Origin of the sequence: Novosphingobium sp., from assembly GCF_965214355.1 — a bacterium.
Lineage (GTDB): Bacteria > Pseudomonadota > Alphaproteobacteria > Sphingomonadales > Sphingomonadaceae > Novosphingobium.
On record NZ_CBDCBI010000002.1, the window covers coordinates 4056146 to 4112700 of the forward strand.

Below are 56555 nucleotides of genomic sequence, written 5' to 3' on the forward strand. Positions count from 1 at the left end.
CAATGCGGTGCGCCAGGTGCCGGGCACCGGGCAGCGCATGCGCACCGATCTTTCCGCCACGCTGTTCCTGTCGGACCCGGCGACTTACGACGGCGGCGAACTGGTGATCGAGGACACTTATGGCGCGCATGGCGTAAAGCCGGCGGCGGGCGACATGGTGCTGTACCCCGCGCGCAGCCTCCACCGGGTCGAACCGGTGACCCGCGGCAGCCGCGTAGCCGCATTCTTCTGGGTGCAGTCGATGGTCAAATCGGGCGATCACCGCGAGATGCTGCATGATCTCGACCAGTCGATCCAGGCGCTGGGCGCAACGTCTGCGCACGACGATCCTGCGATCATCCGCCTGTCGGCGCTGTATCACAACCTGTTGCGCGAATGGGGCGAGGTGTGACGCAAAGCCTGGCGCAAGCCGCCGCGCGCGCCGAAGACCAGTTGCGCCGCACCGCACAGTTGCAGGCGATGTCTGGCGAAGAGCTCGCTCGCGTGCTGGGCGGCGATGCGGCCGTGGCGGCGCCCTGGGTCGAGGCTGCTGCGGCTTGCGGCATTCCGGCGGCGCAAGTGCGGCTGGGCCGGATGATGCTCGATGGCACCGGAGCGCCGCAGGATGCTGCAGGCGCCTTGCGCTGGTTTCTCAAGGCAGCGCGCGCCGGCGATGCCGAAGGGCAGAACATGGCGGGGCGCTGTTTCGAACTGGGCTGGGGTTGTACGACCGATCTCGTCGAGGCGGCGCGCTGGTTCGCAAAATCTGCCGCCGCCGGCGATGCCTGGGGCGAATACAACCATGCCAACATGCTGTTCGACGGTCGCGGCATCGCGCAGGACAGACTGGCGGCGGTGGCGCTGTACGAACGCGCCAGCCTTCGCGGCCATGCGCGCGCGATGAACCTGCTCGCGCGCTGCCTGGAAGAAGGCTGGGGCACCCCGCGCGACCAGGCCCGCGCCGCGCACTGGTATCGGCTGTCGGCCGAAGCCGGCTATTTCCGCGCGCAATACAACCACGGCATCGAATTGCTGCGCCAGGGCCGCCGCGACGAAGCGCGGATGTGGCTGGAACGCGCAAGCGTGGAAGCCGATGACTCGATGCGCGCACGCATTGCGTCGGTCCTGAAACCGGATGCACACAAGTTGTAAGAGAAGGGGCCTCCGGCGGCCAAGGGCTATTGCCCTTGGATCCCGAAACCTTTGGATTTGCGCCCGCCGCGAAGCGGCTGGAAAATCTGCCGCTACGCGGCGGAATGCCAAGGCTAAATCGGCTCGTAATACAATGTATTAACGGGATCCAAGGGCAATGGCCGGTATAGACCGGCTACATAGGTAACACTTTGGACCGGCAACATGGGTAACAGTTCAGAGTATCGGGCGGGAGGACCGTTCGATGCCCTTTACAGGTCAAAGTGTTATGGACAGCCGGCTTGGGTTTGTGGCTGCGTGCCTCAAGAAAGAGGTGCCGATTGGTGATTTGTGCTCGCAGTACGGGATCAGCCGGAAGACGGGGTACAAATGGCTTTCACGTTATCTGGAGCTGGGAGCGTTGGGTCTGTCGGAGCAGAGCCGGGCGCCAAAGACGATACCCTGGCGCATAGACGCACAGACCGAAGCGGCGATCCTAGGGCTTCGCGAGCGCTTTCCGACATGGGGGCCGCGCAAGCTGCTGGCGCGCCTGGCGCTGGATGTTCCGGATGGGCACTGGCCAGCGGCAAGCACGATCGGCGACCTTTTGCGGCGCAAGGAACTGAGCCAGACGCGGCGTATTCGGCGCTCCGGGGGCGCGGGCCATGGCCAGCCGGCGATCCCGCAGGCCGCCAACGAGATATGGTCTGCAGATTTCAAAGGCTGGTTTCGGACAGGTGATCGTGTGCGCTGCGAGCCGCTGACGATCACTGACAATTACAGCCGCTACCTGATCCGCTGCGAGGCCGTGCCACGCGCCGACATGGAAAGCGTCATTCCACTTTTCGAACAATCTTTCAAAGAGTTGGGTTTGCCAGCATCGCTTCGCACGGACAATGGCCATCCGTTCGGGATGAGCCGGGGGCTCGGCGGACTGACCCGGTTTTCAGTGTGGTTGGTGAAGCTTGGCGTCATGCCCGAATACATAACCCCGGGCCGCCCTGATCAGAATGGTCGTCACGAGCGGATGCATCGTACCCTTGCCGAAGACACCGCCGCACCACCGGCAGATACGCTGCGTGAACAGCAGGCCCGGTTTGACACCTGGCGGCACCTCTACAACACCTACCGCCCTCACGAAGCACTGGGACAGATCTGCCCGGCGTCGGTCCACACAGCCTCGACCAGGCAGTTTCCCGACAAGATCGACGCATGGGACTATCCTGACGACCACTACGTCCTGCCCGTCACAGCCAAGGGTCTGGTTCGCTGGCGCGACAAAACACTCTACATCACTGAAGCTTTGGCCAACGAAACCGTAGCCATCGTCCAACGCGACAATGGAGACTGGACCGTACGCTTCCGCTGGATCGATCTGGCAACCCTGAGTGATCAGTCAGCCCAGATTGTGGGTTCAAAGCTGGCTCGTACGAGCCAGCTTTGAACCCACAATCTGGGCCAAATCTGTTACCTATGTTGCCGGTCTAAAATGTTACCTATGTCTCCGATTGCACCGGCAATGGCCCTTGGCCGCCGGAGGCTCTTCAACCACTCATGTGGTTCCGGTAGCCCCGACGCGGCGGGCCTCAACATTACGCCTTTTTCGTCCAGAACAGCTCGTATTCGGTCGTCCAGGTTTTGCCGTCGTCGTTCGATCCCACCGACAGTTCACGAATGCGCCCGTCGGGCAGCAGGTTCAACGTCCAGTGGCGCAGGCGCATCACGCCGCCCGGCAGCGGCTTGACCGTGGAAAACAGGATTTCGCCGGGCTTGGTCAGCGATCCCTTGAATCCCGTGGTCGACGGCGTGTTGGCGGCCCACAGATAGCTCCAGCTTTGCTGCGCGGCCGAATAGACGAACAGGCCGCGCCCGTCGCCCTTTGGCGCGACCGCCTTCCACGTTTCGGCGATTGCGCAATCATCGAGGATTTTCTCGATCCGGACTTCGGCATCTTTTGCGCCCTTGGCCGTAACGTCCCAGTGTCCGACTGCAAAATCCATCTGCGTGAAAGCGGGATCGGTCCTGCAGTTTTCAGCAGCAGGCGCCTGGGCCAACGCAGCGCCGGCGGGCACCAGTGCAAAAGCCACAGCAGCGATCATCCAGTGGGATTTCATCATTTGTTCCTCATGTGGGCACCACACACCGGACATGGCACGCTTTGCCGCAATGCTGTTGTCCTGTGGCATAATACAGCCAACCCGCCGCGCTGTTAAGGGGCGTTCATTGTGCACCACCAGTGCAGCGCCGCTACCGGACGGATTTCCCTGTCGCCCGCCACGACTTTGCGCGATAGCGGGCGCGTTTTAGGGAGTATGGTTGCGCATGCAGGCTGGAATCAGGAACTGGGTCTGCCTTGCATGTTTCGTCCTGGCCGCCTGTGGCCATGCTGCTGCCACCAAATCCACCCGCAAGCCTGCGCCTGCCGACGAACAGATCGTCATCGATCTCGCATCGGCGCCGACCAATCGTTTTGCCCCCGATGACGCATTCGGCGCGGTGGTCGACGGATTGCAGCACGGGCGGGTGGCGGGAACCTATACGCCGGCCAACATCGCCGCGCTGAAACGCGCCGGGTTGCGGCCGATCGCCTACAACTTGCGCTCGGAACTGGGGATAGAGGCCTGGCACTGGAGCGAGGAAGGCCAGTGGAGCGATCCGGGCCATGCGCAGGGGTATTGGACCGGGTCCGACCATCCGCGCAAACCGGTCCGGACCGGATGGGGCTATTTCCTGCCCCGGCGCGGCGACACCACCGACCAGGCCAATGACATGGGGTATTCGCGGATCGACGATGGCGATACCGCGACGTTCTGGAAATCGAACCCCTATCTCGACAGCGCTTACACCCATCGCCGCGCGCGGCCGCAATGGGTGGTGGTGTCGTTGCCCGCGCCAACCGCGATTTCGGCGGCGCGCATCCAGTGGGCCCAGCCCTATGCCCGCCGCTATGAAGTGCAGCGCTGGACCGGGGCCGACGAATACGACGACGAGGGCCGCTGGGTGCCATTTCCGCGCGGCAAAGTGACGCAAGGCTCCGGCGGTGACCAGATCCTGCCGCTGGGCGATGCGCCCCGGCACACGACGTACGTGCGCATTTTCCTGCAGGCGTCGTCGCATACCGCCCTCCCCCGCGCCGGGCACGATCCACGCGATGCCATGGGCTTTGCCATCCGCGAAATCGGGCTGGGCACGATCGGGCGCGATGGTGCGTTCCACGACGCGGTCCGGCATGCGCGCACAAATCATGGCCAGACCAATATCTATGTGTCATCGACCGACCCCTGGCATCGCAGCAGCGACCGCGACATCGACACCGAGCAACCCGGATTCGACTTCCTGTTCCACAGCGGGTTGGCCAATGGCGCACCGATCCTGCTCAATGTCGGCGCATTTTACGATACGCCCGAAAACACCGCGGCGCAGATCCGCTTTCTGGCGGCGCGCGGCTATCCGGTGGGCGAAGTCGGCATCGGCCTGGAACCCGACGGCCAGAACATCGCGCCCGAGGATTTTGCCGAGATGTACCGCCAGACCGCCGCCGCGATCCGCGCGGTTGCGCCGCGGATGAAGCTGGCCGGGCCGGGTCTGCAGGATGCGGTGTCGGACACCTGGCTCGACGATACGCCCGATCATTCGTGGACGCGGCGTTTTCTCCAGGATCTGCGCGCGCGGGGCGGATCGGGCGACCTGAACGATTTTACCTATGAACATTATCCGTTCGACACCCCCTGCGGCGCGATCGACACGAAACTGCGCGGCGCCGATCGCGCGCTGGCCGACGGGGTCGCGCGGCTGCGATCGGATGGTGTGCCGGCCACGATGCCGCTGTCGCTGGTCGAATATGGCATGTCGGCGTTTTCGGGACAGAATGCGGTCGAACTGCCCGAGGGCCTGTTTGGCGCGGACATGGTCGCCAAATTTCTGACGCTGGGCGGGCGGCAGACGTTCATGCTCGGTTACGGGCCCGAACAGCTGTTCGAACCTGAAAACGAGTGCGCGGGGTATGGCGAGCTGATGCTGTACGGGCAGGACGCCAGGGGCCGGGTGTCGTGGCACACGCCCGCGTTCTGGGGCGCGGCCATGCTGAGCCAGCAATGGGCGATGCCCGGCCATGGCGAGCACACGCTGTATCGCGCCGACTGGCATGCACCCAAAACCAGCCTGACCGATGCGATCACTGCCTATCCGCTGCGCCGCCCCGATGGGCGCCTGTCGCTGCTGGTGATCAACCGCGATGCCAGGCACGCGCACCGCGTGGGCATTTCGGTGATCGCGCATACCGGCAATCGCGCCACCGATCTGCGCGGGCCTTACGAGCTGGTCCAGTACGGCCCGGCGCAATATGTGTGGAAAGCCGATGGCGTCAACGGCCATCCGACGCGCGACGATCCACCGCACCAGACCGTTGCGGAAGGCGGGCCGATCGTGCTGCCTGCCTATTCGATCACCGTGCTGCGCGCCGCCTATCCCTGATCGGGTGCCATCCGGATCGTTTCGGCGATACGCTGCTGCGCCGCCTGGGCGTCGGCGATCAGCGCGCCCAGCGCCTGTGACGTGTCTTCGAGCAGGCGGGTGCTGACCGGCCGCTCGCCGCTGACAAACCGACGGATCGCGCGCTCATCGATGCCGAGCCGGCGCGATGCGGCCGTGGTGCCGCCCAGCATCTGTACGCAATAGGCGAAATGGTCCTGCGGGTCCTGCATCGTTAGCGGCAATGTCACGGCTGTGTCTTTCGTGGAAAAGGGTGGCAGCGCGATAAGGGAGTTCGTTCCCGATTGCCATAATTCCCTCGGTATTCCACAAAATGCGTCATGCCGGCTCAGGCGGGAAAGGTATCCGGGTTGCGCGCAGATGCGCAGCGTCGCTTCATACAAACTTTGCAAGAGGCGCATAGTATCGCATGGTGCGCAAACGATCGCAGCCAAGGGATACGCCTCATGCCTGTCACCGACCGCCCTGTGCAACCGAGCCCTCTGCCCGGTCGTCCGGTGAACCTGGACAAGGCGGCGCAGCGTTCGACCAACCGGCTGATCGCGATCGCGAGTGCCGCAATGGTCGCAACCTCGGTGATCTTTTTCCTCGTCAATGGCGTGAACTGAGGCTTCGCGCGCACGCGCCCTTGAAGCGTGATCCATTGCACACCAACTTTCGAGGCACACTCCTGTTCGTAACGGACACTGCAAGGACCACGCCCCATGGACAATATCCATGAACGCCCGATCAATGCGCATGATATTGCCGGGTTGCTGAAAAGCACAGTGTCATCACGCGGCGATGCTGCCGCGCGCATGGACATGGTGGCAAGACTGCTCGATTCGGCCTTCGTGGTGCCCGGCACGAAACGCACGGTGGGTATCGACGCCGTGATCGGGCTGATTCCGGGCATCGGCGATATCGTGACGACACTGTTATCGAGCTATATCATCTGGGAAGCGCACAATCTCGGCCTGCCGCGTCGCAAGATCGCGCGGATGGTTGCCAATCTGGCGGTGCATGCGACGGTTGGATCCATCCCGTTTTTTGGCGATGCGTTCGATGCGGTGTTCAAGGTAAACCAGCGCAACATGAAAATCGTGCATCGCCATCTGGCGCGCATGCGTTCATAAACTAAGTCGAAATTCTGAACGTATCACATCGAACGTGCCATGTTTCGTTCAAACGTGGTCAGCCATTGCACTCCCGGGATCACAAATCGGGAGTTTGAACGCATGCACAAGATCATTCTGGGCGCCCTGACCGCCACGATATTGACCGGCGCAATAACCGGGGCAACCACCGCCAGCGCGCAGCCGTGGGGCCCGCCCCCGCCGCAGTCCAGCCCATGGTGGAGCCAGCATCCCGGATATCTGCACGCCATGGCCGACTTGCGCTCGGCGTACTGGCTGATTCAGCATCGCGCGCCGACCGATCCGGTGCAGGGTGCGCAGGAACAGCGCGCCCTGGGTGAAATTCGCGCGGCCTATCAGGACCTTCGCCAGGCGTCGGTGATCGACGACAAGAACATCGACGATCAGCCCCCTGCCGATTTTGCCTGGGGCGACCATGGCGGCCGTCTGCACAAGGCGATGGCGCTGCTGCAGCGCGCGCATGCCGACCTGGCGCACGAGGAAGACAATCCGGCAGCGCGCGGCCTGCGCAACCGCGCGACACAGCACGTCGACAATGCCGGGCGGATGACGGCTGCGGCCATGCAGGCCTGGCATTTCTGATCCCGGGCCACACCGGCGCCGCACATGCGCTGATGCAACCGCAAGCGGCGCCAGATTGGCATGAATCGCGATTTCGCGGGCCCCGCCTGTGCCATACCATGGCGCAGGCGGCGACCAGCGGGATCGGACATCGGGAATGGCAAATGCCGCTGTGTTGCGGATTGCGCTGCTTGCGGGGGCTGCTGCCACCGCAGTCCCCGCATGCGCGCGCGCAGACGATGCGCCGGCCGCCCGGATCGTGGTCACGGCGCCTGTTTCAGGCGACAGCATCTCGCTGACAGATACCCCGGTCAACGGGCAAGTGCTGTCGGGTGATCCGCTGACCCGGCAGGATCATGCCAATCTGGCCGACCTGCTCGATGCTGGTCTTGGCTCGGTGACGCTGAGCAACGGCACCGGCAGCCCATACCAGAGCGATGTATCCTATCGCGGGTTTCAGGCGACGTCGCTGCTGGGATCGCCGACCGGATTGTCGGTCTGGCTCGACGGCGTGCGGATGAACGAACCGTTCGGGTCGACTGTCAACTGGGATCTGATCCCGCTGAATGCGATCGGCACGATCGAGGTGATGCCGGGGTCAAACCCGCTGTTCGGGCTGAACACGCTGGGCGGCGCACTGGTGCTCGCGACGAAGAACGGCGCGGATAACGGCGGCCTCGGCGTGATCGTGCAGGGCGGATCGTTTGCGCGGGCAAATGCGCAAGTCGAAGCCGGCGGCACGCTGGCGAACCGGACGATCGACTGGTTCGTCGCCGGTAACCAGGATGTCCAGGACGGCTATCGCTGGTACACCCACACCCGCGTCAGCCAGGCCTATGGCAAGCTGCGCTGGCAAGGCATCGCCAGCCAGGCCGAACTGGGCGTGATCGCGGCCGACAGCACTCTGAACGGCACGCAAGGGCTGCCGCTGTCGATGCTCGGCATGCCGCGCAGGGCGTATACCTGGCCCGACACGGTGTCGAACACCCAGCTGGTCATCAACCTCAAGGCCGAAACGCACCTCGCGCCGGCGCTCAAACTCGGCGGCAATGTGTATTATCGCCGGTCGAACAGTCATTCGGCCAACAGCAATGCCAGCCTGGGCGACGCGTGCGAAAGCGGCGCGATCGATTGCAGCGCGCTGGCGCCCGGCGGCACGGCGCGCGATCTGGACACCGACAGTCTGTTCCCGGCCGGCAAGTCCTATACCGGCGCGCTGCCGATCCATGACTATACCAGCGGGATCAACACGACGCTGGTCCTGTCCGTTGTGCGGCAGAACACCTGGGGCGGCACTGTGCTGCTCGATCTCGGATCGCCGCGGGGGCCGCTGGGCAGCGATTTCAATCTGGGCGGCAGCTTTGAAACGTCGTCGATCCGCTACGTGCAGAACACAGATCTGGCTTATCTGGTGAATTATCAGACCGTGCCGATGCCATGGAATTTCCTGTACGGCAGCGACACCGGTTTTCGGGGCAGCCCGCTGATCAACCGCGTGGCGATCACGTCGCACAGCACATCGTTCAACGTCTTCGCCCGCGATCGTGTCCTGCTGACGCCAAAGCTTACGCTGTCCGCCGCGCTGAGCTATACATTCACCCACCTGTCGCTGTCGGGCACCAACACGACCTGGCTCGATCCCGCCGGCAACGCGACGTGGACGGGGAACGACGGCAACACGTATTACAACCCCGCCTATACCGGCGCGCAGAGCTGGGAGACGGCGAACGGGGCGTTCGCCACGGTCACTGCGGCGGACGGCGATATCGCAGGGCCCGAAGTGCAGCCGGTAACAGGCGCGCATACCTACCATCGCCTCAATCCCTCGATCGGGCTGGCGTGGAACCCGCGCGCCGAGCTGGGGTTTTTCGCCAATGCCAGCGAGGCGATGCGCGCACCGACCGCGATCGAGCTGGCCTGCGCCGATCCGACCACGCCATGTTCGCTGCCCACCGGCTTCAACGGCGATCCCGCTTTGAAAGCCGTCGTCGCGCACAGCCTGGAGCTGGGCGCGCGCGGCACGTATGCCGGACGCTTTGCGTGGAATGCGGCGGTCTATCGCACGCTGGTCGATAACGACATCCAGTTCATCTACGCCCCGTCCGGCCTCGGCTATTTCGCCAACCTGGGCAGGACCGCGCGCAAGGGGTTTGAACTGGGCCTCGATGCCGATCTCGAGCAGGTGCATCTTGCCGCCAGCTACGGCCATGTCGCGGCCACCTATCGCGCCAGCTTCATCGATGCCGCGGGCGATACCGTCGCGCCAGGCAGCCACATCACCGGAGTGCCCGGCCAGTCATTCAAACTGCGCAGCACGTTCCAACCCACCCGCGCGGTGGTGCTGGGCGCCAACCTGATCATGGTGTCGCACCAGTATGCCCACGGTGACGAAGCCAACGCCGGCGTCGCAGTGCCGGGCTACACGCTGGTCAATGTCGACATCCACGTCACCCCGCTCCGCCACGTCGAGCTGTTCGGCACAGTCACCAATCTGTTCGGCGTGCATTATGCGACGTTCGCCGTGATGGGCGGCAATATCTTCAACGGCACCGAGGAACAGTTCCGCACCCCGGCGCAGGGCCGCGCCTTTATGGGCGGCGTGCGCTACAGCTTTGGCAGGCCGCGTCTGTCCGTAGACCACGCCAATCCAGGGGAGTGAATTCGGTCTGTCATGCAGACTGTCTGGTGCGGTCGAGAAGACTCGAACTTCCACGGCCTTTCGGCCACAACGACCTCAACGTTGCGCGTCTACCAATTCCGCCACGACCGCACGTCGCAAACGGGGCAAGGCCAGTGGCCGGCGCACCGTCGGGGTAGGAGCGGGCCCCTAGCAAAGGGCCGTGCGGCGTGCAACCTCGTTTTGACAGGTGCCGGAACCGGAATTCCCGGCTATTCGGGTTTCCAGCCGATTTCGGCGTAGCGTGCGGTCTTTGGCACGTCGGTTACGGCCTCGTTGATCGTTTCGCTTTCGCCGGGTTTCAGCACATCGCGCGGCGGGATCACGTTCCAGGTATAGACGATGCGGTTTTTGGCATCGCGCAGCACGATCAGGATCGGCGGCACTTCGCGCACGTCTTTTCCGACATTCGTGACGGTGCCGCTGGCACCGAAATATTCGGTGCCATTGGGCAATGTGCGGCGGTCCTGGCGGTCGGCGGGGAACGCCAGTTCCAGATCGGGGCGTGTCGCGCCGAAGGTCGCCGTGGCCACGGGCAGCCAGTCGGGCATGCCGAAATACGCGCCGGCGCCGATCAGCGCGGTAACCACGACGGCAAAGCCGACTGCTGCTGCGGTCCATATTTTCAGCGGATTGCGGCGCGGGCGGAATGGCGGTTCGGGGGCGAAGACCGAACGGTCCTCGTCATCCGCCGGCGGCGGCGAAGGGCGCGGGGGCGTTACGACCGGTGCCGGAGGGACGACGGGACCATCCATGGCTGGCACCGGTACCGTACGGGCCGCAGGCACTGGCGTTGCAACGGGTTCCGGCTGCGGCGCCACGGCGCGTGGGCTGACGGTTTCGGGTGCTGGTTCCGCGGTGACTTCGGCGCGGGGCGGCAATTCGGGCCCCGCCTGGAACCAGCTGTGGCGGCAATTGGCACAGCGCACCGTGCGCCCGTCCACGCCGATCGCGCTGTCGGGTACGACATAGCGCGTCGAACATGCAGGACAGGCAATTATCATGCCCGGGTTTAACAAGCCTGCGTGTCCGGAAACAATAGGCCTTGTCATAATGAATTGCGTCGCCGGCCTTTTTTCCACATGCATTGACGCGTAGTGTGGCCCAAAGCCCTCAAACGTGGCACCAGACTGGCGCCTGTTCAGCCAGAGAAGCCTCGACCTGCGACCATGAGCCAGCCTGATGCGGAAATCGTGCAATTCGACAACGTCGGGCTGCGCTATGGCACCGACAAGGAAGTGCTGACCGATGTCTCGTTCACGCTTTACCCGGGCCTGTTCTATTTCCTGACCGGGGCATCGGGCGCGGGCAAGACCAGCCTTTTGAAATTGCTGTACCTGGCGCAGCGGCCGTCGCGCGGGCTGATCCGCATGTTCGGCACCGATGCGATCACATTGTCGCGCGAGCGACTGCCCGGGTTTCGCCGCCGGCTGGGCGTCGTGTTTCAGGATTTCCGCCTGGTCCAGCATCTGTCCGCGTTCGACAATGTCGCGCTGCCGTTGCGCGTCGCCGGGGTGAGCGAGCGCGAGATCCTGAAGCCCGTGACCGAAATGCTCGACTGGGTCGGGCTCGGCGATCGCAGCCATGCCCGGCCGCCCACGCTGTCGGGCGGAGAGCAGCAGCGCGTGGCGATCGCGCGCGCGGTGATCGCGCGGCCCGACATGCTCGTCGCCGACGAACCGACCGGCAACGTCGATCCCGACATGGCGATGAAGCTGCTGCAACTGTTCGAAAGCCTCAACCGGCTGGGCACGACCGTGGTGGTCGCCACGCATGACGTGCATCTGATCCGCAAGGTCCCGGAATCGCTGATCATGCGGCTCGACAAGGGCCGCCTGTCCGACCCGACCGGCGCGCTGCGCTATCCGCCGCGCCGCGCGAAAGGCGACTTCGACGATCCGCCGCTGGGGTTCCTGGTCTCGTGAACGCCTCGGCTCTGTTCGGCTCGCTGAAGGGATCACCCGGCGATGATTCCGCGCTGCTGCCCGATCCGCGCATGGGCAGCCCGATGCCGTGGGTGATCGCGATCGTCATCGCGCTGACCGTGATTGCAGCGGCCAGCGGCCTGGCGCTGCGCAACGCCGCCGCGCGCGCCGATGCCGATCTCGTCGGCGGGGTCACGGTGCAGATCGTGTCGGCCGCACCCGCGGATCGCAATCGCCAGGCCGATGCGGCGCTGGCGGTGCTGCAACACGCGCCCGGTGTGATCGAAGCGCGCCACGTGGCGCAAACCGAACTCGATGCCTTGCTCGAGCCTTGGCTGGGCACACGGCCCGGCGATACAATCGACGACCTGCCGATCCCGGCGCTGATCGATCTGCGGCTCGACAGCCCGGCCACCCCCGCGCGTGTCGACAGCTTGCGCGCCCAGATCGCATCCGTGGCCCCGGCCGCGCGGGTCGATGCGCAATCGGGCTGGCTGACCCCGGTGTTCCGCGCGATCGGCACGCTGCAATGGCTGGCAGGTGGCCTGATCGCCCTGCTGGCGCTGGCCACGATTGCCGCGGTGGTGCTGTCGGCGCGCAATGCACTCGTCACGCACCGCCAGACGATCGAAATCGTGCATATGCTGGGCGGCACGGACCCGCAGATCGCGCGGGTGTTCCAGCGCACCGCGGCGATGGATGCCGCAATCGGCGGCATGGTCGGGCTGTTTACCGGCGCGATCGCGATCGTCATCCTGGGCCGGCAATTCTCTGCGCTGGGGTCGGGCATGGTCGCGGGCGCGGCGCTGGGGCTGACCGACTGGCTGTTGATCGTGCTGATCCCGCTGGCCGGGGTTGCGCTGGCCGTGCTTACCGCGCGTTTAACGGTGCTTTCCGCGCTGCGGCGGATGCTGTAGGGTCGTCCGAATGCGCCGTATAAAGCCCGCCGGCCTGATCCGCCGTTTGTTTTCCCTGGTTTTGCTGGCCTGGATCCTGGGATTCTTGTGGTTCGCGCTGTTTCTGCCGCGCCCGGCCGGCGATACGCATACCGATGGCGCGATCGCGCTGACCGGTGGCCCCGGCCGCATCGCGCGCGGGCTGTCCGTGTTGCGCGCCGGCCAGGCCGAGCGCCTGCTGATCGCCGGCGTCGACAGCGAAGTGACGCCATCGCATTTCGACACCGAATACGGCGTTACATCAGCGCAACGCGCCTGTTGCGTGACGCTCGGGTATGAATCGTTCGACACCCGTTCCAATGCGCGCGAGGCCAGCGACTGGGTCGCGCACAACGATATCCATTCGGTGCGCCTGATCACCACCGACTGGCACATGCGCCGCGCAGCGTTCGACTTGCGCGTTGCCGCGCGCACTTATCTCATTCCGGGCCGCCTGATCATTATCGAGGACGCGGTACCGTCGCATCCGTCGATGAAAGCGCTGTTTGTCGAATACAACAAGTTCCTCGCGCGGATCGCCGCCTGGCTCGTCAACTGGCCCGACGCACCGCGCCCCCCACACACACGCTCATCGGGATCGGGGCATGCCTTCTAATCCCAGCAACGCGGCTCCTACTTTGGGCGAAATCGTCCGCAACTGCCTGTTTTATTCCGTGTTTTACGGTGGCAGCCTGCCGCTGATCGCGTTCAACATGACCACGCTGTTGTTGCCGCGCGGCGCGCTGTTCACCATGGTCCGCGTCTGGTGCCGCTGGCATCGCTGGTGCTGCCGTCATATCCTGGGCATCACCATCGCTATCGAAGGAGCCATGCCGGATCACCCCGTGCTCGTCGCGATGCGTCACGAATCCTTTTTCGAAGCGATCGATCTGCCCGCGCTGCTGCACAATCCGATGATCTTTGCCAAACAGCAATTGCTGACGATCCCGATGTGGGGCCGGCTCGGCATCCGCTATGGCCTGATCGCGGTCGATCGCGAGGCCGGCGCGCGCGCGCTGCGATCGATGATCCGCACCATGCGCGCCAACGCCATCGGCGCCGCGCGGCCGCTGGTGATCTTTCCCGAAGGCACCCGCGTGCCCCACAACACGCAAGCGCCGCTGCAGGCGGGCTTTGCCGGGCTGTACAAGATGGCCAACCTGCCGGTGGTGCCGATCGCGGTGGACAGCGGACCGCTGTACCACCGCCGGTGGAAGCGCGCCGGCGTGATCCGCTATCGGATCGGGGCCGAAATTCCCGTGGGATTGACCCGTGATGCGGTCGAGGCAGCGGTGGTTGCGGCGATCAATGTTCTGAACGATTGATCTTTTTTGCCTCCGGCCCTTACTCGGCCCCCACATGATCCCCGCGCCCGAAATCAGGCCGCGCGTCGTCCTGGCCCATTTCGATGATCGAGCGGCGGATTGCGCGGGTGCGGGTGAAGTGGTCGAACAGCGTCGCCCCATCGTCTGCGCGAATTGCGGTTTCGAGCTCGGCGAGATCGCGGCTGAAGCGGCCGAGCATGTCGAGCACGGCATCGCGGTTGGTCAGGAACACGTCGCGCCACATCGTCGGATCAGAGGCGGCGATACGCGTGAAATCGCGAAAGCCGCCGGCGGAGAACTTGATCACTTCGCTCTGGGTGACACGTTCGAGGTCCGACGCGGTGCCGACGATGGTATAGGCGATCAGGTGCGGCAGGTGGCTGGTGACGGCGAGCACGAGGTCGTGGTGTTCGGCGTCCATCGTTTCTACCCGCGCGCCCAGCGCCTCCCAGAACGCAACCATGCGTGCCAGATCGGCAGGGTCGGCGTCGGCGGGCGGGGTCAGGATGCACCAGCGGTTGCGGAACAGAGTCGCAAAGCCGGCGTCCGGCCCGCTTTGTTCGGTGCCGGCGACCGGATGCGCGGGGATGACGCGGTGGCCGGGCAGCGCGGCGGCGAGCGCAGCGCCGACGCTGGCCTTGCTCGATCCGACATCGCTGATGACCACGCCCGGCGCCAGACCCGGTGCCATCGCGTGCGCCGCGTCGGCCATCGCGCCGACAGGGACGCACAGCACGACGAGATCGGCGCCGGTGACAGCCTGCGCGGCGGTATCGGCGATCGTATCGGCCATGCCGATGACCCGGGCACGCTCGCGCACGGTGGGCTCTGCGTCAAACCCGGTAACGCGGGTGCCGGGCAGGCTGGCGTGCACGGCATGCGCAACCGAACTGCCGAGCAGGCCCAGGCCGATGACGGCGACGTGATGGAAAGGCGCACTCATGCTGCGCTGCCGGCCATCTGCGCCAGCGCGTCGGCGATTTCGTCCATTTGCGCCGCGGTACCGATCGTGATGCGCAGGCATTGCGGCAGGCCCTGCCCTGGCAGCCAGCGCGTGATGTAGCCATGGTCCATCAGGCCGAGATACGCCGATTGCGCCGTCAGCGCCCCGGTGAATTCAATCAGCACGAAATTGGCTTCGCTTGGCAGCGGGCGCACCCCGTGGTTGCCAAGCGCGGTCAGGCTGGCGACGAAACGCGCGCGCTCGCGGGTGTTGTGATCGCGCGACGCTGCAACAAACTCCTGATCGCCCACCGCTGCCAGCGCGGTCGCCTGCGCGCTGAGCGACAGATTGAACGGCCCGCGGATGCGGTTGAGCATGTCGACCAACGCGGCGTCGCCCGTCGCCCAGCCGACGCGTTCGCCCGCCAGCCCGTAGATTTTCGAAAACGTGCGCGTTACCAGCACATTGGTCGCACTCGCCGCAAGCGCGAGCGCGCCATCATCGACAGCGGCATCGACGTATTCGGCATATGCCTGGTCGATCACCAGCAGAATGTCGGGGCGCAAGCCGGCGTGGAGCCGCGCGATGGCATCGCGGCCGATATAGCTGCCGGTGGGATTGTTGGGATTGGCCAGGAACACCACGCGCGTGGCCGGGGTAACGGCGGCGAGCAGTGCATCGACATCGGTGCCGTAATCGGTGTCGGGCGCCACGATCGGCATGGCGCCGCACCGGCGCGCCGCGATGTCGTAGACCGAAAAGCCATAGCGGACATAGACCACATCATCGCCGGGCCCGGCATAAGCCTGCGCGGCGAGATTGAGCAGTTCGTCCGAGCCGGTGCCCATGACCAGGCGTTGCGGCGCAATGCCATGCAGCGCGCCGAGCGCCTGGCGCAGCGCCACACTGTCGGGATCGGGATAGCGCGCCTGGTCGCCCGCATCATGGCGCGCGGCCTGCGCCGCCGCGCTGGTGCCGAGCGGGTTTTCATTGGCCGACAGCTTGATCAGCGCCTGGCCATCGGCGCCGGTCGATTTGCCCGGGACATAGGCGTGGATCGCGGCGACCCATGGCTTTGGCTGCGGGCGATCGGGGGTTGCGGCGTTTGCAGGCTCGGTCATGCGCCGGGGCCATAACCGGGTTTGGCCATGATGGAAACTGTACAGACCACGCGCCCGCAAAAGCCCTCCCCTGCGGAGGCCGGCTGGGGAAAAAACGGGCCGGAAGCGCTAGCTCCCGGCCCGTTCATCTGGCGGGGTGGTCCGGATGGGGAGAGGTCACCTGGCCCCCCCGCCAAGCTCAATAATTATAGGCGCGTTCGCCGTGCTCGGTGATGTCGAGCCCTTCGCGCTCGGCTTCTTCGGGCGGACGCAGGCCCATCGTCTTGTCGATCACGAAGAACAGCGCCGCCGAAACGCCGCCCGACCACACCAGCGTGATGATCACCGCCTTGAACTGGATCAGCAGCTGGCCCAGCGTGTCGTAGCTGGTCGCGACGACCGACGGAAACTGCGTGTAATCGGTGATGCCCTGCCCGCCGAGGTGCGGATTGGCGACAATCGCGGTCGCCAGCGCGCCGGTGATGCCGCCGATGCAGTGCACGCCGAACACGTCGAGCGTATCGTCGTATTTGAACGTGTTCTTGACCTTGGTGACGAACACGTAACAGATCGGCGATACGATCAGACCCAGCACGATCGACGTCATCGGATGGGCATAGCCCGATGCCGGCGTGATCGCGACCAGGCCCGCCACCGCGCCCGAGGCTGCGCCCAGCATCGACGGCTTGGCATGCATGATCTGTTCGATCACCGCCCAGCTGACCGCAGCGGCGCATGTTGCCAGCATCGTGTTGACGAACGCGATGCCCGCAACGCCGTTGGCTTCGAGATTGGACCCGGCGTTGAAGCCGAACCAGCCGACCCACAACAGCGAAGCGCCGATCATCGTCATCGTCAACGAATGCGGCGGGGTGTTTTCACGCCCGAAACCGACCCGTTTGCCGATCATCAGGCACCCGACCATGCCCGCGATCCCGGCGTTGATATGCACCACGGTGCCGCCGGCAAAATCGAGCGCGCCGATGTGGTTGAGGAAACCCGCCTCGTTCGGCGTGTCCTTCATGAAATCGGGCCCGGCAAAGTACCACACCATGTGCGCGACCGGATAATACACGATCGTCGACCACAGCACGACGAACACAATCAGCGGGGTGAACCTGATGCGTTCGGCAAACGACCCGACGATCAACGCCGGGGTGATCATCGCAAACGTCATCTGGAACACGAAATACGCAAGCTCGGGGATATAGACGTTGTTTGAGAACGTCGCCGCGGTCGAGGTGCTGGTGATCCCGACCATGCCGATTTTCGACAATCCGCCGACGAACGGCAGCAGCGCGGGCACCGAATTGGTCGTGAACGCCAGCGAATAGCCGTATGTCGCCCACAACAGGCCGCATACCGATACGATCATGAACACCTGCATCAGCACGCTGAGCATATTCTTGGTGCGCACCAGGCCGCCGTAAAACAGCGCCAGGCCCGGGACCGACATCATCAGCACCAGCACCGACGACATCAGCATCCAGGTGGTGTCGCCCTTGTTGACCATCGTCAGCTGTTGCGCGGCGGTCGGTGCCTTGATCATCGCGGCCTGCGCGAACGCCGCCGATGTCGCGCCGAGCATCAGCCCCGCTGCGACAAAGCCGCTGATCATCTTGCGGATCATTGGGTTCCCCTTCATTTCGTTGCTCACAGCGCAGTATCCCCCGTTTCGCCGGTACGGATACGCGTAGCCGATGCCAGGTCGATCACGAAAATCTTGCCATCGCCGATCGCCTCGGTGCTGGCGGTCTGCTGGATCGTTTCGATGATGCGCGGCGCCAGATCGTCGGATGCGGCGATCTCGAGCTTGACCTTGGGCAGCATATTGGTGGTGTATTCGGCGCCACGATAGATCTCGGTCTGGCCTTTCTGCCGCCCGAACCCCTTGACTTCCGACACCGTCATCCCGGCAACGCCCAGCCCCGACAGCGCTTCGCGCACTTCGTCGAGCTTGAACGGCTTGATGATGGCGATGATGAATTTCATGCCTGCCCCCCGTTTGGCCCGGCAAACAGCCGGGCGCCAACAAAAGGCACAGCAAGGGGCGTGCCAGATCAGTAATGTTGCGTATCGGGCGTTCTTACGGGTTTAGGGATTGCCTTATGCGCCCGAATTGTGGGCATCGCGCAGGACATGCCTAAAAATTAGGCATGGGGCCGGTTACAGAAAATCCTTCAGCGTCGCGATAAACCGGTCGAACTGGTCATGGTGCAGCCAGTGCCCGGCGTTTTCGAATTCGATAACTTTGCCGTTGCGGAAATGGCTGATGCGGCCGTCAATCTCCGGATTGCCCGCCCACGAATCGGCGCCATTGAGCAGCAGCGTGGGGCACGTGATCGCCTCCCACAGCTCGTGCTTGCGCTCGGTCGAGATGTCGTACGGGTGATCGATATGGACGTAAGGATCGAATTTCCAGCTGAACGTGCCGTCTTCGTTGCGGTTGATCCCGTGCGTGGTCAGGTGCCGCGCCTGGGCGTCGGTCAGATACGGGTTTTCGGTCTTCATACGCGCATAGGCATCGCCCAGCGTCGGATACCGCCGCGGCAGCCGTCCCGCCGCCTTGCGCTTTTCGCCGATGTAATCGCGCACGCGCCGCGCAAACGGCACATCCTTCATCCGCCTTTCCCATTCGGGCGTGGGAAAAATCCCCTCGATCGCGACCAGCTTGCGCACATCCTCGGGAAACAGCCCGGCATAGCGCAGCGACACATTGGCGCCCATCGAATGCGATACGATCGTCACCGGCGCAAGGCCGAGCTGGTGTACCAGCTGCGCCACGTCATAGACCATGTCCATGATGCGGTAATTGCCGTCCGACACCCACTCGCTGTCGCCATGCCCGCGATGGTCGAGCGCAATCACGTGCCAGTCATCGCGCAATGCATGCGCGGTCCAGTCCCAGCTGCGGCAATGGTCGCGTCCGCCGTGGATCAGCAGCAGCGGCGGCTTTTCCACATTGCCCCAGTCGACATAATGCAGCCGCAGGCGTTGCGAGATCAGCGTGTTCGAAGTGGGGCCTAGCAGGTTCATGCCCATGTGCTTGCCGTGCGGGGTTCGCGCTGGCAAGTCTTTGAGTCGTTTTTGCCTCCGGCGGCAAAGGGCTATTGCCCTTTGATCCCGTTTTTTGTCTTGCGCCGCGCTGGTTCTGCGTTTGTGTCCCGCCGCGCAGCGGAACGCAACGGCCGGGAAGCATACAGGTCAAACCCAGTAACGGGATCAAAGGGCAATAGCCCTTTGCCGCCGGCGGCCCCTACCTCTCTTTTGTTGCCGAAAACGTCAGCTCGGGATTGCGCTCCTGCTGATAGCTGACGTCCCACGCCGATCGCGCCATGAACACCGGATCGCCATCGCGATCGTGCGCCAGGTTCGATTTGTTGAAATCGGCAAACCCGCGCAGCGCGATTTCGCTGCCCTTGACCCAGCGCGCGGTATCGAATGGCGAATGTTCGAGCACCGCTTCGACTTTGTATTCCGCCTCCAGCCGCGAAATCAGCACGTCGAGCTGCAGCTGCCCGACGACGCCGACAATCCACTGCGCGCCGATTTCGGGGTAGAACACCTGAATCACGCCCTCTTCGGACAAGTCGTCGAGCGCCTTGCGCAATTGCTTGGTCTTGGTCGGGTCTTTCAGGATGACGCGGCGCAGGATTTCGGGGGCGAAGTTGGGCAGGCCGGTAAAGCGCACGTCGTTGCGTTCGGACAGGGTGTCGCCGACGCGCAGGGTGCCGTGGTTGGGGATGCCGATGATATCGCCCGCTTCGGCTGTATCGGCAATTTCGCGGTCCTGCGCAAAGAACAGGATCGGCGAATGCACCGCGATCGGCTTGCCCAGGCCCGACGGGATCAGTTTCATGCCGCGGCGGAATGTGCCCGAAACCAGGCGCATGAATGCGATGCGGTCGCGGTGCTGCGGGTCCATATTGGCCTGAACCTTGAATACGAAGCCGGTAACATCGGCACGCGTCGGTTCGATCACGCCCACGTCGGACGATTGTGGCCGCGGCGGCGGGGCAAAGCGGGCGATGGCATCGATCAGTTCGGCGACGCCAAACCCTTTGAGCGCGGATCCGAAATAGACCGGCGTCAGGTCGCCGTGGCGATAGGCTGCGATATCGAACGCCGGATAGCCGCCTTGCGCCAGTTCGATTTCTTCGGCGATATCGTGCGGGATCCTGGCGCCCTCTGCCGGATCGAGCTTGCCCAGAAACTCGCGGCTGTCGCCTTCGGGTCGCGCGATCATGCCGGTGGCAAAGTTCATCACCCCTTCGAAAATGCCGCCCATGCCCACCGGCCACGACATCGGCACGACATCGAGTGCCAGTGCATCGGCCACTTCATCGAGCGTTTCGAACACGCTGCGGCCTTCGCGATCGACCTTGTTGACAAAGGTGATGATCGGCACGTTGCGCATCCGGCACACTTCGAACAGCTTGCGCGTCTGCGGCTCGATGCCCTTGGCCGCGTCGATCACCATGATCGCGGAATCGACCGCGGTCAGCGTGCGATAGGTGTCTTCGGAAAAATCCTCGTGGCCCGGGGTGTCGAGCAGATTGAAGACGATGTCGTCTTTCTGGAACGTCATGACCGAGCTGGTCACCGAAATGCCGCGCTGTTGCTCGATCTTCATCCAGTCCGACCGCGCGCGCCGCGCTGCCCCGCGCGCCTTGACCTCGCCCGCCAGGTGGATGGCGCCGCCCTGCAGCAGCAGTTTTTCGGTCAGTGTGGTTTTCCCGGCATCGGGATGCGAGATAATGGCGAAGGTGCGGCGATTGGACATGATGAAGGCCCACTAGACCATGCCGCTAAAAAGGGGGACCGGTTTTTTATTTCGGGTCGAGGCACGCGCGCACGGCGGCGGTCTGCCCGCTGGTCAACGCCTGGCCGCCCGCGGTGAACAGGCCGACCTGCCGGCCCTTGCCGTTGTCGGACACCGCAACGCGCAGCCCGAATTTGCTTGCGCGCATCGCGATCGGCGGCCCCTGCCACGCGCCCAGGCCCAGCCCGGTGGCCAGGCACGTCCGCAATTCCGGCCCCGCGACCTTGGTGCTTTCGCGCAACGCCAGCTTTTCGGGCCCGCGCGGCAGGAACACTGCGACCACGACCAGCACTGCCAGGATCACGCCCAGCAGCACGAACAAGACAGAAGGCCGAAGCGTCATGAAGGGTGGACCATAATTGAAAGATGCAAGGAATGTGTATCGCCTGGTGGCAGAATAACCAACCCCGGTTTGGTGGCGAATTCGCCGTCGAACCCTTGCGGATCGGCATAGCCCTGCCATGGCTCGATGCAGATATAATGCGCGCCCGGCTTTTGCCACAGCCCCAGCATCGGCGAATCGGGAAACGCGATATCGAGCGAAGCCCCGCCCGGCGCGCCATAGGTGAGCGCGCGGCTGCGCTGGTCGGTCCAGACGATCGCATCGCTATCGAACAGGTCTGACGTCAGCGGCAGGTCGCGGCCCACCACAGGGCTGGCGGCGGGTTCTGGCAGGAGCAGACCGGTGGTCTGGTCAAGCCGGTGGATCGCTTCGGGTTCGTCTTGGGCAAAGGTCAGGCGATGCGCCGATTTGTCCGCGCCGCCGGGCAGCGGCCAGGCGAACGCCGGGTGAAAGCCGAAACTGAATGGCATGTCGGTGTCACCGGGGTTCGTAACATGCGCCTTGACCTCCACATGCCAGCCGCTGACCCGGAATGCCATGTCGAGCTGAAACGCGAACGGATACTGCGTGCGGGTCGCATCACTGTCGCGCAGGCGAAAGCGGACATGATCCGCGCCCCGTTCCACGATTTCGAAATGCGCATGACGCGCAAAACCATGCCGCGCCATTGGATAAGCTTGGCCATCGACCACGATCCGGTCATGCGCCACCGACCCGATCACCGGAAACAGCACCGGCGCGTGGCCCGTCCAGAACGCCGGATCGGCGTCGGTCATGTAGTTGCGGCCCGCCTGGTCGGCGATCGACCACAGCTCCGCACCGGTCTGGTTGACGCACACGGCCAGCCTGTCGGACGCAATCGTGATCAGATCCATCAAATCACCTTCTTGTCTTGAGCCCCTCCCCTTCAGGGGAGGGGTTGGGGTGGGGCCGCTCCCCACTCGCCGACGATGCGGGAAAGAACTGGCTTTGCCCATTCCACCAACCTTGGCGAGCGCGGAGAGAGCCCCCAGCCCCAGCCCCCCCCGAAGGGAAGGGAGCAAGCACATCTACCCGCGCAATGTGCCACCGAGCTTGGCCACTGCCGCAACGATCCGATCCGCAATGCCTTTCAACGCTGCGTCGTCGTAGCTCTTGTCGACCGGCTGCAATCTCACCTCGATCGCCAGGCTGCGCATCCCTTCGGGGACGCCCACCCCGCGGAAATCGTCGAACACCCGCGCGCCAACCACATTCGCCTTGTCCGCGCCGCGCACCGCGCGCACGACATCGGCGGCCGGGATATCCAGCGCGATCAGGAACGCAAAGTCGCGTGTCACCGCCTGCAACGCCGGCGGCGCATAGACCGCGCGCGCAAACCCGCCCGCCGATTTGCGCGCCGGCAGCCGATCGAGAAACAGCTCGACCACCGCCACCGACCCCGCCAAGTCGAACGCCTTCAACGTGGCGGGATGCAACATGCCGAACCGCGCCAGCACGGTTTTGGGCCCGAGCCGCAGCGTCGCCGATTGCCCGGGATGAAACTGCGCCCCGGCCTCGCCCATCACCATCAGGTTTTCCACCGGCGCGCCCGCCTGCGCGAGCAGTGCCAGCGCCTCGGCCTTGGCATCGAACGCATCGAAGCCTGCCGATTTCCCGCTCTGCCAATCGCGCGGCGCACGTTCGCCCGCCAGCACGATCGCCAGGCTCGGCGCCTCGGCACTCGCGCCGCCGGCGCCGCGCAGATACCGCCGCCCGATCTCGAACAGCCGCACACTGTCGGCGCCGCGATCGAGATTGCGCTTTGCCGCCATCAGCAACCCGGGCAGCAGCGACGGTCGCATGACTTTCAGGTCTTCGGAAATCGGATTGGCCAGCACCCACAGCGCATGGTCATCATCGGCGAAATGCACGGCCGGCGCCTCGGGCAGGAACGACCAGGTCACCGCCTCGTTGCTACCGCGCGCGGCCGCGGCCCGGCGCAAACGGCGCTCCATCGTCTGCATCGGCGTTGCGGTCGGCTTGGCCACGCCCGCCGCGCGCGGCAGCGGCGTCGACGGCACGGCATCCAGCCCGTGCACCCGGATCACTTCCTCGACGATATCCGCCGCGCCATCGACATCGGGCCGCCAGCCCGGCACCGCAACACGCCACAGCCCCTCGCCCGACACGCCAAAGCCCAGCGCGGCCAGGATGCGGCGCTGTTCGGCCTGCGGCACGTCGACCCCGCCAAGGCGCCCGGCGAGCGCGGGATCATACGCCACCAATGTGTCCGCCACCGGCGGCGTGCCCGCCCGCACGACGTGGCTGGGTTCACCGCCGCAGATCTCGAGGATCAGCGCGGTCAGCAGATCGAGCCCGGTATCGAGAAACCCCGGATCGACCCCGCGCTCGAACCGGCCGCGCGCGTCCGACGTCAGCGCCAGCGCCTGACCCGTGCGCGCAATCGACGCCGGATCGAAATACGCGACTTCGAGCAGCACGTCGGTTGTCGCAGCGCTACACCCCGAATGCTCGCCGCCCATGATCCCGGCAACATCGTGCACCATGACGTCGTCGGCGATCACCGTCATCCACGCCTCCAGCGCATAGTCGCGCCCGTTGAGCGCCAGCACGGTCTCGCCCGCCCGCGCCTTGCGCGCCACGACCGCGCCGCTCAGCTTGGCCAGGTCATAGACATGGGTCGGCCGGCCATAGCCCAGCATCACGAAATTCGAAATATCGACCAGCGCCGAAATCGGACGCTGGCCCGCGGATTTGAGCGCATCCTGCAGCCATTGCGGGCTCGGCCCGTTATGCAGGCCGCGAATGACCCGGCCGTAAAATGCCGGGCAGCCCTCAGCATCGTCGGTGCGGATGTCTACCGGACATGCAAACCTGCCCTCGGCATGATCGGCCAAGATCGGCCGCAATGTCCCAAGCCCCGCCGCCGCCAGATCGCGCGCGATGCCATAGACCCCCATGCAATCGGGCCGGTTGGGCGTGATCGACACATCGAACACCGGGTCGGACCCCAGGTAATCCGCATAGCTGGTGCCGACCGGGGCGTCGGCGGGCAGTTCGATGATCCCGTCGTGATCCTCGCCCAGCCCCAGTTCGCGCGCCGAACACATCATGCCGTTGGATTCGACTCCGCGGATTGCGCTCTTGCGCAATTCCATGCCGTTGGTCGGCACCACCGCGCCCGCCACACCCAGCACGCCGATCATGCCGGCGCGCGCATTGGGCGCGCCGCATACGACCTGCAACGGCGCACCGTCGCCCAGATCGACCGACAGCACCTGCAATTTGTCCGCCTGCGGATGGCGCTCCGCCGTCAGCACCCGCGCGATGCGAAACGCCGACAAAGCCGCGCTGGTATCGCCCACGCTTTCGATTTCGAGCCCGAGCGAGGTCATCGTGCGCGCGATCGTGGCCGCATCGGCGGTGGTGTCGAGATGGCGTTTCAGCCAGGACAGTGCGAATTTCATGCCCGCACTCCCCCCGCCTGTACCCCAACGCCGCCCGACAGTGTCGGCACATCGAGCGCGGCGAAGCCATAATGCCCCAGCCACCGCTGATCGCCGTCGAAAAACGGCCGCAAATCGTCCATTCCGTATTTCAGCATCGCCAGCCGGTCGACGCCGGTGCCAAACGCAAACCCCTGCCATTCGTCAGGGTCGAGTCCGCCTGCTGCGATCACATGCCGGTTGACCATGCCCGAGCCGAGCACCTCCATCCAGCCGCCATCGGCGGTATCACCGCCCCCACCGATTACCCGCTTGCCGCCCACCAGCGTATAGCCGACATCGACTTCGACCGAAGGCTCGGTGAACGGAAAATAGCTCGGGCGCAGGCGCAAGACGATGTCATCGCGTTCGAAAAACGCCTTCAGAAAGGTCTCCAGCGTCCATTTCAGATGGCCCAGGTGGATGCCCTTGTCGATCACCAGACCCTCGATCTGGTGAAACATCGGGGTGTGCGTCGCATCACTGTCCGACCGGTATACCCGCCCCGGCGCAATGATCCGCACCGGCGCGCCGCCCATGATCATCGTGCGGATCTGCACCGGCGACGTGTGCGTGCGCAACAGCATCGAGCGGCCTGCGTCATCCTTGTCGGGGAAATAGAACGTGTCGTGCATCGCGCGCGCCGGATGCGTTTCGGGCATGTTGAGCGCGGTGAAATTGTGCCAGTCGTCCTCGATCTCGGGCCCGCTGGCGACGGCAAAGCCCATGTCGGCAAAGATCTCGGCCAGTTCGTCCATCACCTGGCTGACCGGATGCACCGACCCGCGCGGGGTTTCGGGCGCGGGCAGCGACAGATCGACGCGTTCGGAGGCCAGACGCATTTCAAGCGCCGCGCTTTCCAGCGCAGCCTTGCGCGCGGCCAGCGTGGCCGTCACCTGTTCGCGCGCCGCGTGGATCTGCGGGCCCTGCGCCAGCCGTTCCTCGGGCGTCATCGCACCCAGCGTCTTCAGCAGCGCCGAAACCCAGCCCTGTTTGCCAAGCGCGGCGACGCGTAACGCCTCGACGGCATCGGGCGTATCGGCGGCGGCGATCGCCGCAAGTGTGTGATCGAGCTGTTCCATGATGCCCGCGGCGCTAGCGGGATTTGGGCGCGAATAAAACCCAAATCCTCCCCGGAACGGGGAGGGGGACCGCCCGCAGGGTGGTGGAGGGGCGGTGCCTCGGAGACGACATCGCCTGGACGCGCTGTACTACGGTGCCCCCCGAACGGGTGGCGCCATGAGGCACGGCCCCTCCACCACGGCTTCGCGTGGTCCCCCTCCCCATTCCGGGGAGGATTTTACTCGGCGTCCAACCCATACGCCGTGTGCAACACGCGCACCGCCAGTTCGGTCTCATCCGAATCGATCAGCACCGAAACCTTGATCTCCGACGTGCTGATCGCCTGGATATTGATCGCCCGGTCCGCCAGCGCGCGGAACATCGTCGCGGCAACGCCGGCATGGCTGCGCATGCCAACGCCGACGACCGAGATCTTCGACACTTTGGAATCGGTGCTGAGCTTTTCGTAGCCGATCGTCGCGCGGTTCGCGTCGAGCAGCACTTTGGTGCGTTCCAGGTCCGACTGCGGCACGGTAAACGTGACGTCGGTGTCGGTATCGGCGCGGCCGACGTTCTGGATGATCATGTCGACGTTGATGTTCGCTTCGGCCAGCGGGCCGAAGATTTCGGCGACAGCGCCCGGCCGGTCGGGCACCGCGGTCAGGATGACTTTGGCATCGTTCTTGTCGGCGGCGATGCCGGTGATCAGCTGGCGTTCCATATCCAGTCCTTCCAGTTCGTCATCGGACACGATCATCGTGCCGGGCAGGGTGTCGGCGGCGGGCGCGGTTTCGTCGATGAACGACGACAGCACCTGGACGCGGACGTTTTCCTTCATCGCCAGGCTGACCGAGCGTGTTTGCAAGACTTTCGAACCGACCGAGGCCAATTCGAGCATTTCCTCATACGTCACGTTCTTGAGCTTGCGTGCCTTGGCAACGATGCGCGGGTCGGTGGTATAGACCCCGTCGACATCGGTATAGATGTCGCAACGATCGGCCTTGATCCCGGCAGCGACCGCGACCGCCGACGTGTCCGAACCGCCCCGGCCCAATGTGGTCACGCGATTGGCGTCCGACAGCCCCTGAAACCCGGGGATCACCGCGATTTCGCCGGCAGCCATCGACGCCAGCAAAGCCTCGGAATCGATCCCCTCGATCCGCGCCTTGGCAGCAGCATCGTCGGTGTGGATCGGCAATTGCCAGCCCAGCCACGACCGCGCCTGGCACCCCAGCGCCTGCAGGTGCAGCGCCAGCAGCCCGGCGGTGACCTGCTCGCCGCTGGCCACGACCACGTCGTATTCGGCCGGGTCGTACAGCGCGCTTGCCTCGCGGCAGAAATTGACCAGGCGGTCGGTTTCGCCCGCCATCGCCGAGACGACCACGGCGACTTCGTGCCCGGCGGCCTGCTGGCGCTGGACGATCCGCGCGACGCGGCGGATGCGCTCGGTGCCGGCCATCGAGGTGCCGCCGAATTTCATCACGATGCGGGACACGGTGTTGCAGCTCCTAAACGTAAGAATATTGCCCGTTGCGCCCATGGACCGGGCCAGCGGAGCGCTTTAGGGGTGGGGCATGAGCAATGCAACAGCGATTCCCGGCACCATCCGTCCCGATGAGGCCGCGCATTTCGGACGCCTGGCCGATGACTGGTGGGACCCGGCCGGATCGTCGGCGATGCTCCACCGGCTGAACCCGGTGCGGCTGCGGTTTATCCGCGATGCGATCGACGCGCATTTCGCCACCGAAGTGCGCACGATGCGCCCGCTGGCGGGCCGCCGCGCGATCGATGTGGGGTGCGGCGCGGGGCTGCTAGCCGAGCCCCTGGCGCGCATGGGCGCCGCGGTGACCGGGGTGGATGCGGCGCAGGACAATATCCGCGTCGCCGCTGCTCATGCCGGCGCGGGCGGCCTGGCGATCGATTACCGGTGCGGCGATATCGCCGACATGGGCCTGGCGGGCTTCGACCTGGTAACCAGCATGGAAGTGATCGAGCACGTTGCCGACAAGGCGGCATTCGTTGCCGCGCTGGCCGGCGCGCTCGGCGATCAGGGCCTGATGGTGCTGTCGACCCCCAACCGCACCGCCGCATCGCGCCTGTTGCTGGTCGAGGCGGCAGAACGCATCGGCATGGTCCCGCGCGGCACGCATCACTGGGCCGATTTCATCACGCCGGTCGAACTGCACGATGTGCTTGCTGGCGCTGGCCTGACCATGGGCCATCCGCAAGGCATCGCGTGGAGCCCCAATGCCGGGCTGCACCTGTCGGACAATCTGGCGCTGAATTACATCGTGACGGTGACGCGCACCGTCTGAGCGTCACTCCACCGGCGAAGGCAGAAACCGCTCGATCAGATCGCGCGCCAGACGCGCCGGCTTCATCGTGACCGCATCGAGGCAGCACCAGCTCGATGTCACTTCGGCCAGCACGACTTCGCCGCGCTTGATCACCGTCTGGTACATCGCGCGCGCGCCCTGCACCTTTTCCAGCACGACATGCGCGATCGGCAGGTCGTTGGCGAATGTCGGGCGGCGGTACGTGATCTCATGCTTCAGCGCGACCCACAGGTGCCGCGCGACGTCCTCGGCCGGCGCCAGCGCACGCCAGTGATCGATCACCGCGTCCTGGACCCATTTCAGATATGAGGCGTTATTGACATGACCCATGAAGTCGATGTCGGCCGGATCGATCAGGATCGGGTACTGATAGGGTGCGGGCGGGGCAAAGGTGTTCACCGGAGCGCCATACCACGCCGGGTGACAGCCCACCAGCGAGGATATGTTGCAATACCGCAACCTGTTCCTTCGAAGCCGTGCGCCCAAATGCTTGGGCATGACCGAGTCGCTGCACCCGGCGACATCTTCCAGCAAGTCAAAACTTTCCATTGTGGAAAATGAAGCCTCCTCTGAGCCCCTCTCCTTTAGGGGAGGGGTTGGGGTGGGGCCTCACAGCACTCGCCAACGTTGATGGAAATACCCAAACCGGGGGATGCAACCGAGAGGCCCCACCCCCGGCCCCTCCCCTGAAGGGGAAGGGAGAAAGAAAATCAACCGAACGCCGCCGCCCACTCGGCCTCTTTGAAACCCACCAGCAGCCCACCGGGATACGCCACGATCGGCCGCTTGATCAGCGACGGTTGCGCCACCATCAGCGCCACGGCCTTGGCCGCATCGATATCCGCCTTGTCTGCATCCGACAGCTTGCGAAACGTCGTCCCGGCGCGGTTCAACACTTTGTCCAACCCCGCCACGGCGACCCACTGTGTCACCATATCAGGCGCCACCCCGGCCTTTTTGTAATCGTGAAACACATATGCCACGCCATGCGCATCAAGCCAGGTGCGGGCCTTTTTCACGGTGTCGCAGTTGGGAATTCCATAGACCAGCACGCCCATCACCTGATCACTCCATGATCTCGATAACCTCGACCGCGTCCGGCCTGCCCGCAAAGTCCACCAGTTCGCCCGCTTCAGCGTCCATGATTGCACGCACCAACGGCGCAGTAAACGACAGCAATCCCGCCGCCGGATCGGCCTCGTCATCGCCGACGATCGTAATCGTACGCGTCTGGCCATTGTGGCGGATCGTCACGGTACAGCCAAACGCCACTTTGCTGCCGTCGGCCAGCGGCATCAGCTCGGCGCTCGACTGCCGCGTGCTCCAGTAACGATGATCGCGCCGCGCAACCTTGATCGCGGCTTCGTCGCTCAGCGTGGGGATCAGCGCCTCGATCCGCGCCAGTTCCGCGCCGATCATTGCCAGCCCGCGCGCGGTCACGCGGTTCGGGCCGGGCGGGATCGGCCGCTCGAACTTGGGTTCCATGTGTTCGTCGTCGCCTTCGCGGCGGAATGCGACGCTCATGCCCCACCCGTTTCTGGCGCGACCCAGTCATCGAGATCGGGCGCCTGCCCGATCAGCGCCAGGCCATGCGCGATCGAGGTCAATTCGTCGCCGCTGGCGATCCGGCCTTCATCGAAACGCGCCGCAAACAACGCGCGCACCGCCGGGATCAGCGACGATCCACCGGTCAGGAACACATGGTCGATCTGATCCGCCGTCAGCCCCGCGCTCGCCAGCGCCTCGTCCACCGTATCGCCGATCCGCGCCAGATCGGGCGCGATCCAGCGTTCGAAATCGGCGCGCGCGACATCGGCATCGATCGACAGACCGGCGCCGTTGAACGCGAATTGCCCATGCGTCTCGCGCGACAGCGCGCGTTTCAGCGTGCCCACCGCATCGTACAGCGCATAGCCCAGCTCATTCTCGACCACCGCGATCATCCGCCCGATCGCGACAGGGTCGGTCGCGCTGCGCTGCAATTTGCTCAGCTGGTCCATGGTCTTGCGGTTGCGCATCAGCGCCAGCCGCGACCAGTCGCCGAAATCGGCAAAGTGCCCCGGCGCAATCTCCAGCTCCTTGTCGAACGAACGATACGTACCGCCCTTGCCCAGTAGCGGCAGCACCAGATTGTCCATGATCCGGTAATCGAACCGATCGCCGGCAATGCCGATACCCGCCGAGCCCAGCGGCGTACACCGCCGCGCCGCGCCCGGCGCCTCGACCCGCACGATCGAAAAATCGCTCGTTCCGCCACCGAAATCCGCGACGAGCAAGGTCGCCGGCTCGGTCAGCCGCGAGGCAAAGCTGTACGCCGCGCCCAGCGGCTCATACACATAATGCACGGGCCGCCCGAGCATCGCGAACATCGCCTGATACCGCGTATGCGCCAGCGCCGCATCGGGCCGCGACCCGACATAGCGCACCGGCCGCCCGACCACGATCCGGTCGGGCAGATCGGCCAGCGCCAACCCGCCATGCGCGACCAGATGATCGAGGAAAATCGCGCCGAGCTCTTCGAACCGCAGCCGTTTTTCGAATATCCCGGCGTTTTCGAACGCCGCATTGGCCGCGACCGATTTGAACGACTGGATAAACCGGCATTCCTGCGGAAAATCGAGAAATTCCGAAATCGCCCAGGGGCCGGCCTCGTGCGCCAACCCACGCGGCTGCGTATGATCCTGCCAGAAGCACAGCGCCGAACGGAACACCGCGCCGGGGCCATCGGGCGCGGCAAATTCGATCAGATCGACCGCGCCCGCGCCATCTGCGCGGGCGATGACCGAATTGGTCGTGCCGAAATCTATGCCGAGCGCGCCGGTCGGCATGGTCGGGTTTCCTCTGGTGGTGATGCCAAGGGCGGCGCTATGCCAGCGGGGGGGCCATCGGGCAACTGTAGATGCGCCGCCGGCGGCCAAGGGCCATTGCCCTTGGATCCCGTTTTACTGGCTTGCGCGCTTCAATTGCGTGCCTGCCGCAAAGGTGGACATTTTGCCTGGAATGGGGAAAGGCACAGCACGTATGAGCCGCAACACTTTCGGACACGTTTTCCGCTTCACCACCTGGGGCGAGAGCCATGGACCAGCCCTTGGCGCGGTGGTCGATGGCTGCCCGCCCGGTCTGGTTCTGGACGAAACGCTGATCCAGCCGTTTCTCGACGCGCGCCGGCCCGGGCAATCGCGTTTTACCACGCAGCGGCAGGAGCCCGACCAGGTGCGCATCCTGTCAGGCGTGTTCGAGGGGCGCACGACCGGCACACCGATCAGCCTGATGATCGAGAACGTGGACCAGCGGTCGAAGGATTACTCGGACGTGGCCGTCGCCTACCGCCCCGGCCATGCCGATTATGCCTATGACGCGAAATACGGCTTTCGCGATTATCGCGGTGGCGGGCGATCATCGGCGCGCGAAACTGCCGCGCGCGTGGCGGCGGGTGCGGTGGCGCGGCTGGTGATTCCCGAGGTTGCCATCGTGGGCTATGTCAGCGCAATCGGTGGCGATGCGATCGATCCGGCGCGGTTTGACGCAGCCGAAATTGCGCGCAATCCGTTCTTTTGCCCCGATCCTGTCGCTGCCGCGCGCTGGGAAGCGCTGGTCGATGGCGCGCGCAAGGCCGGGTCTTCGCTGGGCGCGGTCGTCGAATGCGTGGCAACCGGGGTTCCCGCCGGCTGGGGCGCGCCACTGTACAGCAAGCTCGATGCCGAACTGGCCTATGCGATGATGGGCATCAACGCGGTGAAAGGTGTCGAGATCGGCGATGGCTTTGCCGCTGCTGCCAACACCGGCGAAGGCAATGCCGACCCTATGCGGCCCGGCAATGCCGGCCCGATTTTCACCGCAAACCATGCAGGCGGCATCGCCGGGGGCATCTCCACCGGGCAGCCGGTGGTGGTGCGCGTGGCGTTCAAGCCGACGTCTTCAATCCTGACGCCGATGCCCACGATCACCCGCGACGGCGATGCGACCGAATTGCTGACCAAAGGGCGTCATGATCCGTGCGTCGGCATTCGCGGCGTGCCGGTGGTCGAGGCGATGATGGCGGTGGTGCTCGCCGATCAAAGGCTGCTCCACCGCGCGCAATGCGGGTAATCAATGCAAAAGCCCCTCCCCTTCAGGGGAGGGGTTGGGGTGGGGCCGCGCCCCACTCGCCGACGCTGATGGATTTATCTCGAGCGGGGATTGTAGCCGAGAGGCCCCACCCCCGGCCGCTCCCCTGAAGGGGAGGGGAGCAGAAGGAGTTTAGCGTGAAGCAGCGGCTGACATTGTGGATCGTCATCGGCATGTTCGCCGGCATCGCGCTGGGCGCCGCGCTTCACCAGGCGCTGCCTGCCGATAGTCGGGCGCTGGTCACCACCGCCGACCTGCTGAAACTGCTGCCCGAAGTGTTCCTGCGCCTGATCAAGATGATCATCGCGCCGCTGATCCTGGCCACGCTGATCACCGGCATCGCAGCGATGGGCGACAGCAGTGCCCTGGGCCGGATCGGAGGCCGCGCGCTTGCCTGGTTCGTCTGCGCCACCCTGACCTCGATCAGCCTGGGCCTGGTGCTGGTCAATCTGTTCCAGCCAGGGCACGGCCTGCATTTCGTTGCCGCCGCGCCGGTCGGCGCGCTGTCCACCGCCGATTTCACGTTCCGCCACTTCGCGCTGGAAATCGTGCCGACCAGCGTGATCGATGCGATGGCGCAGAACAATGTGCTGCAGATCCTGGTGTTTGCGCTGTTTGCCGGCGTCGCGCTGTCGGCGCTGGGTAAAACCGGTGAGCCGCTGGTGCGCGGCGCGCAAGCGCTGGTCGCGATGATGCTGACGATGACCGGCTATGTCATGCAGGCCGCGCCGCTGGCGGTGTTCGGCGCGCTGGCCTCGGTCATTGCGGTGCGGGGCCTGGGTATCCTGATCACCTATGGCGCGTTCGTCGCCGAATTCTATGGCGGTCTCGCGCTGTTCTGGCTGATCCTGTTTTCGGTCGCCAGCGCGTTCATGGGCCGCCGCGCCTGGCTGCTGGCGCGCTATATCCGCGAACCGCTGTTGCTCGCGTATTCCACGGCCAGTTCCGAAAGCGCGTTGCCCCGCCTGTTCGAGGCGCTCGACCGCTATGGCATCCCCCGGCGCATATCGGGTTTCGTGCTGCCGCTGGGCTATTCGTTCAATCTCGACGGCTCGATGATGTACACCAGCTTTGCCACGATGTTCATCGCGCAGGCCTACAACATCCCGCTGTCCGCGGGGCAGCAGATCGCCATGCTGCTGACGCTGATGATCACATCGAAAGGCATCGCCGGCGTGCCGCGTGCCAGCCTGGTCGTGATCGCCGCCACGCTGACCCAGTTCGGCCTGCCGATCGAGGGCATCGCGCTGCTGCTGGGTGTCGATACGTTCCTCGACATGGGGCGAACCGCAACCAATGTCGTGGGCAACGCGGTTGCAACCGCCGTCATCACGCATTGGGAGGGGATGCTGCAACCCCCGCACGATCCGGATGCGGAGATGGCGCCCGCCGAGGTTCCCAACTGAACGGGCGGAGCCGCTTACTTGGCGATCTCGACCGGCGTAAACATGCCCATGCCGCACGATCCGCGCGGGCCGCCGCCGGGCCCGCCGTATTCCATCACGGTGATGATATCGGTGTTGCACAGTTCGCTGAGCGAGGTTTCGTATTTGAACGAACGGTATGTGCCAAGACCGTTGCAGCGCTGGGGCAGTGTCACGCGGTAGACGTCGCGGCCGCCCATATGGAAATCGATCGTCCAGTCATCCTGCACTTCGCTGTCGCGGATGCTGGTGATCGGGATGCAGTTCTTGGCCGGACCGATCGCGTGGGCCAGCGGTGTCTTCGGACTGTGGCCGTCATTCCCGGCACCGACAGCCGTCGCGGCAAATCCGGCGAGGCCGATCAGGCCCATGGTGACAAACAGGGTGTTCCGCTTCATGTCGCAGACGCCTTCGCTTGGCGCGCCGGCTTGGTCGGCGCAGGTTGTACCCCCGGTGCCATGATCTTGGGCTTAAATGCGCAAAGGTCAATGACCGAGCAGTGCCAGCATTCGGGTTTTCGCGCCTTGCACACATAGCGGCCGTGCAGGATCAACCAATGATGCGCGCCGATGCGGAACGGCGCCGGCACTTTTTTCTCGAGCCCGCGCTCGACCGCCTCGACGGTCTTGCCCCTGGCCATGCCGGTGCGGTTGCACAGGCGGAAGATATGCGTGTCCACGGCAAAGGCTTCCGCGCCGAACGCGGTGTTGAGCACCACATTGGCCGTCTTGCGCCCCACACCCGGAAGCGCGGTCAGCGCGTCGCGATCACCGGGCACTTCGCCGCCGTGATCGCGGATCAGCATATGCGACAGCGCGATCACGTTCTTCGCCTTGCCGTTGAACAGCCCGATCGTCTTGATGTGCTCTTTCAAGCCGTCTTCGCCAAGCGCGACCATCTGCGCGGGAGTCGTCACTTGCGCAAACAGCGCGCGCGTCGCCTTGTTTACCCCGACGTCGGTCGATTGCGCCGACAGCGTGACCGCGACGAGCAACTGGTACGTGTTGCCGAACGCCAGCTCGGTTTCGGGCGCCGGGTTGGCTTCGGCCAGGCGGCGAAAGAATTCAAAGATCTGCGCTCTGGTCATGGGGCCGCGTCAAAGATCCAGCACTTGCGCCATCGTATAGCGCCCGGGTGCCCGGCCCAGGATCCATTCGGCCGCACGCACGGCGCCGCGCGCAAAGATCGCGCGGTTTTCGGCCATGTGCGACAGCGTCAGCCGTTCGTTGTCGGCCAGGAAATGCACAGCATGGTCGCCCGCGACGCTGCCTCCGCGCAAGGCAGCAAAGCCGATGGCGCCGGGCTCGCGCGCGCCGGTCATGCCGTCACGGCCGCGCTGTGCGACATCGGCCAGCGTTTCGTTGCGCCCGCGCGCCGCCGCCTCGCCCAGCAGCAGCGCGGTGCCCGATGGCGCGTCGACCTTGAGCCGGTGATGCGTCTCGACGATCTCGATATCCCAGTCGGGCCCGAGCCGTTCGGCCGCCTCGCGCACCAGATGCGCCAGCAACGTGACGCCAAGCGACGTGTTGCCGGTCTGCAGCAACGGGATCGTCACTGCCGCCGCGTCGATCAGCCAGTGATGCCGTTCGGTCAGGCCGGTCGTGCCGATCACCAGCGGCACACCGGCCGCAATCGCTGCCTCGCACGTGGCTTCGATCCCGGCGGGCGCCGAAAAATCAATCAGCACATCGCAGTGTGGTGCCAGCGTTGCCGGATCGCCCCCTTTATCGACGCCGCCGGCATAGTCGTGGCCACCGGCGGCGATCGCATCGCGCAGCGCCTGGCCCATGCGGCCCTGGCTGCCGATAATCCCGATTCTGGCCATCGTTTCCCTCTCCCGCACCGCGCCTGCACCACCCTCTACAGCGCGCGATTGGGGCGTCAACGCGCCCGGAAAATGCGCGCGGTGTCATATGGCCGAAATAAGGGTTTGCTCCTGTGCAAAACGGCCCGGATTCGCTTGGGTTTCTGGCGTCAGGTGCTATGGCCGAACCTATGGCCAGCACCAATGAAAACATCCCCAACGCCAATTCCTACGGCGCCGATTCCATCAAGGTCCTCAAGGGGCTGGACGCGGTGCGAAAGCGCCCCGGCATGTACATCGGGGATACCGATGACGGCTCTGGCCTGCATCACATGGTGTTCGAAGTGTCGGACAATGCGATCGACGAGGCGCTGGCCGGGCATTGCGATCTCGTCCTGATCGAGCTGAATCCCGACGGGTCGGTTTCGGTCGAAGACAACGGACGCGGCATCCCCACGGGCATCCATTCGGAAGAAGGCATCTCGGCCGCCGAAGTCATCATGACGCAGCTGCACGCGGGCGGAAAATTCGAAAACACCAGCGATGACAACGCCTACAAGGTGTCTGGCGGGCTGCACGGCGTGGGCGTATCGGTGGTCAACGCGCTGTCCGAATGGCTGGAGCTGACGATCTGGCGCGATGGCAAGGAGCACTGGATGCGCTTTGCGCACGGCGATGCGGTCGCGCCGCTGATCGAGCGCGGCGATGCGCCGGTCGTGGACGGCAAAGTGAAAAAGGGCACCCGCGTGACCTTTTCCGCCAGCCACGACACGTTCAAGAACGTGCTCGAGTTCGATTTCGACAAGCTCGAGCATCGCTATCGCGAGCTCGCGTTCCTCAATTCGGGCGTGCGCATCCTGTTGCGCGACTGCCGCCATGCCGAGGTCAAGGAACATGACCTCTATTACGTCGGCGGAATCGGCGCGTTCGTCAAATTTCTCGATCGCAACAAGATCCCGCTGGTGCCGGAGCCGATCACGATCAGCGCCGAACGCGATGGCGTGGGCATCGATGTCGCGCTGCAATGGAACGACAGCTATTACGAAAACGTCCTGACCTTTACCAACAACATCCCGCAGCGCGACGGCGGCACGCACCTGGCCGCATTCCGCGCCGCGCTGACGCGCACGATCAACGGCTATGCCGAGCGGTCGGGCATGATGAAAAAGGAAAAGATCACGCTGTCGGGCGACGACATGCGCGAAGGGCTGACCGCGATCGTCTCGGTCAAGCTGCCCGATCCCAAATTTTCGAGCCAGACCAAGGACAAGCTGGTCAGTTCCGAAGTGCGCCAGCCGCTGGAAAGCCTGATGGCGGACAAGATGAACGAATGGCTGGAGGAAAATCCCGCCCACGCCAAGGCCGTCATCCACAAGGTGATCGACGCCGCCGCCGCGCGCGAAGCCGCCCGCCGCGCGCGCGAACTGACCCGCCGCAAGGGCGCGATGGACATCGCCAGCCTGCCCGGCAAGCTCGCCGATTGCCAGGAACGCGACCCGTCGAAATGCGAACTGTTCCTGGTCGAAGGCGACTCCGCCGGCGGCTCGGCCAAGCAGGGTCGCGACCGGAAAATCCAGGCGATCCTGCCGCTCAAGGGCAAGATCCTCAATGTCGAGCGCGCACGCTTTGACCGGATCATCGGTTCGAAGGAAGTCGGCACGCTGATCCAGGCGATGGGCACCGGCATCCGCGATGAATTCAACATCGAAAAGCTGCGCTATCACAAGATCGTGATCATGACCGACGCCGATGTCGACGGCGCCCACATCCGCACGCTGTTGCTGACGTTCTTTCACCGCCAGCTGCCCGAGATCATCAAGCAGGGCCACCTGTTCATCGCCCAGCCGCCGCTGTACAAAGTCGGCAAGGGCCGCAGCGAAGTCTACCTGAAAGACAATGCCGCGCTCGATCGCTACCTGGTCGAAGCAGGCGTGGCGGGCCGGGTGCTGGAAACGCGCGGCGGCGCGCGCATGGGCGCCGATCTGACCGCGCTGGTCGATCACGCGCTGCGGTTGCGCGACCTGATGGCCTTCGTCCCGCGCCGCTATGACCCCGCCATCGTCGAATCACTGGCGATGGCCGGCGCCCTCGAACCCACGCTGGATGATGCCGGCCGCGTCGCCGCGCTGGCGCGCACCGCCGCGTGGCTCGATCGCGGCGATACCGAAGCGCGCTGGTCCGCCGACCTCGCCGAAGAAGGCGGCTACCACATCAAGCGCGCCTGGCGCGGCGTAACCGATCACCACGTGATCGAACCCGGCTTCCTCGTCAGCCAGGAAGCCCGCCGCCTCCATCGCCTCGCCGGCGAACACGCCGATGTCTATGAAGGCGGCGTACGCCTCGTGCGCTCGGCCGCCGCGGCGCCCGAGCCCGAACCCGTGGTGGATGGCGAAGACGATGCGGCAGCCGCCGCCGCCGCACCCGTCCGCGCAAAAGCCACCGCCGATGCCCTGACCCGGCCTTTGCAACTGGTCGAGGCGATCTTTGCCGCCGGCCGCAAGGGCCTGTCCGTCCAGCGTTACAAGGGCCTGGGCGAAATGAACGCAGACCAGTTGTGGGAAACCACGCTCGACCCCGAAGTGCGCTCGCTGCTCCAGGTCAAGATCGAGGACGCCGACGTCACCGACGAAATCCTGACCCGCCTGATGGGCGACGTCGTCGAACCCCGCCGCGAATTCATCCAGGACAACGCGCTCAACGTGGCCAACCTCGACGTCTAAACGCCCTGCCTAAAAGCCCTCCCCCTGAAGGGGCAGGCTTGGGTGGGGGCGTACAACGCCAGAGCGTAGCGCAAACCCCCACCCCAAATCAGATCACCGCCAGCCAGGATGCCGCGCGCGGTAGTAGTGCATGCCCGCCTCACGCTCCGCATCGGCCTGACGCGCCAACTGCTCCGCCCGCGCAAAATGCCCGCCGAAATCAGGGCCATGCTCCGCCTGGATCATATGCAGCACACCGATCGCCTCCTTCAAGTCATGATCCGCCACTTGCGTCTTGTCATGAATTTCATCCGCCAAAGCCGCAGTCGCGATCAATGCCCCACCCGCGATCAGCACAATTGCTCCGATTTTCATAAGATCATCTCCTCACCCGTCCACGCATATGGACACGCATCAGGTAGGTCGGCGTTCCTGAATGCTTTCTGACGGGTTCGATTACGGTTTGGACAGACAACAAATGCCTCCGGCGGGTCGCTTTTTTGCCTCCGGCGGGGGCGTTTTTTTGCCTCCGGCGGGTCAGGGCCATCGCCCTGACAACCCGTTACCGTCCAGCGCCGCGCGCGCCATCAGCGTGGACGCGACACCAGAAAAAGCCCCTCCCCTTCAGGGGAGGGGTTGGGGTGGGGCCCAACCCCACTCGCCAAGACAAGCCAAATAAACGCCGCTCTTCCCGAACAGCAAACCGGAACAACCCCGAACCCCCACCACTTCATCCCCCAAAGGACCCCCCATGCGCCCAACAACCACGCCGCAAACAATCGCCGCCCTGCTGCTGACCGCATGCGCCTTCGCAACAACCGCCCAGGCCACACCCCAGACCATCGCCACAATGCGCGATCACCGCCGCATCATCCTGATCGCCGCACCCCAAGCGAACGACACCCAGGCTGCCGCCCAAACCGCCATCCTGTCCCATTGGAAAAAACAAGCCGACGAACGCGACATCTCGGTGATCACCATAACCGGCCTGACCGTGACCGGCGCCGCCGACAAAGCTGAAGCCCTCCGCCACCGTTACCAGCTCAAGCCCGACAGCTTTCAGGTCCTGCTCATCGGCAAGGACGGCCACGTCGCCATCCGGTCTGCCCATCCGATCACAGCAGAGAATTTGCAGAGCGCGATCGATGCCATGCCGATGCGGCAAGCGGGGCTGTCTTGAGCTCGAACTAGCAGCGCAATATCCAGCCGCTGCGAGGTGGCCACCTTGCAGTTCGCACCTAACAAGTATTGCGTCCCCGGAACTCTTGTTTCAAATTCCAGCGAGGAAGCATCAGCCGAATTGCTCATGGCCTTAAAGCTCCTCCAAGAACGACGTTATAAATATAATTTTTAAAATTATAAATATCTCTTTCGCCGGCAAATATATAGCCATTTTTATACCTATATATTATATCTTTTGGTTTAAAATAATAATTATTATTATAATTATAATCACCAATTACATCTTTTGAGGCGTATAATTCGTTCGGTATAGAACGTTTTTCCCATGGTGGTTGCGCTTCTTCTGGCGCTAAATCCCACATTATCGTAACTATGTTATAGGACGATAGCCCGTAAGGATTGTTACCTCCGGCAGGATATGGAGAATGGCCGGGGTCCTGTTCTATTTCATATGCAGTGGATTTAAGTGTATCATCGTCATTTCCAAACATGAAAAGCGTTCGTTGTTTTTGCTCCGAATACCTGGCATCAAAATCATGATGAACTCCCGTCATCGCTCTAATCTGTGAGATACGCACAGTAGGATCTTCTGATGCGTCAAAAATTCCGAATACACGGCATTTTTCTTTATAATATTTAACCGGAACGAAATAATGAAACTGCCACAGGAGCTGATTAGCTCGGCCAACCGAAACATGACGCGCCTCCATCCGAGTTCGCAAAAAAGCCACAAGCTCAACCACATTGGCCCTCGCCTGCCCCTCCAAGGGTTTCGCTCTAGGATCTGGGAAGGGTTCGTATTTCGGGATAGGCAAGCCGCCACTGATCGCAGCCTCAACACGTTCGAACATTCTCGGGATGTAGAGAACAAAAATGATACCGAAACCAACCGTTAAACGGCGCTTGGTCGACCCACTCTTGAACCATGCCGGCATCAAATGCGGGAATTTCATCGCGTGTTCCTTCGGACTTCGCCGGTTTCCCGCAAACGCCATTGACAAGATTTAGGCCGCGCCATGGCGCCACTTCGTTCCGGCTCCATAGGATCCGGGGACACATTAATTAATCGATACGATTTAAATCTGTCACGACGAGACGCTCCGCCGAAACAATACACTGATCAGACAGTAACGGGATCAAAGGGTAATAACCCTTTGCCGCCGGAGGCATAAAAAAGCCCGAACCGCAAAACTGCAATCCGGGCCTTTTCCAAATCCAGAACTGAAACGCGTTACTCCGCCGCGATCCCCGCAGCGTTGAACATATCGGGCATCGCATCCAGGAATGGGTCCGCATTGGCGGCGGTCTTTGCCTTGCGCCGGCCGTCGAACGCATCCCACACTTCGTTCCAGCTGCCGCGCGTGGCGCCCTTCGAATACTCGGTCGCGCGGGTTTCGAAGAAGTTGGCGTGTTCGACGCCGTTGAGCAGCGGGGTCAGCCAGGGGAGCGGGTGTTCTTCGATCATGTAGACCGGGGCGAAGCCGAGTTGGCCGAGGCGCCAGTCGGCGATGTAGCGGATGTAGCGCTTGATTTCCTTGGCGCTCATGCCGGGGACCGGGCCTTGTTCGAAGGCGAGATCGATGAACGCGTCTTCGAGGCGGACGGTTTTCTGGCAGCAGTCGATGATGTCTTCCTTGACCGCCTTGGTCAGGCAGCCGCGTTCCGCGACGAAGGCGTGGAACAGGCGGATGATACCTTCGCAGTGGAGCGTTTCGTCGCGGACCGACCAGGTGACGATCTGGCCCATGCCCTTCATCTTGTTGAAGCGGGGGAAGTTCATCAGCATCGCGAACGAGGCGAACAGCTGCAGGCCTTCGGTAAAGCCGCCGAACATCGCGAGGGTGCGCGCGATGTCTTCATCGGTGTCGACGCCGAACTGTTGCAGGTAGTCGTGCTTGGCCTTCATTTCCTCGTATTCGAGGAACATGCCGTATTCGGATTCGGGCATGCCGATGGTGTCGAGCAAGTGCGAATAGGCCGCGATGTGCACCGTTTCCATGTTCGAAAACGCCGCCAGCATCATCTTGACTTCGGTGGGTTTGAACACGCGGGCGTATTTGTCGTGGTAGCAATCCTGCACCTCGACATCGGCCTGGGTGAAAAAGCGGAAGATCTGCGTCAGCAGGTTGCGTTCGTGCTCGCTGATCTTCTGCGCCCAGTCGCGGCAATCTTCGCCCAGGGGAACTTCCTCGGGCATCCAGTGGACCTGTTGCTGCCGCTTCCAGAACTCATAGGCCCAGGGGTATTCGAAGGGCTTGTAGGTCTTGCGGGCTTCGAGAAGAGACATGGGGTGCTCCGGGGAATTTGATTATAACGAAATGGGAAAGGGCCTCCGGCGGGCAAGGGCTATTGCCCTTGCATCCCGTTAGCTGGCCTTGGCGTGTGCCGGGTGCCCGGCATCCAGAGGCCTGCGCCGGGAGACAATCTGCCGCTGCGCGGCGAGACGCAAACGCCCGATCGGCACACAGATCAGGACGAACCCGGGATGCAAGGGTGTAACCCTTGCCCGCCGGAGGCTCCTGCTTACTGACACGCCAGGCATTCCTCGTAATCGGTCTGCGACTGCAGCTCGATGATCGGCGCCTCGGCGGTGTTGTCAGCTTCGACCCCGCCGGCGTACCCGGCGCGCTGCACCGATTTCGAGCGCAGGTAATACAGCGACTTGATGCCTTTTTCCCAGGCCTGGTAGTGGAGCATGAGCAGATCCCACTTATCGACGTCGGCGGGGATATACAGGTTCAGCGACTGCGCCTGGTCGATGTAGGGCGTGCGATCGGCGGCGAATTCGAGCAGCCAGCGCTGGTCGATTTCAAAGCTGGTCTTGTAGACGGCCTTTTCCTCGGGGCTGAGGAAATCGAGGTGCTGGACCGAGCCGCCGTGTTCGAGGATCGAATTCCAGACGTTGTTGGAATCCTTTGATTTCGACTGGAACAGCTTTTCCAGGTACGGGTTTTTCACCACGAACGAGCCCGACAGCGTCTTGTGCGTATAGATATTGGCGGGGATCGGTTCGATGCAGGCGGATGTGCCGCCGCAGATGATCGAGATCGATGCGGTCGGCGCGATCGCCATCTTGCACGAGAAGCGCTGCATGACGCCCATGTCGGCGGCATCGGGGCATGGACCGCGTTCCTGCGCGAGCAGCAGCGAGGCTTCGTCGGCGCGCGCGGCGATATAGCGGAACATCTTCATGTTCCAGGCCTTGGCCATCGCGCTTTCAAAGCCGATGCTTTTCTTCTGCAGGAACGAATGGAAGCCCATCACGCCCATACCGACCGAGCGCTCGCGCGCGGCGGAATACTTGGCGCGTGCCATTTCGTCGGGGGCACGTTCGATGAAATCCTGCAGCACGTTATCGAGGAAGCGCAGCACATCTTCGATGAAGACCTTGTCTTCGTGCCATTCTTCCCAGGTTTCCAGGTTCAGCGACGACAGGCAGCACACCGCGGTGCGATCGTTGCCCAGGTGGTCGCGCCCGGTCGGCAGCGTGATTTCCGAACACAGGTTCGACGTCGAAACTTTCAGGCCCAGGTCGCGATGGTGCTTGGGCATCATGCGGTTCACCGTGTCGGAAAACACGATATAGGGCTCACCTGTGGCGAGGCGCACTTCGACCAGTTTCTGGAACAGGCTGCGCGCATCGACTTTGCCGCGCACGCCGCCGTCCTTGGGGCTTTTCAGTTCGAATTCGCGCCCGTCGCGCACCGCTTCCATGAAGTCGTCGGTCAGCAGCACGCCGTGGTGCAGGTTGAGCGCCTTGCGGTTGAAATCGCCGCTGGGCTTGCGGATTTCGAGGAATTCCTCGATCTCGGGGTGCGACACGTCGAGATAGCACGCTGCCGAACCGCGCCGCAGCGACCCTTGCGAAATCGCCAGGGTCAGGCTGTCCATCACGCGCACGAACGGGATGATGCCGCTGGTCTTGCCATTCAGCCCGACGCTTTCGCCGATGCCGCGCACTTTGCCCCAATAGGTGCCGATGCCGCCCCCGCGCGAGGCGAGCCAGACGTTTTCGTTCCAGGTCGCAACGATGCCTTCCAGGCTGTCCTCGACCGAATTGAGATAGCACGAGATCGGCAGGCCGCGCCCGGTGCCGCCGTTGGACAGCACGGGCGTTGCCGGCATGAACCACAGGCGCGAGATATAGTCGTACAGGCGCTGGGCGTGCGCGGCATCTTCGGCATAGGCGGCCGCAACACGCGCGAACAGGTCCTGATAGGTTTCGCCGGGCAACAGGTAACGATCGTCGAGCGTGTCGCGGCCGAATTCGGTCAGCAGTGCATCGCGCGAGGGATCGGTGCGCACGGGGAACCGGCGCGCGTGGACTGCCTTTGAATCGTTGTCGTCGCGGATGCCGGCGGCCAGCACCGTTACGCCTGCGACTGCGGCGACCAGCGCCTCGCTACCCTGATCAAGCGCTGTCATGCCAACTGCCTTTTCCACACGTGGGCTGTCTTCCAGGCGGAGTTCGCCACCAGAGCCGTCTGCAATCGCGCTATCGCCAGTCCTGAAATCCACGCCACAATCCTTGCAAATTTTTCGACCCCGGAACGCACCCCGGTCTGGGTACATCCGGCCTGAACATCAGCCCGCCCCGTTGCCCGGGACAGGACGCCGCAGACGACTCACGCTCGATCCGAATGTACCAGCATTCGGAACAAACCATGAATCAAAATTGGAAACACCCCCGATTGCATCGAAGATCAACGACCGCTGCCGACGAAAGCCAGTGATATCAGCGCGTGGCGCCGATATCGTGCCTCACCCCTGTCGAAACAAGGCGTCTGCAACTAGGTCTTGAGGGTCTCCATCCCTGCAACCACTACCTATAGTGCCTCATCGAGATTCTGAGGCAAGGGGGCGGCCGATTCGGTTCGTCGCATGTACGATTCGTTTCATCGCGATGACACCAGATGAGACGCCGTGCGGCGCGTGGACCAAGCGGCAGTTCAAGCCCCAATGTGGCGCGCGAAAACAATATTTTCACGCCCATGACGATCCTGTGGACAATACGCCTGTCCAGACCCATTTCACGGCTTATCCACCGCTGCCCGCACGTACGGAAAAAGGGCGACGGCGCGTTCAAAGGACACGGCCTTGTTCTATATCCTGTCGATGATTCTGAGCGGGCTGTTCGTGGGCGCCTTCGCCCGCCTGTTCTATCCCGGCGTGGTGCCGATGGGTATCGGCTACACGATCGTGCTGGGCATTGGCGGATCGCTGCTGGCGGGCCTGGCCGCCAGCCTGCGCGACGGCAGTCCGTGGCGCGACGGCTTCAGCCGCGCGGGCTGCATTGCGTCGGTGCTGGGCGCGATGCTGCTGATCTTTATCGGGCGGCACTTTGCGGGGTGATGGTCGCTAAGAGCCTCCGGCGGCCAAGGGCCATCGCCCTTGGATCCCGGTATTTTGACTCGGGAGACAATCTGCCGCGTTGCGGCGGGGTGCAAATGCTGGCGCGGTCAACAGTTCAAGACAAACACGGGATGCAAGCGCCAAGCCCTTGCCCACCGGAGGCTCCTTGCTGCTTATCCTGTCAAACAGGCCATGACCCCGCAGGGCGGAGCGGCCAGTCAGCCAATCAATTCGGCACCAGCACCGTGTCGCGCGCCGCCGGCAGCGTTGCGGGATAATCCTCGTTGTAATGCAGCCCCCGGCTTTCGCGCCGGGCGCGGGCGCTTTTCACGATCAGGTCCGCTGTCTGCAGCAGGTTGCGCAGTTCGATCAGATCGGCCGTGACGCGGAAATTGCCGTAATATTCGTTCACTTCGTTTTTCAGCAGCTTGATCCGGTGCGCGGCGCGTTCCAGCCGCTTGTTGGTCCGCACGATGCCGACGTAGTTCCACATGAAGCGGCGCAGTTCGGTCCAGGTCTGCTTGATCACGACCTCTTCGTCGGAATCGGTGACGCGGCTTTCGTCCCAGGCGCGGATCGCAGGCGGCGGGGCGAAGTCGTCCCACCGTGCCAGGATGTCGCGCGCGGCCGCATCGCCGAACACGAAGCATTCGAGCAGGCTGTTCGACGCCAGCCGGTTCGCACCATGCAGCCCGCTTTCCGAACATTCGCCCACCGCATACAGGCCGCCCAGATCGGTGCGCCCGGCCAGGTCGATCAGCACGCCGCCGCAGGTATAATGCTGCGCGGGCACCACCGGGATTGGCTGGCGCGTCATGTCGATGCCCAGCGTCATCAGGCGTTCGTAGATATTGGGAAAATGATGCCGGACGAATTCGGGATCCTTGTGACTGATATCGAGGTGGACATAGTCCAGCCCCAGCCGCTTGATCTCGTGATCGATCGCGCGCGCCACGATATCGCGCGGCGCAAGCTCTGCACGCGGGTCGAACCGGGGCATGAAGCGTTCGCCGGTGGTGGGCAGCAGCAGGTGCCCGCCCTCGCCGCGCACCGCCTCGGTAATCAGCAGGTTCTTCACTTCGAGATTATAAAGGCACGTCGGGTGGAACTGCATGAACTCCATGTTCGACACGCGCGCGCCCGCCCGCCACGCCATCGCGATGCCATCGCCGGTCGCGCCGCGCGGCGCGGTGCTGAACACATATGTGCGGCCCGCGCCGCCGCTGGCCAGGATCGTCGATCGGGCCAGGAAGCATTCGACTTTGCCCGTGGTCTCGTCGAGCGCATAGACACCCCAGGCCTGGCCGCCGCTCTTGTCCCAACGCCCGCGATCGGCATGGCCATCGCTGCGGTGCCGGTCGGTCACCAGGTCGATCGCGACCATATTCGGGCGCAGCGTGATATTGGGATGGGCGCGCGCCGCGGTGATCAGCGCCTCATGCACCGCGAACCCGGTCGCATCGTCGACATGCACGATACGCCGATGTGAATGCCCGCCTTCGCGCGTCAAATGCAGCGCGCCCGCTTCGTGGTTGAACGGCACGCCCAGCGCGGCGAGGCGGCGGATGGCCTCTGGCGCATGTTCGACGACGAATTCGACGGTTTCGCGCCGGTTGAGCCCGGCGCCGGCAATCATCGTGTCGCGGATATGATCCTCGAAGGTGTCACCTTCATCGAGCACGGCGGCAATCCCGCCCTGGGCCCAGCTGGTCGAGCCGCCATCGAGCGCGCCTTTGGCCAGCACCAGCACCTTGCGCTGTTCGGCCAGGACCAGCGCCGCGGTCAGCCCGGCTGCACCCGATCCGATGATCAATACGTCGTATTCGGTCAAAGTCGCCAATCCCACTATCAGCGCCCAGGATTGGCGCCAAAAAACCCTGCCGAATTCCGGCAATTACCGGATTCGCATCAGCCAAACGGAGCCCCGGAGCCCTCGCCACGCTGCGGCGGCTTTTTGCACAAAGCGAACTGACAACAAAGGGAAACAGCGACGACCACGATTCGCCATGCCGTTTTGCGTTGCAAAATGGGTCATACGGCCGGGGCCAAAGCCCTGTGAACGCTCCCACAATAGCACTATAAAGCTATGAAAACCCAAAGTTATATATCGCGTTCACTTTTTTAAGCTGCTACGGGCGAGCCGTAAAGCCAACTCCTCATGAACAGGGGCCATCCCATGCATTTCGGTCGATTGTCGTGTCTGTTCAATCGACACCGGGCGCAAAGGCGGAGCGTGCATTGGAGCGGCCTCAACTACGAAGGTACGTGCCGATCGTGCCAAAAGCCGGTCCGCCGCACGACCGATGGTGGCTGGCGCGTACATATCCGCTCGTCCGAGACCTCAAACTCAGATCAGGGCTGAACCCGCCGCCGTTACGCGGCCGCCTGGTGCTCTGATCCGCCCGCGCCGGCTCCATTCGAACTTGTCAGCGTGACGAACACATCTTCCAGATCGGCCTCGCGCGTGGTAACATCGACGATGCCAAGGCCCAGGTCCTGAACCACCGCCATGACCTCGCCCGCGTTGGTCTGGTCCTTGTCATACGAAATCTCGATCTGCCGCTCGCCCGACAGCACGCTGCGGCGAAACAGCGGGTGTTGCGGCGCGGCATCGATCGCGCGGTCGAGCGTCAGCACCACCACCTTTTCGCGCGCCATGTCGACCAGTTCGCGAGTCGGCTTGTTGGCGATCAGGCGGCCGTGGTTGATGATCGCGATGCGGTCGCACAGCTCTTCGGCCTCTTCCAGGTAGTGCGTGGTCAGCACGACAGTCACCCCGGCCGCGTTCAATTCGCGCACCAGATCCCACAATTGTCGCCGCAATTCGACATCGACGCCTGCGGTCGGCTCATCGAGCACCAGCACCGGCGGGGTGTGCACCAGCGCCTTGGCAATCAGCAGCCGGCGTTTCATCCCGCCCGACAGCGACCGGGCATAGGCATTGGCCTTGTCCGCCAGGTGTACCGCGGCCAGCAATTCGAGCGACCGCCGCGCCGCCTTGGGCACACCGTACAGCCCCGCCTGCAATTCCATGACTTCGAACGGCGTGAAAAACGGGTCGAACACGATTTCCTGCGGCACGATGCCGATCGATGCCTTCGCATTGCGGCGATCGCGATCGATGTCGTGGCCCCAGATCTCGATCGCGCCCGACGTCTTGGTGACAAGCCCCGCCAGTGTGTTGATCAGCGTCGATTTGCCCGCGCCATTGGGGCCCAGAAGCCCGAACACCTGGCCACGCGGCACGTCGAAACTGACGCCCTGCAGGGCCAGCTTGCCCTCGCCCCCGGTCTTGTCACGGCCCGCCGGGGCGTAGCGTTTGACAAGATCGCGGATGCTGATTGCGGGAGTCTGTTCCATGCGCACCTCCCTGCCGTGCGGGCGGCATTTCGTAAAGGGCCAAGCTGGCCGCTTGTCGCAAAGCACGCCATTTGCTAATTGCGCAGGCCATGAACAAAGCCCCCGAAACCACCCCCGAAACCACTATCGTGACATCCACCCGCGTGAAATGCGACGGCGCCGGCGAAATCCGCTCGAACGGCGCGTTTGCGCCTTCCGCGCTCGGCCACCCGCGCGTCTGGCTGGAAATCGACGAGCGCGGCTTTATCGACTGCGGCTATTGCGATCGCCGGTTCGTGCTGAAAGACGGCCCGGCCGATCTGGAAAGCGCCGCCTGAGCGTCTTTTCGCGCAATTAGCCTCCACGGCACATGGCAAGGCGCGCAAACAGCGCCTATATGCCTTTGCGATGACCCAGACCCAAGACCCCCGCTCGCTGCTGTATCGTAACGGCTTTCTGACCCCCGACGACGCGTTGCGCCTGACTGCCGACGCGCTGGGCAAATGCGACGATGGCGAATTGTATCTGCAATTCATGGCCAGCGAGAGCTTCGGCTTTGACGATGGCCGGCTGAAAACCGCCGATTATTCGCGTGACGCCGGTTTCGGCCTGCGCGGCGTATCGGGCGAAATGACCGGCTTTGCCCATGCCAACGAAATTTCCGCCGCCGCGATCGCGCGCGCGGTTGAAACGCTGAAACTGCTCGATCCCGCGCGCGCCGCGCATGCGCCGGCCCCGCGCGCCAGCAATCGCCACCTCTATACCGATGCTTCGCCGCTCGACGCGGTGCCGTTCGAAACCAAGGTCCGCCTGCTCGAAGAGATCGATGCGGCCGCGCGCGCGCGCGATTCCCGCGTGGTGCAGGTGTCCGCTTCGCTCGCGGCAAGCTGGTCGGTGATCGAGATCGTGCGTGCCGACGGCTTTGTCGGGCACGACATCCGCCCGCTGGTCCGGCTGAATGTCGGGATCGTAGTCGAAAAGGACGGCCGGCGCGAAACCGGCAGCTTTGGCCTGGGCGGCCGGCGGTTGTACGAAGATCTGTTCCGGCCCGCCACATGGAACCGCGCGATCGACGAAGCGCTGGCCCAGGCTCTGGTCAATCTCGATGCGGTTGCCGCGCCGGTTGGTGAAATGACCGTGCTGGTCGGCCCCGGCTGGCCGGGCGTGCTGCTGCACGAGGCGGTCGGCCACGGGCTCGAAGGGGATTTCAACCGCAAGGGCACCAGCGCGTTTTCGGGCAAGATCGGCCAGCGCGTCGCTGCCGCCGGAGTGACTGTGGTCGACGACGGCACGCTGCTCAATGACGCAGGCGGCGGCCGGCGCGGATCGCTGTCGATCGACGACGAAGGCACCCCGACGCAGGAAAACGTGCTGATCGAGGATGGCATCCTCAAGGGCTATATGCAGGACCGGCTCAACGCCCGCCTGATGGGTGTGCCCGCGACCGGCAACGGCCGCCGCGAAAACTATGCCCATGCACCGATGCCCCGCATGACCAACACCTTCATGCGTTCGGGCCACGACGACCCCGCCGAAATGCTGTCGCGCGTGAAGAACGGCATCTTTGCCAAATCGTTCGGCGGCGGCCAGGTCGATATCACCAGCGGCAAATTCGTGTTCAGTTGCACCGAGGCCTATCTCGTCGAAAACGGCCGCATCGGCGCACCGATCAAGGGCGCCACGCTGATCGGCGATGGCCCGACCGTGCTCAACCGCGTGATCGGCATCGGCAACGACCTGGAAATCGACGAAGGCATCGGCATCTGCGGCAAAGGCGGCCAGAGCGTGCCGGCCGGAGTGGGCCAGCCGAGCCTGCTGATCGACGGGCTGACAGTCGGTGGTACGGGCTGAGGCGTCAATATCCTCCCCCGTTCCGGGCTACCGGATTCACACAAGTCGCGTGAGCGCCCAACCAAGCAAACCCGCTCATCCTGAGCTTGTCGGCCGAAGGCCAGCGAAGCTAAGGACGCGCGCGACGCATGAATTTGCAGTTTTGTTCCCTGCTCGGCGGGCGTCAGCGCGTGTGCTTCGACAGGCTCAGCATGAGCGGATGGTGTTTAAAAACGGGTGGTTAAAAGACTTGTATGAATGTCGTAGCCGTTCGGGGAAGCTATTTGCCTTCGCATCCCCCCATCTGGTCAGCCAGGGTTCAGGCTGTATCTGGCATGAATGACCGTAAGCACTCTGTTTGGACTCTGGCGATGATGCATACGCGACACAAGCTGGCTCTGGTTATCGGCGGCACTCTCGCCATTCTCGCTGGCGTGGCGCATGCCCGGCCGAAGCTGACCGGCGAGGCGCAGCTGGCGGATATGCTGAAGGATCGCGTCGCCGGAAAGCCCGTCGATTGCATCAGCCTGCCGATGGTTTCATCGTCGACGGTGATCGACAAGACGGCGATCGTCTACCAGATGGGCGGAACCTATTATGTGCAGCGTCCGGTTTCTGGCGCCGCTGATCTGGATGACGACGACGTTCTGGTCACGCGCCTGTACACATCCGAGCTGTGCAGTATCGATACCGTGCAGTTGCATGACCGCATGAGCGGGTTCTGGCGCGGGTTTGTGGCGCTCAACAAATTCGTGCCGTATACGCGGCCGCCCAAGGTGCGCGCGGCCAGCTGACGTCCGGGTTTTTTGCACGCGGCCGGTTTTCGGGTATGCCGGTGTCATGTCCGTTGCTCCGCTGCTGCTTCGCCCCGCCACACCTGACGACAGCATTGCGCTGGCCGATCTTGGCCGCCGCGCCTTCATCGCCAAGTTTGCGCATCTGTATTCGGCCGAGAATCTCGCAATGTATCTCGACGAGGCGCATGTGCCTGCCACTGCTGCGCGCGAACTGGCCGATCCGGGCCTGGCCATTGCGGTGATCGAACAGGCCGGAGTGCTGCGTGCGTTCTGCAAGATCCGGTTTGCCAGTTCGGTCCCGCAGTTCACGGCGGCGCAGCGCCCGTTCGAACTGAAGCAATTGTACACCGATCCCGATCTGATCGGGCGCGGCATGGGGGCGCGGTTGATGGACTGGGCGCTGGAACAGGCGCGCGATGTCGGGGCCGACGAATTGCAGCTGACAGTTTATGCCGACAATCCCGATGCGCAGCGGTTCTATGCGCGCTATGGGCTGGAAAAGGTTGCCGACATCACATTTGCGGTGGGCGACCATCTCGATCCGGAAATCGTCATGGCGGTCCGTCTGCCGACATCTCCCGCCGCATGATTTTGCATGGTCTTGGTTTTGCCGAATGAAAAAGGATTGCGGTATGTTGCGGATTAACGGGCTCGCCGTGTTTTCTATCCTGGCGCTGGCTTTGGCTACGCCGGCTTCAGCCGAACCCGACAAACTCGATCTGGCGAAATATCGCGGCAAAGTGGTGATGATCGATTTCTGGGCATCATGGTGCGCGCCGTGCAAACAGGCGTTTCCGTATATGGCCGCGCTGACGCACCGCTATGCCCCGCGCGACCTGGTGGTGATCACGGTCAATGCCGAGCGCAGCCGGACGCCGGGTGAGGCCTTTCTGCGCCAGGTCAAATCGACACTGCCGGTGGTGTGGGATGGCGATGCCACCGTGGTGAAGGCGTGGCAGGTGAATGAATTGCCGGCAACGATCCTGATCGATCGCAAGGGCAAGACGCGGTTTCGGCATACCGGGTTTTTTCTCGACAAGACGCCCGAATACAATGCGCAGATCGACACTCTGATCAAAGAACGCTGATCAATTCGCGCCGAAAGCGCCGTCCTGGCCTTCCTTGCGGGGATGACCGCGCGTGTGTGGTAACGTCTTGGAAATGATGGTTGGCTTATGATCCGCGGGTTGGGTCGATTTATGGCCATCTGAATTGATCCGTACCGCGCAAGATAAGGATTGTGGTTTTGTCGATGCGCAACCAGGACCAGGAACGTGGGGGCGTGTCGGGTTACCCCGATGCAGATGCCCTGGCGCGCCCGGTCTCGGAGTTGCGCGGCGCGCCCCGATTCACCCTGATGTTGCGTGTGGCCAAGCTGGTGGTCGACGGCCGGGAACAGTTCTGCGTCATCCGCGATGCCTCCACAACGGGGCTGAAAGTCAAGCTTTTCGGGCCTTTGGCCCAGCACCGGACGCTCGCGGTGGAGCTCGCCAACGGTGATCGCCACACCGTGCAATGCATGTGGATGACCGGCGACCACGCAGGGTTGCGCTTCCATGAGCCGATCGAGCTCGAGCGGCTGATCGATGAAGCCAGGGGCACAGGCCAGCGCCGCCAGGTGCGGCTGCGCATCGCGCTCGATGCGATGCTGTTTTCGGGTGGCGAAGCGGTGCCGGTGGCGATTCGCGACATTTCGCAGCAGGGTGCGGCGCTCGACAGCGAAAAATGGCTGCTGCTGAACGAACTGGTCAAAATACAGACCTCGATCCTGCCCGCGCTCTACGCCAAAGTGCGCTGGCGCGATCATCCACATTATGGCGTCATTTTCGAACAGACGTTTCAGCTGGAAGAGCTGGCGCATCGCTGTGCCGGCCTGCCCGCGCCGCAGCAGGTGGTGCCGGAATCGGGCGCAAAGCGCGCGAATTAGGGCCCGTTAGGGACAAATACGTTCCTCGCGGCCGCCTTGTTAACTTTCCCTTATCCATTTTCGTTCACCTCTGTCCGCAAGGCAATCCAGAGGTAAGGGGCTAGGAATGGCGACCGAATTCGATACGCAATCAGGTCAAGGCGCTGCGGCAAATCAGATTGATGTGGACGTGGCAATCATTGGCGCGGGCCCTGCCGGCCTGACCGCCGGTTACCTGCTGTCGCGCCAGGGTTTTTCGGTCGCCATCATCGAAAAAAACCCAAGCTCTGTCGGCGGGATCAGCCGCACTGTCGAACACGAAGGCTATCGCTTCGACATCGGCGGCCACCGGTTCTTTTCAAAATCGCAACAGGTCGTCGATCTGTGGGACGAATTGCTGCCGAATGATTTCATTCAGCGCCCGCGCATGAGCCGCATCTATTACGAGGGCAAATTCTACTCGTATCCGCTGCGCGCGTTCGAAGCGCTGGGCAACCTTGGCATCGTCCGCTCGACGCTGTGCATGGCGAGTTATGCCAAGTCGCGCATGTTTCCGATCCGCGATGTGCGCAGCTTTCAGGACTGGACGTGCAACCAGTTCGGCACGAAGCTGTTTTCGATCTTCTTCAAGACCTATACCGAAAAGGTGTGGGGCATGCCCTGCGACGAAATGAGTGCCGACTGGGCGGCGCAGCGCATCAAGGGCCTGTCGCTCGGCGCCGCAGTGCTCGACGGCCTGAAGCGCAGCCTGGGGCTGAACAAGCGTCCCAACAACGGCATGGCGACCAAGACGCTGCTCGAAACCTTTCGCTATCCGCGGCTTGGGCCCGGCATGATGTGGGATGCCGCGCGCGACCGTATCGTCGAGGCCGGCGGCCTGGTGCTGATGGGCCACGGCCTCAAGCAGCTGGCGGGCGACGGCCAGAACGGCTGGCGCATGACGGCAACGCGCACCGATGGCGGCGAAACCGTGATCCGGTCAAAGCATGCGATCAGCTCGGCGCCGATGCGCGAACTCGCCGCGCGCCTGCACCCGCTGCCCGCGACCACGCTCGAGGCCAGCAAATTGCGCTACCGCGATTTCCTGACCGTGGCCTTGAAGATCCGCTCGGAAGACCTGTTCCCCGACAACTGGATCTATATCCACGACAGCAAGGTTCGTGTCGGCCGCATCCAGAACTTCCGCTCGTGGTCGCCCGAAATGGTGCCCGACAGCGATGTCGCCTGCGTCGGCCTCGAATATTTCTGCTTCGAAGGCGACGATCTGTGGGCATCGACCGACGATGCGCTGATCGCGCTGGCCACCAAGGAAATGGCAATCCTGGGCCTGGTGAAACCCGAACAGGTCATCGGTGGCGCAGTCGTGCGCCAGGAAAAAGCCTATCCGGTCTATGACGACGACTATGCCGCCAATGTCGATGCGATGCGTCGGGAACTCGAAGAAACCTCGCCCACGCTGCATCTGGTCGGACGCAACGGCATGCACCGGTACAACAACCAGGATCATGCGATGATGACCGCAATGCTGACGGTGGAAAACATCATCGCCGGCGAGCGGGTCTATGACATCTGGTGCGTCAATGAAGACGCCGAATACCATGAAGCGGGCGACGAGGGCGATGCCAAGGCCCTGCCCGCGCGCCCCGGCCACCGCGAAGCCAGCGCCGACCAGGCCGCCGCACTTGCCTCGGTCCGCGATGTGCCCGAACGCGTGAAGAAAGGCCCCGGTCGCCGGGCTGCCTGATCTGCAAACACCCCGCATGCCGCCATGACCTGGCCGGCGTGCGGGTTTTGCCGTCCCTTCGCTTGTAGAAAAGCCCCATGGCCGACATCTCGCTCACCCTTTCCCAGGCCGACCAGCGGTTCGCCGCGCAGGCCAAAGCCGCATCCGGCTGGCGGACGCGGGTCGTGGTGATGTGGCTGGTGCTGTCGGTACTGTTGCTGATCATCGATGCGCCGATGATCGCGGCAGTCCGCTTTGGCGATCCCGATGACGCGTTGCGCCTGATCGAAGTGCGCGATCTGCTGGGCGGGCAAAGCTGGTTCGATATGCACCAGTACCGCATTGCCGCACCCGCCGGCGTGGCGATGCACTGGTCGCGGCTGGTCGATATGCCCCTCGCCGGGATGATCCTGGTCCTGCGCCCGCTGCTGGGCCCGGCGCTGGCCGAAATGGTGACCGTGGTCGCCATCCCCTTGCTGACGCTGCTCGCAACGCTCACGTTGGTCGGGCGCCTGACTGCGAAATTCTTCGATACCGAAACCGTGGGTATCGCCTGCCTGGTCACCGGGATCGGCGGGCCACTGCTGTTTCAGATGACGCCGTTGCGCATCGACCATCATGGCTGGCAGGTCGTTATGGCGCTGGCCGCGCTCAATGGCCTGGCCGCGCGCGATGCGCTGCGCGGTGGGCTGGTGATCGGCGCGGCCATGGCTGCGTCGCTTGCCATCTCGATCGAGGGGTTGCCGCTGACCGTCGTATTCCTGGGCGTGCTGGCACTGCGCGGCCTGATCGGGACCGCGCAATTGCCCGGCACGATCGGCCATGTCACGCGCGCGTTTACCGGGCTTGCCGCCGCCAGTGGCGCGCTGGCGCTGGCGAGTGCGGGGATATTCCTCGGTACGCGCGGGCTGGGCGATCTGGCCACGCATTGCGATCAGATTTCGCCGATCCACGTCGCGCTGTTTGCCGTCGTGGCGCTCGGCATGGGCGCGATTGTCGCGCGCCAGCCGCGTCACTGGCCGGTCGCGCTGGGCGCGCTCGGCGTGATCGGCGCGGCGACACTCGCGCTCTATATGGGCGTGGCACCGCAATGCCGGGGCGGCGCGTTCGTCGCGCTCGATCCGCTGGTGATGAAATTCTGGTATGAGGGTGTCGGCGAAGGCATGCCGTTCTGGCATCTGCCGCTTGCGCTCGCGGTCGAATCGATCGGCGTGCCGATCGTCGGGCTCATTTCGATTTTCGTGCTGTGGCGCAGCGCAAAACGGCCCGAGGAACGGCTGTGGTGGCGCGATCATGCGCTGGTGCTGACAGGTGCGCTGCTGATCGGCGCGATGCTGTCGCGCGCTTCGGCCAATGCCTGCGGCATTGCCGCGATGCCGACCGGCGCGCTCATCCTGCGCTGGATCATCGCGTTGCGCACCGCGCGCCCATGGCGCCGCGTGCTGGGCTATTGCGGCATCCTGCTGGCGCTGATGCCGCCGCTGCCGGTGGTGGCCTGGGGGCGTGTCGCCGCGCTGATGGCGCCGACGCAGACCGCCAATGCGAGTTACACCGGGCTGCCGATGGTTTCGCGTTGCCAATACGGGATCGCAGCGCGCGCGCTGAACGCGATGCCCGCGACCGACCTGTTCCTGCCGCTCGATATCGGGCCCGACATTCTGGTGCGCACGCACCAGCGCGTGATCGCGACCGGGCATCACCGCGGCGCCGCGGCCATGCACGACGTGATCGCCGCGTTCCTGGGCACACCGGACGAAGCGCATGCGATCATCAGCCGCCGCCATGCGACGATGATCGCAGTGTGCCCCGACATCCCCGAACCCTCGAACTACATGCATGACGCGCCGAACGGATTCATGGCGCAATTGCTGCACGGCAAGGCGCCGGGCTGGCTGGAACCGGTCGATCTGGCGCCCGGCAGCCATATCCTGTTCTGGCGGGTGAAAGCGTAGACCGCGCGTTCGTCATGGCGGACTTGATCCGGTCCGCGCTGTGAATTCTCAATCCTCGTACGGAGCCACGTCCACAGAGACTGACAGTTTCTGGCCCGCGCCGCCGTGGAACACGCCATCGAGCGGCGAGACATCGGAATAATCGCGGCCCATCGCGGTAAAGATATGGTCAGACCGCGCGAGGGTATCGTTGGTCGGATCGAACCC

The 56555-nt window shown here is 63.9% G+C and carries 54 protein-coding genes and 1 tRNA gene (2 of these 55 running past the window's edge); 26 read left to right on the forward strand and 29 right to left on the reverse strand.

Features of this window, described 5'->3' with window-relative positions:
• The 3 genes from ACOOE2_RS18555 to ACOOE2_RS18565 form a co-directional block, all read left to right on the forward strand.
• Nucleotides 1-391 carry the 3' portion of a Fe2+-dependent dioxygenase gene (locus ACOOE2_RS18555; protein WP_420384460.1) on the forward strand. The gene continues 293 nt to the left of window position 1, outside the view, so the window shows 391 of its 684 coding nt (coding positions 294-684); its start codon lies off the left edge, out of view; it ends in the stop codon at nt 389-391.
• Entirely contained in the window at nt 388-1131 is a 744-nt protein-coding gene (locus tag ACOOE2_RS18560; RefSeq protein WP_420384461.1) for a tetratricopeptide repeat protein, read from the forward strand. Before ACOOE2_RS18555 ends, ACOOE2_RS18560 begins: the two co-directional genes overlap by 4 nt.
• 268 nt (nt 1132-1399) lie before the next feature.
• The gene (locus tag ACOOE2_RS18565; RefSeq protein WP_420381167.1) at nt 1400-2554 is read left to right on the forward strand and encodes an integrase core domain-containing protein; all 1155 of its coding nucleotides are present in this window, start codon (nt 1400-1402) and stop codon (nt 2552-2554) included.
• 148 nt (nt 2555-2702) lie between these two features.
• Here the strand turns inward: ACOOE2_RS18565 and ACOOE2_RS18570 are convergent, their stop codons facing one another.
• Nucleotides 2703-3227: a hypothetical protein gene (locus tag ACOOE2_RS18570; RefSeq protein ID WP_420384462.1), complete on the reverse strand. Its 525-nt coding sequence runs from the start codon at nt 3225-3227 to the stop codon at nt 2703-2705.
• Between the two features lie 205 nt (nt 3228-3432).
• Between ACOOE2_RS18570 and ACOOE2_RS18575 the strand changes: the two genes are divergently transcribed.
• Entirely contained in the window at nt 3433-5583 is a 2151-nt protein-coding gene (locus tag ACOOE2_RS18575; protein ID WP_420384463.1) for a hypothetical protein, read from the forward strand.
• On the opposite strand, the gene ACOOE2_RS18580 is transcribed toward ACOOE2_RS18575, so the two are convergent.
• Nucleotides 5574-5831 (reverse strand): hypothetical protein, encoded by a 258-nt coding sequence (locus ACOOE2_RS18580; RefSeq protein ID WP_420384464.1) that lies wholly within the window; start codon nt 5829-5831, stop codon nt 5574-5576. The two genes, ACOOE2_RS18575 and ACOOE2_RS18580, sit on opposite strands and share 10 nt — an antisense overlap.
• Nucleotides 5832-6047: 216 nt before the next feature.
• Between ACOOE2_RS18580 and ACOOE2_RS18585 the strand changes: the two genes are divergently transcribed.
• The 4 genes from ACOOE2_RS18585 to ACOOE2_RS18600 all read left to right on the forward strand — a co-directional run bounded on the left by ACOOE2_RS18585 (nt 6048) and on the right by ACOOE2_RS18600 (nt 9957).
• Nucleotides 6048-6209 carry a hypothetical protein gene (locus ACOOE2_RS18585; protein ID WP_420384465.1) on the forward strand — a complete coding sequence of 54 codons (162 nt, stop codon included), beginning with the start codon at nt 6048-6050 and terminating at the stop codon, nt 6207-6209.
• Nucleotides 6210-6305: 96 nt separating this feature from the next.
• On the forward strand, nt 6306-6716 hold the full coding sequence (locus ACOOE2_RS18590; RefSeq protein ID WP_420384466.1) for a DUF4112 domain-containing protein: 411 nt from the start codon (nt 6306-6308) through the stop codon (nt 6714-6716).
• A gap of 102 nt (nt 6717-6818) precedes the next feature.
• On the forward strand, nt 6819-7319 hold the full coding sequence (locus tag ACOOE2_RS18595; protein ID WP_420384467.1) for a hypothetical protein: 501 nt from the start codon (nt 6819-6821) through the stop codon (nt 7317-7319).
• A 136-nt stretch (nt 7320-7455) separates the two neighbouring features.
• Entirely contained in the window at nt 7456-9957 is a 2502-nt protein-coding gene (locus tag ACOOE2_RS18600) for a TonB-dependent receptor (protein ID WP_420384468.1), read from the forward strand.
• A gap of 24 nt (nt 9958-9981) precedes the next feature.
• Here ACOOE2_RS18600 and ACOOE2_RS18605 read toward each other — a convergent pair.
• Nucleotides 9982-10068, reverse strand: a tRNA-Leu gene (locus ACOOE2_RS18605).
• Nucleotides 10069-10187: 119 nt separating this feature from the next.
• On the reverse strand, nt 10188-10979 hold the full coding sequence (locus tag ACOOE2_RS18610; protein ID WP_420384469.1) for a zinc-ribbon domain-containing protein: 792 nt from the start codon (nt 10977-10979) through the stop codon (nt 10188-10190).
• Between the two features lie 165 nt (nt 10980-11144).
• On the opposite strand from ACOOE2_RS18610, the gene ftsE reads away from it, so the two are divergent.
• Genes ftsE through ACOOE2_RS18630 form a run of 4 tightly spaced genes read left to right on the forward strand, consistent with a single transcriptional unit; the run spans nt 11145 to nt 14160 of the window.
• Nucleotides 11145-11900, forward strand: coding sequence for a cell division ATP-binding protein FtsE (ftsE, locus tag ACOOE2_RS18615; protein WP_420384470.1), 756 nt, complete (start codon nt 11145-11147; stop codon nt 11898-11900).
• A complete protein-coding gene (locus tag ACOOE2_RS18620; protein ID WP_420384471.1) occupies nt 11897-12817 on the forward strand; it encodes a cell division protein FtsX in 921 nt (306 codons plus the stop codon). Before ftsE ends, ACOOE2_RS18620 begins: the two co-directional genes overlap by 4 nt.
• 10 nt (nt 12818-12827) lie before the next feature.
• Nucleotides 12828-13451 (forward strand): YdcF family protein, encoded by a 624-nt coding sequence (locus tag ACOOE2_RS18625; protein ID WP_420384472.1) that lies wholly within the window; start codon nt 12828-12830, stop codon nt 13449-13451.
• A complete protein-coding gene (locus tag ACOOE2_RS18630; protein WP_420384473.1) occupies nt 13441-14160 on the forward strand; it encodes a lysophospholipid acyltransferase family protein in 720 nt (239 codons plus the stop codon). Before ACOOE2_RS18625 ends, ACOOE2_RS18630 begins: the two co-directional genes overlap by 11 nt.
• A 19-nt stretch (nt 14161-14179) precedes the next feature.
• Here ACOOE2_RS18630 and ACOOE2_RS18635 read toward each other — a convergent pair whose 3' ends face one another.
• From ACOOE2_RS18635 to ACOOE2_RS18685, 11 genes are all read right to left on the reverse strand, one after another.
• Nucleotides 14180-15103 (reverse strand): prephenate/arogenate dehydrogenase family protein, encoded by a 924-nt coding sequence (locus ACOOE2_RS18635; RefSeq protein WP_420384474.1) that lies wholly within the window; start codon nt 15101-15103, stop codon nt 14180-14182.
• Complete coding sequence (hisC, locus tag ACOOE2_RS18640) at nt 15100-16224, reverse strand: histidinol-phosphate transaminase (protein WP_420384475.1); 1125 nt, start codon at nt 16222-16224, stop codon at nt 15100-15102. Before hisC ends, ACOOE2_RS18635 begins: the two co-directional genes overlap by 4 nt.
• A 178-nt stretch (nt 16225-16402) precedes the next feature.
• Complete coding sequence (locus ACOOE2_RS18645; RefSeq protein WP_420384476.1) at nt 16403-17833, reverse strand: ammonium transporter; 1431 nt, start codon at nt 17831-17833, stop codon at nt 16403-16405.
• A gap of 23 nt (nt 17834-17856) precedes the next feature.
• Complete coding sequence (locus tag ACOOE2_RS18650; RefSeq protein ID WP_420384477.1) at nt 17857-18195, reverse strand: P-II family nitrogen regulator; 339 nt, start codon at nt 18193-18195, stop codon at nt 17857-17859.
• 174 nt (nt 18196-18369) lie between these two features.
• The gene (locus ACOOE2_RS18655; protein WP_420384646.1) at nt 18370-19239 is read right to left on the reverse strand and encodes an alpha/beta fold hydrolase; all 870 of its coding nucleotides are present in this window, start codon (nt 19237-19239) and stop codon (nt 18370-18372) included.
• A gap of 220 nt (nt 19240-19459) precedes the next feature.
• Complete coding sequence (locus tag ACOOE2_RS18660) at nt 19460-20986, reverse strand: peptide chain release factor 3 (protein WP_420384478.1); 1527 nt, start codon at nt 20984-20986, stop codon at nt 19460-19462.
• A 46-nt stretch (nt 20987-21032) separates the two neighbouring features.
• A complete protein-coding gene (locus ACOOE2_RS18665) occupies nt 21033-21368 on the reverse strand; it encodes a hypothetical protein (protein WP_420384479.1) in 336 nt (111 codons plus the stop codon).
• Nucleotides 21365-22243 carry an aldose 1-epimerase family protein gene (locus ACOOE2_RS18670; protein WP_420384480.1) on the reverse strand — a complete coding sequence of 293 codons (879 nt, stop codon included), beginning with the start codon at nt 22241-22243 and terminating at the stop codon, nt 21365-21367. The genes ACOOE2_RS18665 and ACOOE2_RS18670 overlap by 4 nt, the downstream gene beginning before the upstream one ends.
• A gap of 174 nt (nt 22244-22417) precedes the next feature.
• On the reverse strand, nt 22418-24817 hold the full coding sequence (pheT, locus tag ACOOE2_RS18675) for a phenylalanine--tRNA ligase subunit beta (RefSeq protein ID WP_420384481.1): 2400 nt from the start codon (nt 24815-24817) through the stop codon (nt 22418-22420).
• Nucleotides 24814-25917: a phenylalanine--tRNA ligase subunit alpha gene (gene pheS / locus ACOOE2_RS18680; protein ID WP_420384482.1), complete on the reverse strand. Its 1104-nt coding sequence runs from the start codon at nt 25915-25917 to the stop codon at nt 24814-24816. Before pheS ends, pheT begins: the two co-directional genes overlap by 4 nt.
• 218 nt (nt 25918-26135) lie before the next feature.
• The gene (locus tag ACOOE2_RS18685; protein WP_420384483.1) at nt 26136-27392 is read right to left on the reverse strand and encodes an aspartate kinase; all 1257 of its coding nucleotides are present in this window, start codon (nt 27390-27392) and stop codon (nt 26136-26138) included.
• A gap of 79 nt (nt 27393-27471) precedes the next feature.
• Between ACOOE2_RS18685 and ubiG the strand changes: the two genes are divergently transcribed.
• Entirely contained in the window at nt 27472-28212 is a 741-nt protein-coding gene (gene ubiG / locus ACOOE2_RS18690) for a bifunctional 2-polyprenyl-6-hydroxyphenol methylase/3-demethylubiquinol 3-O-methyltransferase UbiG (RefSeq protein WP_420384484.1), read from the forward strand.
• A 3-nt stretch (nt 28213-28215) separates the two neighbouring features.
• On the opposite strand, the gene ACOOE2_RS18695 is transcribed toward ubiG, so the two are convergent.
• From ACOOE2_RS18695 to ACOOE2_RS18710, 4 genes are all read right to left on the reverse strand, one after another.
• Nucleotides 28216-28632 (reverse strand): acyl-CoA thioesterase, encoded by a 417-nt coding sequence (locus ACOOE2_RS18695; RefSeq protein WP_420384485.1) that lies wholly within the window; start codon nt 28630-28632, stop codon nt 28216-28218.
• 311 nt (nt 28633-28943) lie between these two features.
• Nucleotides 28944-29291 carry an arsenate reductase gene (locus ACOOE2_RS18700; RefSeq protein WP_420384647.1) on the reverse strand — a complete coding sequence of 116 codons (348 nt, stop codon included), beginning with the start codon at nt 29289-29291 and terminating at the stop codon, nt 28944-28946.
• 7 nt (nt 29292-29298) lie between these two features.
• Complete coding sequence (locus tag ACOOE2_RS18705) at nt 29299-29757, reverse strand: GreA/GreB family elongation factor (protein ID WP_420384486.1); 459 nt, start codon at nt 29755-29757, stop codon at nt 29299-29301.
• A complete protein-coding gene (locus ACOOE2_RS18710) occupies nt 29754-31061 on the reverse strand; it encodes an Hsp70 family protein (protein WP_420384487.1) in 1308 nt (435 codons plus the stop codon). Before ACOOE2_RS18710 ends, ACOOE2_RS18705 begins: the two co-directional genes overlap by 4 nt.
• A gap of 193 nt (nt 31062-31254) precedes the next feature.
• On the opposite strand from ACOOE2_RS18710, the gene aroC reads away from it, so the two are divergent.
• Together aroC and ACOOE2_RS18720 are read left to right on the forward strand one after the other, a co-directional pair.
• Nucleotides 31255-32322, forward strand: a complete 1068-nt coding sequence (gene aroC, locus ACOOE2_RS18715; RefSeq protein ID WP_420384488.1) for a chorismate synthase — start codon at nt 31255-31257, stop codon at nt 32320-32322.
• 155 nt (nt 32323-32477) lie between these two features.
• Nucleotides 32478-33746: a dicarboxylate/amino acid:cation symporter gene (locus ACOOE2_RS18720; protein WP_420384489.1), complete on the forward strand. Its 1269-nt coding sequence runs from the start codon at nt 32478-32480 to the stop codon at nt 33744-33746.
• Nucleotides 33747-33760: 14 nt separating this feature from the next.
• Here the strand turns inward: ACOOE2_RS18720 and ACOOE2_RS18725 are convergent, their stop codons facing one another.
• Genes ACOOE2_RS18725 through dapB form a run of 3 tightly spaced genes read right to left on the reverse strand, consistent with a single transcriptional unit; the run spans nt 33761 to nt 35589 of the window.
• Nucleotides 33761-34162, reverse strand: a complete 402-nt coding sequence (locus ACOOE2_RS18725) for a hypothetical protein (RefSeq protein WP_420384490.1) — start codon at nt 34160-34162, stop codon at nt 33761-33763.
• Complete coding sequence (gene nth, locus ACOOE2_RS18730) at nt 34159-34851, reverse strand: endonuclease III (protein WP_420384491.1); 693 nt, start codon at nt 34849-34851, stop codon at nt 34159-34161. Before nth ends, ACOOE2_RS18725 begins: the two co-directional genes overlap by 4 nt.
• Before the next feature lie 9 nt (nt 34852-34860).
• Entirely contained in the window at nt 34861-35589 is a 729-nt protein-coding gene (dapB, locus tag ACOOE2_RS18735; protein ID WP_420384492.1) for a 4-hydroxy-tetrahydrodipicolinate reductase, read from the reverse strand.
• 170 nt (nt 35590-35759) lie between these two features.
• Between dapB and gyrB the strand changes: the two genes are divergently transcribed.
• Nucleotides 35760-38288, forward strand: a complete 2529-nt coding sequence (gyrB, locus tag ACOOE2_RS18740; RefSeq protein ID WP_420384493.1) for a DNA topoisomerase (ATP-hydrolyzing) subunit B — start codon at nt 35760-35762, stop codon at nt 38286-38288.
• A 93-nt stretch (nt 38289-38381) separates the two neighbouring features.
• Here the strand turns inward: gyrB and ACOOE2_RS18745 are convergent, their stop codons facing one another.
• Nucleotides 38382-38642: a hypothetical protein gene (locus tag ACOOE2_RS18745; protein ID WP_420384494.1), complete on the reverse strand. Its 261-nt coding sequence runs from the start codon at nt 38640-38642 to the stop codon at nt 38382-38384.
• 376 nt (nt 38643-39018) lie between these two features.
• Here ACOOE2_RS18745 and ACOOE2_RS18750 point away from each other — a divergent pair, with 376 nt between their 5' ends.
• On the forward strand, nt 39019-39447 hold the full coding sequence (locus ACOOE2_RS18750) for a DUF4174 domain-containing protein (RefSeq protein ID WP_420384495.1): 429 nt from the start codon (nt 39019-39021) through the stop codon (nt 39445-39447).
• A 124-nt stretch (nt 39448-39571) separates the two neighbouring features.
• Here the strand turns inward: ACOOE2_RS18750 and ACOOE2_RS18755 are convergent, their stop codons facing one another.
• From ACOOE2_RS18755 to ACOOE2_RS18765, 3 genes are all read right to left on the reverse strand, one after another.
• The gene (locus ACOOE2_RS18755) at nt 39572-40402 is read right to left on the reverse strand and encodes a hypothetical protein (protein ID WP_420384496.1); all 831 of its coding nucleotides are present in this window, start codon (nt 40400-40402) and stop codon (nt 39572-39574) included.
• A gap of 278 nt (nt 40403-40680) precedes the next feature.
• Entirely contained in the window at nt 40681-41736 is a 1056-nt protein-coding gene (locus ACOOE2_RS18760; RefSeq protein ID WP_420384497.1) for a ribonucleotide-diphosphate reductase subunit beta, read from the reverse strand.
• A gap of 236 nt (nt 41737-41972) precedes the next feature.
• Nucleotides 41973-43967, reverse strand: a complete 1995-nt coding sequence (locus tag ACOOE2_RS18765; RefSeq protein ID WP_420384498.1) for a ribonucleoside-diphosphate reductase subunit alpha — start codon at nt 43965-43967, stop codon at nt 41973-41975.
• 579 nt (nt 43968-44546) lie between these two features.
• Between ACOOE2_RS18765 and ACOOE2_RS18770 the strand changes: the two genes are divergently transcribed.
• The gene (locus ACOOE2_RS18770; RefSeq protein WP_420384499.1) at nt 44547-44801 is read left to right on the forward strand and encodes a GlsB/YeaQ/YmgE family stress response membrane protein; all 255 of its coding nucleotides are present in this window, start codon (nt 44547-44549) and stop codon (nt 44799-44801) included.
• Nucleotides 44802-45027: 226 nt separating this feature from the next.
• On the opposite strand, the gene nadB is transcribed toward ACOOE2_RS18770, so the two are convergent.
• Together nadB and ACOOE2_RS18780 are read right to left on the reverse strand one after the other, a co-directional pair.
• Nucleotides 45028-46632: an L-aspartate oxidase gene (gene nadB / locus ACOOE2_RS18775; RefSeq protein ID WP_420384500.1), complete on the reverse strand. Its 1605-nt coding sequence runs from the start codon at nt 46630-46632 to the stop codon at nt 45028-45030.
• Nucleotides 46633-47174: 542 nt separating this feature from the next.
• Nucleotides 47175-48161, reverse strand: coding sequence for an ABC transporter ATP-binding protein (locus ACOOE2_RS18780; protein ID WP_420384501.1), 987 nt, complete (start codon nt 48159-48161; stop codon nt 47175-47177).
• Nucleotides 48162-48250: 89 nt separating this feature from the next.
• Here ACOOE2_RS18780 and ACOOE2_RS18785 point away from each other — a divergent pair, with 89 nt between their 5' ends.
• The 8 genes from ACOOE2_RS18785 (at nt 48251) to ACOOE2_RS18820 (ending at nt 56348) form a co-directional block, all read left to right on the forward strand.
• Entirely contained in the window at nt 48251-48478 is a 228-nt protein-coding gene (locus ACOOE2_RS18785; protein ID WP_420384502.1) for a zinc-finger domain-containing protein, read from the forward strand.
• 70 nt (nt 48479-48548) lie between these two features.
• Nucleotides 48549-49991 (forward strand): metalloprotease TldD, encoded by a 1443-nt coding sequence (tldD, locus tag ACOOE2_RS18790; RefSeq protein WP_420384503.1) that lies wholly within the window; start codon nt 48549-48551, stop codon nt 49989-49991.
• A 353-nt stretch (nt 49992-50344) separates the two neighbouring features.
• Nucleotides 50345-50764 (forward strand): hypothetical protein, encoded by a 420-nt coding sequence (locus ACOOE2_RS18795; protein ID WP_420384648.1) that lies wholly within the window; start codon nt 50345-50347, stop codon nt 50762-50764.
• Nucleotides 50765-50810: 46 nt separating this feature from the next.
• Nucleotides 50811-51356: a GNAT family N-acetyltransferase gene (locus ACOOE2_RS18800; RefSeq protein WP_420384504.1), complete on the forward strand. Its 546-nt coding sequence runs from the start codon at nt 50811-50813 to the stop codon at nt 51354-51356.
• A gap of 43 nt (nt 51357-51399) precedes the next feature.
• A complete protein-coding gene (locus ACOOE2_RS18805; RefSeq protein WP_420384505.1) occupies nt 51400-51855 on the forward strand; it encodes a TlpA family protein disulfide reductase in 456 nt (151 codons plus the stop codon).
• 164 nt (nt 51856-52019) lie between these two features.
• On the forward strand, nt 52020-52694 hold the full coding sequence (locus ACOOE2_RS18810) for a PilZ domain-containing protein (protein WP_420384649.1): 675 nt from the start codon (nt 52020-52022) through the stop codon (nt 52692-52694).
• Nucleotides 52695-52800: 106 nt separating this feature from the next.
• A complete protein-coding gene (locus tag ACOOE2_RS18815; protein WP_420384506.1) occupies nt 52801-54417 on the forward strand; it encodes an NAD(P)/FAD-dependent oxidoreductase in 1617 nt (538 codons plus the stop codon).
• Between the two features lie 77 nt (nt 54418-54494).
• Entirely contained in the window at nt 54495-56348 is a 1854-nt protein-coding gene (locus ACOOE2_RS18820) for a hypothetical protein (RefSeq protein ID WP_420384507.1), read from the forward strand.
• Nucleotides 56349-56396: 48 nt separating this feature from the next.
• Here ACOOE2_RS18820 and ACOOE2_RS18825 read toward each other — a convergent pair whose 3' ends face one another.
• Nucleotides 56397-56555, reverse strand: partial view of a transglutaminase family protein gene (locus ACOOE2_RS18825; RefSeq protein ID WP_420384508.1) — the end only. 744 nt of this gene lie beyond the right edge of the window; 159 of the gene's 903 nt are visible here — the last part of the coding sequence; its start codon lies beyond the right edge, outside the window; the stop codon is at nt 56397-56399.

Excerpts from the sequence above, each read along its gene's own strand:
- ACOOE2_RS18755 (WP_420384496.1), bottom strand. The coding sequence starts at position 40,402 with ATGAAATTCCCGCATTTGATGCCGGCATGGTTCAAGAGTGGGTCGACC.
- ACOOE2_RS18645 (WP_420384476.1), bottom strand. The coding sequence starts at position 17,833 with ATGATCCGCAAGATGATCAGCGGCTTTGTCGCAGCGGGGCTGATGCTC.
- nth (WP_420384491.1), bottom strand. The coding sequence starts at position 34,851 with ATGACCAGAGCGCAGATCTTTGAATTCTTTCGCCGCCTGGCCGAAGCC.
- ACOOE2_RS18650 (WP_420384477.1), bottom strand. The coding sequence starts at position 18,195 with ATGAAATTCATCATCGCCATCATCAAGCCGTTCAAGCTCGACGAAGTG.
- ACOOE2_RS18660 (WP_420384478.1), bottom strand. The coding sequence starts at position 20,986 with ATGTCCAATCGCCGCACCTTCGCCATTATCTCGCATCCCGATGCCGGG.
- ACOOE2_RS18795 (WP_420384648.1), top strand. The coding sequence starts at position 50,345 with ATGCATACGCGACACAAGCTGGCTCTGGTTATCGGCGGCACTCTCGCC.
- ACOOE2_RS18810 (WP_420384649.1), top strand. The coding sequence starts at position 52,020 with ATGCGCAACCAGGACCAGGAACGTGGGGGCGTGTCGGGTTACCCCGAT.
- ACOOE2_RS18585 (WP_420384465.1), top strand. The coding sequence starts at position 6,048 with ATGCCTGTCACCGACCGCCCTGTGCAACCGAGCCCTCTGCCCGGTCGT.
- aroC (WP_420384488.1), top strand. The coding sequence starts at position 31,255 with ATGAGCCGCAACACTTTCGGACACGTTTTCCGCTTCACCACCTGGGGC.
- ACOOE2_RS18725 (WP_420384490.1), bottom strand. The coding sequence starts at position 34,162 with ATGAAGCGGAACACCCTGTTTGTCACCATGGGCCTGATCGGCCTCGCC.
- ACOOE2_RS18565 (WP_420381167.1), top strand. The coding sequence starts at position 1,400 with ATGGACAGCCGGCTTGGGTTTGTGGCTGCGTGCCTCAAGAAAGAGGTG.
- ACOOE2_RS18820 (WP_420384507.1), top strand. The coding sequence starts at position 54,495 with ATGGCCGACATCTCGCTCACCCTTTCCCAGGCCGACCAGCGGTTCGCC.
- ACOOE2_RS18710 (WP_420384487.1), bottom strand. The coding sequence starts at position 31,061 with ATGCCGACCGGCGCGCTCGGCATAGATTTCGGCACGACCAATTCGGTC.
- ACOOE2_RS18670 (WP_420384480.1), bottom strand. The coding sequence starts at position 22,243 with ATGGATCTGATCACGATTGCGTCCGACAGGCTGGCCGTGTGCGTCAAC.
- ACOOE2_RS18705 (WP_420384486.1), bottom strand. The coding sequence starts at position 29,757 with ATGAGCGTCGCATTCCGCCGCGAAGGCGACGACGAACACATGGAACCC.
- ACOOE2_RS18750 (WP_420384495.1), top strand. The coding sequence starts at position 39,019 with ATGCGCCCAACAACCACGCCGCAAACAATCGCCGCCCTGCTGCTGACC.
- ACOOE2_RS18815 (WP_420384506.1), top strand. The coding sequence starts at position 52,801 with ATGGCGACCGAATTCGATACGCAATCAGGTCAAGGCGCTGCGGCAAAT.
- pheS (WP_420384482.1), bottom strand. The coding sequence starts at position 25,917 with ATGGAACAGCTCGATCACACACTTGCGGCGATCGCCGCCGCCGATACG.
- ACOOE2_RS18760 (WP_420384497.1), bottom strand. The coding sequence starts at position 41,736 with ATGTCTCTTCTCGAAGCCCGCAAGACCTACAAGCCCTTCGAATACCCC.
- ACOOE2_RS18635 (WP_420384474.1), bottom strand. The coding sequence starts at position 15,103 with ATGAGTGCGCCTTTCCATCACGTCGCCGTCATCGGCCTGGGCCTGCTC.
- ACOOE2_RS18600 (WP_420384468.1), top strand. The coding sequence starts at position 7,456 with ATGGCAAATGCCGCTGTGTTGCGGATTGCGCTGCTTGCGGGGGCTGCT.
- ACOOE2_RS18655 (WP_420384646.1), bottom strand. The coding sequence starts at position 19,239 with ATGAACCTGCTAGGCCCCACTTCGAACACGCTGATCTCGCAACGCCTG.
- ACOOE2_RS18745 (WP_420384494.1), bottom strand. The coding sequence starts at position 38,642 with ATGAAAATCGGAGCAATTGTGCTGATCGCGGGTGGGGCATTGATCGCG.
- ACOOE2_RS18780 (WP_420384501.1), bottom strand. The coding sequence starts at position 48,161 with ATGGAACAGACTCCCGCAATCAGCATCCGCGATCTTGTCAAACGCTAC.
- ACOOE2_RS18665 (WP_420384479.1), bottom strand. The coding sequence starts at position 21,368 with ATGACGCTTCGGCCTTCTGTCTTGTTCGTGCTGCTGGGCGTGATCCTG.
- dapB (WP_420384492.1), bottom strand. The coding sequence starts at position 35,589 with ATGGCCAGAATCGGGATTATCGGCAGCCAGGGCCGCATGGGCCAGGCG.
- hisC (WP_420384475.1), bottom strand. The coding sequence starts at position 16,224 with ATGACCGAGCCTGCAAACGCCGCAACCCCCGATCGCCCGCAGCCAAAG.
- gyrB (WP_420384493.1), top strand. The coding sequence starts at position 35,760 with ATGGCCAGCACCAATGAAAACATCCCCAACGCCAATTCCTACGGCGCC.
- ACOOE2_RS18575 (WP_420384463.1), top strand. The coding sequence starts at position 3,433 with ATGCAGGCTGGAATCAGGAACTGGGTCTGCCTTGCATGTTTCGTCCTG.
- ACOOE2_RS18610 (WP_420384469.1), bottom strand. The coding sequence starts at position 10,979 with ATGATAATTGCCTGTCCTGCATGTTCGACGCGCTATGTCGTACCCGAC.
- ACOOE2_RS18595 (WP_420384467.1), top strand. The coding sequence starts at position 6,819 with ATGCACAAGATCATTCTGGGCGCCCTGACCGCCACGATATTGACCGGC.
- ACOOE2_RS18700 (WP_420384647.1), bottom strand. The coding sequence starts at position 29,291 with ATGGGCGTGCTGGTCTATGGAATTCCCAACTGCGACACCGTGAAAAAG.
- ACOOE2_RS18785 (WP_420384502.1), top strand. The coding sequence starts at position 48,251 with ATGAACAAAGCCCCCGAAACCACCCCCGAAACCACTATCGTGACATCC.
- ACOOE2_RS18590 (WP_420384466.1), top strand. The coding sequence starts at position 6,306 with ATGGACAATATCCATGAACGCCCGATCAATGCGCATGATATTGCCGGG.
- tldD (WP_420384503.1), top strand. The coding sequence starts at position 48,549 with ATGACCCAGACCCAAGACCCCCGCTCGCTGCTGTATCGTAACGGCTTT.
- ACOOE2_RS18625 (WP_420384472.1), top strand. The coding sequence starts at position 12,828 with ATGCGCCGTATAAAGCCCGCCGGCCTGATCCGCCGTTTGTTTTCCCTG.
- ACOOE2_RS18800 (WP_420384504.1), top strand. The coding sequence starts at position 50,811 with ATGTCCGTTGCTCCGCTGCTGCTTCGCCCCGCCACACCTGACGACAGC.
- ACOOE2_RS18570 (WP_420384462.1), bottom strand. The coding sequence starts at position 3,227 with ATGATGAAATCCCACTGGATGATCGCTGCTGTGGCTTTTGCACTGGTG.
- ACOOE2_RS18805 (WP_420384505.1), top strand. The coding sequence starts at position 51,400 with ATGTTGCGGATTAACGGGCTCGCCGTGTTTTCTATCCTGGCGCTGGCT.
- pheT (WP_420384481.1), bottom strand. The coding sequence starts at position 24,817 with ATGAAATTCGCACTGTCCTGGCTGAAACGCCATCTCGACACCACCGCC.
- ubiG (WP_420384484.1), top strand. The coding sequence starts at position 27,472 with ATGAGCAATGCAACAGCGATTCCCGGCACCATCCGTCCCGATGAGGCC.
- ftsE (WP_420384470.1), top strand. The coding sequence starts at position 11,145 with ATGAGCCAGCCTGATGCGGAAATCGTGCAATTCGACAACGTCGGGCTG.
- ACOOE2_RS18630 (WP_420384473.1), top strand. The coding sequence starts at position 13,441 with ATGCCTTCTAATCCCAGCAACGCGGCTCCTACTTTGGGCGAAATCGTC.